Source organism: Pedobacter sp. BS3, from assembly GCF_008274585.1.
In the GTDB taxonomy this organism is placed as follows: domain Bacteria; phylum Bacteroidota; class Bacteroidia; order Sphingobacteriales; family Sphingobacteriaceae; genus Hufsiella_A.
Genome location: NZ_VTRT01000004.1, coordinates 288,358 through 346,028 on the forward strand (window position 1 = coordinate 288,358; position 57,671 = coordinate 346,028).

The 57,671-nt window shown below is 44.3% G+C and carries 48 protein-coding genes (2 of these 48 only partly in view); 25 read left to right on the forward strand and 23 right to left on the reverse strand.

Features of this window, described 5'->3' with window-relative positions; all coding sequences use genetic code 11:
- A protein-coding gene (locus FW774_RS12930) for a phytanoyl-CoA dioxygenase family protein (protein ID WP_149348617.1) crosses the window boundary here: on the forward strand, window positions 1-307 show its final stretch. The gene continues 518 nt to the left of window position 1, outside the view; only the last 307 of its 825 coding nucleotides appear in the window; the start codon falls outside the window, past its left edge; it ends in the stop codon at window positions 305-307.
- A 284-nt stretch (window positions 308-591) separates the two neighbouring features.
- On the opposite strand, the gene FW774_RS20895 is transcribed toward FW774_RS12930, so the two are convergent.
- On the reverse strand, window positions 592-774 hold the full coding sequence (locus FW774_RS20895; protein ID WP_149348726.1) for a T9SS type A sorting domain-containing protein: 183 nt from the start codon (window positions 772-774) through the stop codon (window positions 592-594).
- Window positions 775-776: 2 nt separating this feature from the next.
- Here FW774_RS20895 and FW774_RS20900 point away from each other — a divergent pair, with 2 nt between their 5' ends.
- Complete coding sequence (locus tag FW774_RS20900) at window positions 777-932, forward strand: glycoside hydrolase family 30 beta sandwich domain-containing protein (protein WP_149348727.1); 156 nt, start codon at window positions 777-779, stop codon at window positions 930-932.
- 358 nt (window positions 933-1,290) lie between these two features.
- On the opposite strand, the gene pafA is transcribed toward FW774_RS20900, so the two are convergent.
- From pafA to gatA, 3 genes are all read right to left on the reverse strand, one after another.
- A complete protein-coding gene (gene pafA / locus FW774_RS12945; protein WP_149348618.1) occupies window positions 1,291-2,940 on the reverse strand; it encodes an alkaline phosphatase PafA in 1,650 nt (549 codons plus the stop codon).
- A 68-nt stretch (window positions 2,941-3,008) separates the two neighbouring features.
- Complete coding sequence (locus FW774_RS12950) at window positions 3,009-4,385, reverse strand: lytic transglycosylase domain-containing protein (RefSeq protein WP_149348619.1); 1,377 nt, start codon at window positions 4,383-4,385, stop codon at window positions 3,009-3,011.
- A gap of 33 nt (window positions 4,386-4,418) precedes the next feature.
- Window positions 4,419-5,876 carry an Asp-tRNA(Asn)/Glu-tRNA(Gln) amidotransferase subunit GatA gene (gene gatA, locus FW774_RS12955; protein WP_149348620.1) on the reverse strand — a complete coding sequence of 486 codons (1,458 nt, stop codon included), beginning with the start codon at window positions 5,874-5,876 and terminating at the stop codon, window positions 4,419-4,421.
- A gap of 34 nt (window positions 5,877-5,910) precedes the next feature.
- Here gatA and FW774_RS20440 point away from each other — a divergent pair, with 34 nt between their 5' ends.
- A complete protein-coding gene (locus FW774_RS20440; RefSeq protein WP_187774893.1) occupies window positions 5,911-6,069 on the forward strand; it encodes a hypothetical protein in 159 nt (52 codons plus the stop codon).
- A gap of 383 nt (window positions 6,070-6,452) precedes the next feature.
- Window positions 6,453-8,456, forward strand: coding sequence for a phosphodiester glycosidase family protein (locus FW774_RS12960; RefSeq protein WP_149348621.1), 2,004 nt, complete (start codon window positions 6,453-6,455; stop codon window positions 8,454-8,456).
- A gap of 287 nt (window positions 8,457-8,743) precedes the next feature.
- On the opposite strand, the gene tatA (FW774_RS12965) is transcribed toward FW774_RS12960, so the two are convergent.
- From tatA (FW774_RS12965) to FW774_RS13010, 10 genes are all read right to left on the reverse strand, one after another.
- Window positions 8,744-8,905, reverse strand: a complete 162-nt coding sequence (gene tatA / locus FW774_RS12965; RefSeq protein ID WP_149348622.1) for a twin-arginine translocase TatA/TatE family subunit — start codon at window positions 8,903-8,905, stop codon at window positions 8,744-8,746.
- A 27-nt stretch (window positions 8,906-8,932) separates the two neighbouring features.
- Window positions 8,933-9,247 (reverse strand): twin-arginine translocase TatA/TatE family subunit, encoded by a 315-nt coding sequence (gene tatA / locus FW774_RS12970; protein ID WP_149348623.1) that lies wholly within the window; start codon window positions 9,245-9,247, stop codon window positions 8,933-8,935.
- Between the two features lie 55 nt (window positions 9,248-9,302).
- Window positions 9,303-10,568: a murein hydrolase activator EnvC family protein gene (locus FW774_RS12975; protein ID WP_149348624.1), complete on the reverse strand. Its 1,266-nt coding sequence runs from the start codon at window positions 10,566-10,568 to the stop codon at window positions 9,303-9,305.
- A gap of 41 nt (window positions 10,569-10,609) precedes the next feature.
- Entirely contained in the window at window positions 10,610-11,374 is a 765-nt protein-coding gene (locus tag FW774_RS12980; protein ID WP_187774894.1) for a DUF4292 domain-containing protein, read from the reverse strand.
- Between the two features lie 124 nt (window positions 11,375-11,498).
- Window positions 11,499-13,223 (reverse strand): tetratricopeptide repeat protein, encoded by a 1,725-nt coding sequence (locus FW774_RS12985; RefSeq protein WP_149348626.1) that lies wholly within the window; start codon window positions 13,221-13,223, stop codon window positions 11,499-11,501.
- Between the two features lie 6 nt (window positions 13,224-13,229).
- Window positions 13,230-13,664: a dUTP diphosphatase gene (gene dut / locus FW774_RS12990; protein WP_149348627.1), complete on the reverse strand. Its 435-nt coding sequence runs from the start codon at window positions 13,662-13,664 to the stop codon at window positions 13,230-13,232.
- A complete protein-coding gene (locus FW774_RS12995; protein WP_149348628.1) occupies window positions 13,665-15,158 on the reverse strand; it encodes a lipopolysaccharide biosynthesis protein in 1,494 nt (497 codons plus the stop codon).
- A 111-nt stretch (window positions 15,159-15,269) separates the two neighbouring features.
- Window positions 15,270-15,554, reverse strand: coding sequence for an acylphosphatase (locus tag FW774_RS13000; protein ID WP_149348629.1), 285 nt, complete (start codon window positions 15,552-15,554; stop codon window positions 15,270-15,272).
- A 196-nt stretch (window positions 15,555-15,750) separates the two neighbouring features.
- Window positions 15,751-16,692 (reverse strand): NAD(P)H-dependent flavin oxidoreductase, encoded by a 942-nt coding sequence (locus tag FW774_RS13005; protein ID WP_149348630.1) that lies wholly within the window; start codon window positions 16,690-16,692, stop codon window positions 15,751-15,753.
- A gap of 62 nt (window positions 16,693-16,754) precedes the next feature.
- The gene (locus FW774_RS13010) at window positions 16,755-17,930 is read right to left on the reverse strand and encodes an amidohydrolase family protein (RefSeq protein WP_149348631.1); all 1,176 of its coding nucleotides are present in this window, start codon (window positions 17,928-17,930) and stop codon (window positions 16,755-16,757) included.
- Between the two features lie 138 nt (window positions 17,931-18,068).
- On the opposite strand from FW774_RS13010, the gene rlmN reads away from it, so the two are divergent.
- On the forward strand, window positions 18,069-19,118 hold the full coding sequence (gene rlmN / locus FW774_RS13015; protein WP_410522736.1) for a 23S rRNA (adenine(2503)-C(2))-methyltransferase RlmN: 1,050 nt from the start codon (window positions 18,069-18,071) through the stop codon (window positions 19,116-19,118).
- Window positions 19,119-19,180: 62 nt separating this feature from the next.
- On the opposite strand, the gene FW774_RS13020 is transcribed toward rlmN, so the two are convergent.
- On the reverse strand, window positions 19,181-19,399 hold the full coding sequence (locus FW774_RS13020) for a hypothetical protein (protein ID WP_149348633.1): 219 nt from the start codon (window positions 19,397-19,399) through the stop codon (window positions 19,181-19,183).
- A 61-nt stretch (window positions 19,400-19,460) separates the two neighbouring features.
- Window positions 19,461-20,459, reverse strand: coding sequence for an aldo/keto reductase (locus FW774_RS13025; RefSeq protein WP_149348634.1), 999 nt, complete (start codon window positions 20,457-20,459; stop codon window positions 19,461-19,463).
- A 126-nt stretch (window positions 20,460-20,585) separates the two neighbouring features.
- Here FW774_RS13025 and FW774_RS20445 point away from each other — a divergent pair, with 126 nt between their 5' ends.
- From FW774_RS20445 to FW774_RS13050, 6 genes are all read left to right on the forward strand, one after another.
- A complete protein-coding gene (locus tag FW774_RS20445) occupies window positions 20,586-20,762 on the forward strand; it encodes a DUF6496 domain-containing protein (protein WP_187774895.1) in 177 nt (58 codons plus the stop codon).
- A gap of 452 nt (window positions 20,763-21,214) precedes the next feature.
- Window positions 21,215-21,562: an ArsC family reductase gene (locus FW774_RS13030; RefSeq protein WP_149348635.1), complete on the forward strand. Its 348-nt coding sequence runs from the start codon at window positions 21,215-21,217 to the stop codon at window positions 21,560-21,562.
- Between the two features lie 110 nt (window positions 21,563-21,672).
- Window positions 21,673-23,613 carry a M1 family metallopeptidase gene (locus FW774_RS13035; RefSeq protein ID WP_149348636.1) on the forward strand — a complete coding sequence of 647 codons (1,941 nt, stop codon included), beginning with the start codon at window positions 21,673-21,675 and terminating at the stop codon, window positions 23,611-23,613.
- A 198-nt stretch (window positions 23,614-23,811) separates the two neighbouring features.
- On the forward strand, window positions 23,812-24,600 hold the full coding sequence (locus tag FW774_RS13040) for a hypothetical protein (RefSeq protein WP_149348637.1): 789 nt from the start codon (window positions 23,812-23,814) through the stop codon (window positions 24,598-24,600).
- A gap of 189 nt (window positions 24,601-24,789) precedes the next feature.
- The gene (locus FW774_RS13045) at window positions 24,790-25,077 is read left to right on the forward strand and encodes a hypothetical protein (RefSeq protein ID WP_410522737.1); all 288 of its coding nucleotides are present in this window, start codon (window positions 24,790-24,792) and stop codon (window positions 25,075-25,077) included.
- Between the two features lie 107 nt (window positions 25,078-25,184).
- Window positions 25,185-26,435 (forward strand): hypothetical protein, encoded by a 1,251-nt coding sequence (locus FW774_RS13050; RefSeq protein WP_149348639.1) that lies wholly within the window; start codon window positions 25,185-25,187, stop codon window positions 26,433-26,435.
- Window positions 26,436-26,522: 87 nt separating this feature from the next.
- Here the strand turns inward: FW774_RS13050 and FW774_RS13055 are convergent, their stop codons facing one another.
- The 3 genes from FW774_RS13055 to FW774_RS13065 all read right to left on the reverse strand — a co-directional run bounded on the left by FW774_RS13055 (window position 26,523) and on the right by FW774_RS13065 (window position 28,584).
- Window positions 26,523-27,023, reverse strand: coding sequence for a DinB family protein (locus FW774_RS13055; RefSeq protein WP_149348640.1), 501 nt, complete (start codon window positions 27,021-27,023; stop codon window positions 26,523-26,525).
- 83 nt (window positions 27,024-27,106) lie between these two features.
- Window positions 27,107-27,796, reverse strand: a complete 690-nt coding sequence (locus FW774_RS13060) for a helix-turn-helix transcriptional regulator (protein ID WP_149348641.1) — start codon at window positions 27,794-27,796, stop codon at window positions 27,107-27,109.
- An 8-nt stretch (window positions 27,797-27,804) separates the two neighbouring features.
- Window positions 27,805-28,584 carry an N-acetylmuramoyl-L-alanine amidase family protein gene (locus tag FW774_RS13065; protein ID WP_410522738.1) on the reverse strand — a complete coding sequence of 260 codons (780 nt, stop codon included), beginning with the start codon at window positions 28,582-28,584 and terminating at the stop codon, window positions 27,805-27,807.
- A 125-nt stretch (window positions 28,585-28,709) separates the two neighbouring features.
- Here FW774_RS13065 and FW774_RS13070 point away from each other — a divergent pair, with 125 nt between their 5' ends.
- Both FW774_RS13070 and FW774_RS13075 read left to right on the forward strand, forming a co-directional pair.
- A complete protein-coding gene (locus tag FW774_RS13070) occupies window positions 28,710-29,021 on the forward strand; it encodes a type II toxin-antitoxin system HigB family toxin (protein WP_242457823.1) in 312 nt (103 codons plus the stop codon).
- Window positions 29,005-29,361, forward strand: a complete 357-nt coding sequence (locus FW774_RS13075; RefSeq protein WP_149348642.1) for a type II toxin-antitoxin system HigA family antitoxin — start codon at window positions 29,005-29,007, stop codon at window positions 29,359-29,361. The genes FW774_RS13070 and FW774_RS13075 overlap by 17 nt, the downstream gene beginning before the upstream one ends.
- A 120-nt stretch (window positions 29,362-29,481) precedes the next feature.
- Here FW774_RS13075 and FW774_RS13080 read toward each other — a convergent pair whose 3' ends face one another.
- Both FW774_RS13080 and FW774_RS13085 read right to left on the reverse strand, forming a co-directional pair.
- Window positions 29,482-29,994, reverse strand: a complete 513-nt coding sequence (locus FW774_RS13080; protein WP_149348643.1) for a DUF6252 family protein — start codon at window positions 29,992-29,994, stop codon at window positions 29,482-29,484.
- A gap of 329 nt (window positions 29,995-30,323) precedes the next feature.
- Window positions 30,324-30,887, reverse strand: coding sequence for a T9SS type A sorting domain-containing protein (locus tag FW774_RS13085; protein WP_149348644.1), 564 nt, complete (start codon window positions 30,885-30,887; stop codon window positions 30,324-30,326).
- Window positions 30,888-31,082: 195 nt separating this feature from the next.
- Here FW774_RS13085 and FW774_RS13090 point away from each other — a divergent pair, with 195 nt between their 5' ends.
- On the forward strand, window positions 31,083-33,029 hold the full coding sequence (locus FW774_RS13090) for a KUP/HAK/KT family potassium transporter (protein ID WP_149348645.1): 1,947 nt from the start codon (window positions 31,083-31,085) through the stop codon (window positions 33,027-33,029).
- Window positions 33,030-33,758: 729 nt separating this feature from the next.
- Window positions 33,759-35,234 (forward strand): IMP dehydrogenase, encoded by a 1,476-nt coding sequence (gene guaB / locus FW774_RS13095; protein WP_149348646.1) that lies wholly within the window; start codon window positions 33,759-33,761, stop codon window positions 35,232-35,234.
- 296 nt (window positions 35,235-35,530) lie between these two features.
- On the opposite strand, the gene FW774_RS13100 is transcribed toward guaB, so the two are convergent.
- Both FW774_RS13100 and FW774_RS13105 read right to left on the reverse strand, forming a co-directional pair.
- Complete coding sequence (locus FW774_RS13100; RefSeq protein WP_149348647.1) at window positions 35,531-36,235, reverse strand: SDR family NAD(P)-dependent oxidoreductase; 705 nt, start codon at window positions 36,233-36,235, stop codon at window positions 35,531-35,533.
- 71 nt (window positions 36,236-36,306) lie between these two features.
- A complete protein-coding gene (locus FW774_RS13105; protein WP_149348648.1) occupies window positions 36,307-36,813 on the reverse strand; it encodes a DUF962 domain-containing protein in 507 nt (168 codons plus the stop codon).
- Window positions 36,814-36,972: 159 nt separating this feature from the next.
- On the opposite strand from FW774_RS13105, the gene FW774_RS13110 reads away from it, so the two are divergent.
- The 10 genes from FW774_RS13110 to FW774_RS13155 all read left to right on the forward strand — a co-directional run.
- On the forward strand, window positions 36,973-38,385 hold the full coding sequence (locus FW774_RS13110; RefSeq protein WP_149348649.1) for a sialate O-acetylesterase: 1,413 nt from the start codon (window positions 36,973-36,975) through the stop codon (window positions 38,383-38,385).
- A gap of 115 nt (window positions 38,386-38,500) precedes the next feature.
- Window positions 38,501-40,582 carry a VWA domain-containing protein gene (locus tag FW774_RS13115; protein ID WP_149348650.1) on the forward strand — a complete coding sequence of 694 codons (2,082 nt, stop codon included), beginning with the start codon at window positions 38,501-38,503 and terminating at the stop codon, window positions 40,580-40,582.
- A gap of 514 nt (window positions 40,583-41,096) precedes the next feature.
- On the forward strand, window positions 41,097-44,204 hold the full coding sequence (locus tag FW774_RS13120) for a SusC/RagA family TonB-linked outer membrane protein (protein ID WP_149348651.1): 3,108 nt from the start codon (window positions 41,097-41,099) through the stop codon (window positions 44,202-44,204).
- A gap of 17 nt (window positions 44,205-44,221) precedes the next feature.
- On the forward strand, window positions 44,222-45,994 hold the full coding sequence (locus FW774_RS13125) for a RagB/SusD family nutrient uptake outer membrane protein (protein ID WP_149348652.1): 1,773 nt from the start codon (window positions 44,222-44,224) through the stop codon (window positions 45,992-45,994).
- 154 nt (window positions 45,995-46,148) lie between these two features.
- The gene (locus tag FW774_RS13130; protein WP_149348653.1) at window positions 46,149-49,010 is read left to right on the forward strand and encodes a SusC/RagA family TonB-linked outer membrane protein; all 2,862 of its coding nucleotides are present in this window, start codon (window positions 46,149-46,151) and stop codon (window positions 49,008-49,010) included.
- Between the two features lie 114 nt (window positions 49,011-49,124).
- Entirely contained in the window at window positions 49,125-50,846 is a 1,722-nt protein-coding gene (locus tag FW774_RS13135; RefSeq protein WP_149348654.1) for a RagB/SusD family nutrient uptake outer membrane protein, read from the forward strand.
- A gap of 31 nt (window positions 50,847-50,877) precedes the next feature.
- Window positions 50,878-52,467, forward strand: coding sequence for a hypothetical protein (locus FW774_RS13140; protein ID WP_149348655.1), 1,590 nt, complete (start codon window positions 50,878-50,880; stop codon window positions 52,465-52,467).
- A 203-nt stretch (window positions 52,468-52,670) separates the two neighbouring features.
- Complete coding sequence (locus FW774_RS13145; protein ID WP_149348656.1) at window positions 52,671-54,317, forward strand: glycoside hydrolase; 1,647 nt, start codon at window positions 52,671-52,673, stop codon at window positions 54,315-54,317.
- 98 nt (window positions 54,318-54,415) lie between these two features.
- The gene (locus FW774_RS13150; RefSeq protein ID WP_149348657.1) at window positions 54,416-57,181 is read left to right on the forward strand and encodes a sugar-binding domain-containing protein; all 2,766 of its coding nucleotides are present in this window, start codon (window positions 54,416-54,418) and stop codon (window positions 57,179-57,181) included.
- 52 nt (window positions 57,182-57,233) lie between these two features.
- Window positions 57,234-57,671, forward strand: partial view of a glycoside hydrolase family 88 protein gene (locus FW774_RS13155; protein ID WP_242457824.1) — the 5' portion only. Its footprint extends 804 nt past the window's final position; only the first 438 of its 1,242 coding nucleotides appear in the window; its start codon is at window positions 57,234-57,236; its stop codon lies off the right edge, out of view.

A 57,671-nucleotide genomic window follows, 5' to 3' on the forward strand; every position in this document is an offset into this window, starting at 1 on the left:
TAACGAAATATCCGATGAATCGCAGGATAAATTTGATGAATACATTCAGCAACACAACTTTCCAGTGGTAAGAGCTGCTGCAATGAAAGCTGGCGATGCGACCTTTCATTACGGTTATACCATACACAATGCACCGGCCAACCAGTCGCAAAAGATGCGGGAAGTAATGACAATTATCTATGTGGCAGATGGCGCCAGGGTAATAAAACCACAGCATAAATGGCAGGAAAATGATCACAAGACCTGGTTAATGGGGTTGCCGGAAGGCGAGCTGGTAACTTCAGAATTAAACCCGCTGGTGCTCTGAAAACATTGGCCGTATTCAGGTATTAAGTCAGATCACCTTTTCCCAGGTTCCGGCTCAAACTGTCTGTACAGTTTCCCGAAAGGTTCTGCGGATGAATGCATAGAAAAGCCTCTACGGACTCTTAATTACTCATATTAATCCCAAAGTTTCGGGATGGGGCTGACGAGAGCTTTTGGTCAGCCCCGGAGTGATAAAAAAACAGGTTTTTTAAACGCTCTTATACTATTCGGATAACTCCGGATAAGCAGACAAGGATTTGCTGCTAAACAGGTATAATACCTTTTTTAATCCTTTACTATCCTGATGGCATTATAGCCGGCTATTTTTAATATATATACGCCTGTATTCAAAAGGCCTAAATCAAGGGTGCTTGTATTATTGTTAATATTTCCCCTGCTTACTACAGCCCCGTTGGCGGCGTATACAGAATAAGCTAAAGTTTTCTTTATTTCTTCCTTAAGATGTATGGCTGCCCAACGTAGCCTTTAAAAGTCCCGGCGGGCGGATAGTTCTTATTGTGCTGAATAAAAGTGCGCAACCAAGATCAGTTGCTTTGGCAATACCGGGTAACCCCGTTATACAAGCCTGCCTGAATCCCGGGGCCGCAGGCACGTTTGTGTGGTAAACAATAATAGGAGGGGGGAGGAAAAGACAAGCTGTTATATTGAAGCTGTTATTCAATTTCTGTGTAAACGCACTAAAAAAACCGGACAAAGCAGTATTATAATCCAAAAAGAAAAAGCACCGGCAGATCTAAAAAGCTCGGACCTCGTCACCCTCCGAAGGGGTACTTTGTCCATAGGACTCCTTTGGAGAAGCAATCTGTTCATAATCAACCAAATAACAATCAAACTTAGGTTATAACATTTAAACGCTTGCTTAACCTCTCAACAAAAAAGCCCGGCAGACAAAAAGTCTGCCGGGCTTCTGGTTATTTTTAAACCTTATATGTTTTAAAAACCTATAAGGTTTGGACATAAACTTTATTTCGCCGGGCCTGCCATTACCTCCCCAATAGCTTTGCCTATGCAACCACTTGGCATTTGAATGTGTAATAATGCTGCAATGGTTGGTGCAATATCGGTCATAGAATACGTATTAACAGATGCGCCGTGCCGGATGCCCCATCCCATAAATACCAATGGAATATGCGTGTCAAATGGGTTCCACTGCCCGTGTGATGTACCGGTTTTACCACCGTCAAACCATCCCGGCTGCGGCACAAAGCCTACATCACCGCAACGTTTTGAGTTGTACCCGTTGATGAGCTTCTCGCGGATCACTACCGGAACAGATGTATCGCCGATTTTATTCATATCAGCAGCAAACTGTATTCCCGGCTGCCTTCTTAAAAACTCAACCGATACCTGTTTAACAGCATCGTAGCTCAACCCGGCCTTGGCAATCTTATCCACATCAAAGCTGATATAAGCGCTGGAAGAACCTTTTATAATATTCTGTACATTGTATTTACCTGCCAGATAAGTATTCAGATCTTTAACCACAGTTTTGCTTTTCAGGAAGTCGCTGGGCAGATTATGCGCCTGCATAAATGGAATAGAGTGCGCAGCGCCATGATCGGCTGTCAGAAAAACCGTATAGTTTCCCTTACCCGCCTTTTTATCCAGGTAGCTGAAGAAATCCGCCAGATCCCTATCCAGTCGCAGGTAAGTATCTTCTACTTCAATAGAATTCGGGCCATAAAAATGTCCCACGTAATCGGTCGAAGCGCAATTGATGGTCAGGAAGTTGGTTGCCGGGCCATTAGCCAGGTCGTAGCCATCGACAGCAGCTTTTGCAAATTCCAGCGTTAAGGTATTGCCATAAGGCGTTCTGCGGAAATTAACGTGATCCTTGTTATAAGCTACAGCTATATCGTGCGGGAATACCGGCTGTTTCTCGCCCGGAAATTTACCTTCCCAGGCCACGTTATCCGGAGTGCTCTGCACATACGTATTAACAGGATATAAGGTAGTCCAGGGTTTTGAGATCATTTTCGCAATTTCCTTACGGGCGTTGAACTGCTTTACCCAATCGGGCAGATCTTTCATGTAAAACGTGCTGGTTATAAAATTACCGCTGTCATCATCCATCCAGAATGCGCCGGTAGGAGTGTGGCCCGCAGGCAGGATAGCTGCACGGTCTTTTAAGGAAACACCTATAATTTTGGCCCTGAAATTGGTTGCCAGCGCCAACTCATCGGTTACGGTAGATGCCAGCAGGTTCCTTGGCGACATTTGTCCGGCAACAGATGTACTGCCCACGGTTTTTTCAACGGTATCTTCGGTACAATACCAGTTTTTCCAGGTAAGCTGGTCTGTCCAGTTATTGCCAACAATGCCATGAATAGCAGGAACAGAACCAGTAAAAATGGTTGAGTGCCCCACCGCAGTATGAGCAGGTAAATGGGTAATGAAAGTATTCTGACATGAAAACCCTTCATTCAGCAGGCGTTTGAAACCACCCGCCTGGTACCGGTCATAATAACGGTACAAATAATCCCAGCGCATCTGGTCAATAACAATGCCCACCACCAGCTTTGGACGCGGAACCGCATCTGAAGCTTTTTGGGCATAAACAGCGCACGATAAAAAAACAACAAGGGGAAGTAAGAGCAAAGATATTCTTTTCATTCAGCTATAGTTTGAGATGCAATAAAGATATCCGGTTTTTCAGAATGTTTTATTCCCTGACAGGATTGTTACAATTCGTTAGTGCTGATCTTTAAGATCATCCCCGGCTTTAGCGAAGTTGATACCAGGCTATTATTTGCTTTAATATCGGCAACGCTGCTTCCTGCAAAACGTTCCACAATATTGGCCAATGTGTCGCCTGCCTTAACCCGGTATGCAATGTAGGTTTTGATTACCGGTGAAACCGTTTTTTCTGGCATAGCCGGTAATATTCTCAATATTTGTCCGGGTAGCAATGTGCCTTTCAGGTTGTTCCATACTTTCAGATCCTGAACCTCAACGCCATATTTATTGGCTATAGCTGCTATATTTTCGCCCTGCTTTACGCGATGAAATCTAACCTTGGCTGTACCATCGGCCACAGCCACTGTCTGCATCTCACCATCTGTACTATTCAAGGCCTGGTATAGTGCAGTATAATTGGATTTATCGGTTTGCGGCAATATTACCTGTTTCGGCGCCGCAGCCGAGCCATTGATAATTGCCTTTTTATAGGCCGGGTTAAGAATAGCAAGGTATTCGCTATCTATACCGGCAAGTTTGGCAATACTGGCCAGCGATATGGTTTTGCTTACCGGCAAAATATCGGTGCGAACCGGGAAGCCCGGATCCCGTGCCACAATCCCGTGCTTCTCATAATTGTTCATCAGGTACACGGTTGCAATAAAGGCAGGTACGTAATTGCGTGTTTCTAACGGCAGGTACGACCGTATGGCCCAGAAATCGGCTATACCGCCGGCCCTGGTTATTGCCCGGCTAACGGCGCCCATGCCGCAATTGTATGATGCAATGGCAAGCAGCCAGTCGCCAAACTGGTTAAAGGCATCCCTGAAGTAAGTGGCGGCCGCATAGCATGCCGATACGGGGTCTTTGCGTTCATCCACATAATTGTCAATGGTTAAGCCATACCCTTTGGCCGTGGTGTACATAAACTGCCAGGGGCCGGTTGCCCCGGAACGTGAAACCGCATTGGGATTCAAGGAAGATTCTACCACCGATACATATTTCAGCTCCTGCGGCACATTCATCTCCTTTAATATTTGCTCGTATATTGGGAAATAATAGTTTGATAATCCGATGATCCGGCCGAAATCTTCCTTACGGCGATCCAGGTACACATCAATAAAATACTGGGTATGCTCGTTATACGTTAACGGAATGGTTTGGCGCAATGAATCTAAGCGCTGCTTATAAACAATGTTCTGGAAAGAGCTTACCGGAGTTTCTTCTGCCGGAATAGTAAACAACGAATCGGGCAGATAAACACTTGACCGTGTAAGTGCCTTGGCCTTGGTTGAATCCGCACTCTCCGTACCTGTATATGCGTTTGCTGTTAATGTGCAGGCAGCTATCCCCATAGCTACCGCCATGATTTTTCTCATCATACGCTGTTCTTCTGGAGTATTTCCCCCTTTTTGTTATTGCTGAATATAGTGATCGCTTTTTACAGTATCTAACATATATTTTGAAAACGCCAAAAGTTCCCCCTCTCCAAAACGTTTCCCTAACAATTGTAATCCTAACGGTAATCCCTTTGAATTATTGCCCGCGGGTATCGAAATGGCAGGTATTCCGGCCAGCGAAGCCTGTACCGTAAAAATATCCGCCAGGTACATCACTACAGGATCATCCGTTTTTTCGCCAATGCCGAATGCCGGTGTCGGCGTGGTTGGCATCAGGATAAAATCGTATTCGGCAAGAATTTCTTCTGTTTTCCTGCGTATCAGTTGTCGCACTTTCTGGGCTTTACCATAATAAGCATCGTAATAACCGGCGCTTAACACAAACGTCCCCAGCATAATGCGGCGCTTCACTTCGGGCCCAAATCCTTCCGACCGCGATTGTTTATACGTACTTTCCAGACCGTGAGCGCCGGGACTGCGATACCCGTAATGTACCCCATCATACCGTGCCAGGTTTGATGATGCTTCGGCCATGGTCAATATATAATACGTAGGCACTACATATTCCAGATACGGAAATGATACGGGCTCTACCGTATGTCCTTCTTCACGGAGCTTCTGGATGGCATGTTCCGTCAGTTCCTGAACTTCCGGATCCAGGCCGTCGGCATTAAGCACTTCGGTTAAGTAGGCTATTTTTTTACTGCCCGAAGTATGTAGAAGCGCTGAGTATGAAGGAACCAACTGTTGTGCCGCGGTACTGTCGTACTCATCAGGGCCGGCAATAATTTCCAGCAGCAAGGCAGCGTCTTCTACCGAGTTGGTAATGGGGCCAACCTGGTCAAACGAAGAAGCGTACGCAATAATTCCATGCCGCGATACCCGTCCATACGTTGGTTTAACGCCAACTACCCCGCAAAACGCGGCTGGCTGACGTACAGAGCCACCCGTATCTGTTCCCAACGCCGCCAGGCAAAGCCCGGCCTGAACAGCTACAGCCGAACCACCCGAAGAGCCTCCGGCCACTTTGGTATAGTCGGCAAAGTTTTTTACCGGGCCGTAACAGGAGTTTTCGTTAGAGCCACCCATGGCAAACTCATCACAGTTCAGCCGGCCGATAATAATAGCATCTTCGGCCAGGATGCGCTCTACTACTGTAGATGAATAAATGGAACAGTAATTTTCTAATATGCGTGAGCAAACGGACACCTTATGGTCTTTATAGGCAATAATGTCCTTTAGCCCGATAACCATTCCGGCCAGGCGCCCGGCAGTTCCGTTCCTGATTTTTTGCTGTATTTCTATCGCTTTTTCACGAACATCGCCGGCGAAAACCTCTATAAAAGCATTAAGCTCCGCATACTCATCAATACGCTGTAAGTAATGCTCAACTAAGTTTGGTAACGTGATAACTCCTGCCTGCAGATCTTCCTGTACTTCTGATAATGTGTAGTATCTTCTCACCTGTAACATTTAGAATTTGTAAAAGTAATAAATTGATTTTATTATGACTACCTCAATTCCAAATGTCTTCATGATCAGCAAGTCATCGATGTATTTTTTGAAAAGCAAAGCCGGTAGCGCTTCGGCTCAGATAGTCCCGTTTTTCGCTCATACGCCTGCAAGCATTACGCACAAGGCCGGTATCCGCTACACCCGGGTTTAATGATGAGTGGCTGTGCAACTATCTTTACAATTAACAAGACCTGCAACAAAGAGGCTTTTGGGTTATATAGCTTTGACAACTTTTTAAAAGTTGTCAAAGTTCAAAGTTCAGAACAGGGGATACGGAGAATCAGGCTTTTTAGGCATCCTTTACAGGCGATTAATAGCAGTACTTGCCTAACCTGCCAACGCTGACAGGGTTCAAAACCCTGTCAGCGTTTCTGCATTCAGGCACAGTCTCTCCATTCGCAACAAAAGCGAAGAACAAAACCCATAAATAACCAATAAAGCACAATAAAAAGAAACAAACTGATTTGTTTTTGAAAACATTTTATTACTTTGGCAGCAACTAATCATTTACGTATACCTACAACTACTTAAATCATGAAAAAATTTACTATCCTGGTCACACTCGTTATCGTAGTGCTGCAATGCTGTAAAAAAGACAAAGCAACAACCCAAACATCCATTCCCGAAATAGTTTCAATAACCCCTTCAAGCGCCGCGGTAGGAGAAGAAGTATTGCTTGCCGGCAAGAACTTCGGGAATGCCCCTGAAGTTTACTTCGGCGATGCAAAAGCTCAGATAACCTCAAAATCAGCAACCGAAATCAAGGTGGTTGTACCTGCGGGCACAGGCACCGTTGAAGTCTATGTAAAAAACGGAAGCGACAAAACAAAGAGTGTAAGCTTTACTTATATAGCAGGGGATCCGCAGGCACCGGTGCTGACTTCTGTTAAGCCCAGGTCGGCCATTACAGGCGACACGCTGGTTATTTCGGGAAAAAATTTCAATGCCGGCACGAAGGTATTATTCGCCACCACAGAAGTGCAGCCTGTTTTCTTCACTGCTACTGCTGTAACAGTTATCATCCCTCCCGGCTCGGGTACGGTAAAGTTAACGGCACAAAACATCATCAACGGTGCTGTTAAACCTTCTAACCAGATCGACTTTACGTATGCGCAGATTGCCAACAATAATTACGGCACAATTACCCTTACGGGAGTAACTTATAAAATAGACACGCTGTCGTATTTCGAAATTGCTCCCGGCACATTCTACATGGCGCTCAACCTCACCGAATCGAGCGGCGGCAAGCCATTAAAGGCTTTTATTACAACGGTTGACGGTACCAATCAGTATATGAACTTTAAACCGGTAATAGGGCGGGACTCCGTTTCGAATAATGAACGTCCGTCGGCTATGGCTGCCAGAAAATCATCGCCCGGCAACCGGTATGTGGTTGGCACAAACAGTGACTTTTTTGACGTGACAAACGGAACCGGATACCAGAGAAATGCAAATATGGTTGACGGCGTGCTGGCATCTATAGGTGACAATAAGGCCATTAAAGGAAGCGAATACCCGGGTAATGCCATTTTCGATGCGCAAAAAAGAATGTATATCGATAACCTGAAATACAGTGCATCGGTAAGCTTTGGGTCGCAGACCATGGAGATCGATACCATTAACTATTATAAATACCTCAATACCAACAAGCTCACCTTCTTTAATATTTACTGTGGCAAAACCACGGGAACCAACAATGACCGTACCGAGGTTGCTATTACCCCTGTTAATGGTTCCTGGAATTACCTGGGTGAAACCGATGTGAAAGTGGTTAATGTATATCCCAATAAGGGCGATCACGCGGTAAGCAACTCTATTTCCTACCTGTCGGGAGCTACAGGGGCAGCGGCTAATTTTCTGAACCAGCTCAAAAAGGATGATGTTTTGAAGCTGAAATTCAGCCTTGTACCACGAAGTGGTATCAGTGTTACACCGTATAACATTACCGGTGGCCGCCAGATCATTATGCGTAACGGTACCATTTTACCTGACATCTGGAACGGGCCTGAGAAACATCCCCGTACCGGTATCGGCTATTCAAACAGTGGTAAAAAGGTATATTTCTGTGTTATCGACGGGCGGAGCACTGCATCGGTTGGCGTATATACTTCTGAAATGGCGCAGATCATGAAATATTTTGGAGCAACGGATGCTCTAAACTTTGACGGAGGCGGCTCTACGGTAATGTACCTTGATAAGATCGGTATTGTCAATACGCCCAGCGATGGAAGCGAACGGGCTGTGGTTTCGGGTATGTTTGCTGTTTCTTCTGCGCCAGACGATAATCAGATAGCCAAAATTGTCCCTAAGCAATATATTGTCAGGCTTAATAAAGGCGATGTGTTTACGCCTGTTTTTTACGGGCTTAACAAATATGGGCAGGTTGTGAATACCAATGTTTCGGGCGTTACAGTTCAAACAAACGGGCTGGGAACCTATACCGACAAAAAATTTACAGCGGGTAACCAAAGCATATTCGGTTACATAACAGCAAAATATCAGAACCTAAGTACCCGGATCAAAGTATTTGTACAATAGTATGCTGCAACAAAGAGGCTTTTGGGTTATATAGCTTTGACAACTTTCTAAAAGTTGTCAAAGTTTACAGGCGATTAATAGCAGTACTTGCCTTGCTTTATAAACCCGGCAGCAGTGGCAGCCCCGATTGCAATGAGGGCTACAGCGGATGATGGGACTATGGTTACCGATGCACTACTGCAACTGCTTTTCAAAAAATAATGATCGCGGCATAAAAACAAAAAAGGTGAGACTGTTCATCTCACCGTTCAATCATTGGCATTTTAGCCAATACTAATGGTTTTGAGTTATGCGTTCTTATGGTCTTCAGAAGCCGGATCGCCATCTTTAGCGTCTTTGAACTCTTTTACACCGCGGCCAAGACCTCGCATTAATTCCGGAATTTTTTTACCGCCAAACAGCAAAAGAATTACAATAACAATAATGATAATTTCTGGGGTTCCTAACATGATAATATCTTTTAAATGAGTAATAAGTTAATTTGCAGGATGTTCATTTTTAGTGTGCTCCTCAACCGGAGATTCAGGAGCTGAGGGTTCAGTTGTTTTACTGGTGTTTGAATGGGTATCTGAATCCAGATCGACATTCAGATCATCATTTATAGCGTTAATGTTACGGTGAATCTCCCGTTTTACCCCCTCGGATGCATCTTTAAACTCACGCATTCCTTTTCCTAACCCACGGGCAAGCTCAGGGAGCTTGCTGCCACCAAACAACAGCAGCACGACCAGCATAATGAGCATAAGCTCCGGCGTACCGATGTTGAGAAATAATAACATGGATGTATACATTGTTTTACAATTAATTAAGTGCAAATATAGACATTTTTATATGCCAATGGTTTATTTAATTTGCCAGCCAGCTTTGCGGATTCATTGGCTCGGCGCCCTTACGTATTTCAAAATGCAATTGTGTGGTACCGTCATCAGAATCGGTTAAAACCGTACCGATGGTTTGCTTTACACTTACCTTTTGCCCCTTAGATACGCTTGCCGAGCGTAAATTGGAGTAAACGGTAAAGTATTCGCCATGCCTGATCAGTACGGCATACATGCCGCCGATATTCTGAACCGTGCTTACCTCGCCGGAGAACACGGCCCGCACCGCAGCGCCTTCTGATGTTTTAATATCCACACCATTGTTGAACGTATTTACATTTACACCATAACTATGGTTACCAAAATCTTCTACGATAGTTCCAACCGCTACCGGCCAGGGTAATCTGCCGCGGTTGCTTAAAAAGTCGGATGACAGCTTTGCTGCTTCGGGTGTTGCAGCAAGAACGCTTGATCCCTTGGCTACGGGTTTTTCAGGAACCGCCGTACCGGTGGCAGCTTTAGCCCGTGCCGCTGCTGCACGTGCTTCTTCTTCGGCCTTACGTTTGGCAGCCTCTATTTCCCGGTTAATCGCATCGCGAATGGCACGGTTTAAACGGGCGGCCTCTTTTTGCTTTTGCGAAAGCTCTGCACGCAGGTTTTTCTCCTGCCTGGTAAGACTGGTCAATACTTTAGATTGTTTTGTCTTTTCTTTACCCAGCGTCTGCTTTTCGTTTTCCTCGTCAGAAAGCAAACCGCTCTTTTCTTTTTTATGATGATCGAGCTCTTTGATTTTTGCGTTAAGATCACGCTGGGTTTCCTGTATATATTTGGCTTGCTTCTGCCGGTACTCGCCGAACTGCTGCAGGTATTTTAATCGCTTATAAGCCTGGTTAAAGTCTTTGGCTGCAAAAATAAACATCAGCTTACTGTAGGCGCTTTGGTTCCTGAACGCAAAAAGCACCATACCGGCATACTCTTTTTTCAGCTTATTGAGCTGGCTTTGCAGGGAATGTACCGTATTGGTATTATCTGATATCTGGTTATCCAGCAAACGGATTTCTGAGTTAATGGTATTGATCTTTTGCTCACGCAAGCGTATCTGGGCATTTAATACGTTGATTTGCTTTAACGACAGGCGTTTGCTGCTTGAGGTTTTGTTCAGGCTGCTGTTCAGCATATTGATTTCGCGGGTTAACGCTTCCTTACGGCGTTTCAGCTCGGCACTGCTTTGCCCAAAAGTGTGCACGGTACAAAGTATGATGGAAAAAAACAGTAATCCTCTAACTAAACTCATAGGGGCAAATCTATCTAAAACCTTTAAATAATCCGAATTACTTAATTAACAGTTGTAAACCGTTGCGGCACTGAAAAGGGCAGATCTACCGGTTCATTAATAATTACCCTATTATAAGATAAGTCGATAGCTACAGTATGGCTTTCAACACCTGAATGAATTTGCACGGTATGTGGAAAAAACAAAGCTCCTTCGGGGCTGTAATCGTTATAATCTACCTTGAGCTCCTGGCTGGCAGCATCGTCTGTAATTTTGGTTTGCGTTACCTTGAACCGGGTGTTGAGATCGGTCGAATAAGCCAAATCCTGTAACATTCCCGCCAGGTTTATGCCAGATCCATTCGTATTAATTGTAGATGACGGGCTGATAAATTCCTGCACGCAATTACCTACTAAAATAGATTGCAATGTCTGAAAGTTGACCTGCTTATTGGCATAATTGTATATGAAGCTAAATGGCTTGACCGTATAGGTACTTTGCAGCCGGTTTAATACTTTGATGCTATCGGGTGTGATCAATGCTCTTGCTCCTTCTATTCCAAACATGGACACAGAAACCCAAATGGCTTCATTTTTCCGGATGCGCAGGTTCATACCGACATCATAGCTTTTACTGCTGATATCAAGATTAGCTTTTGCTTTTATATTGAGGGTTTTAAAATCCGACTGGTTCTCGCTGATGCTGTCTAATAACCGTTTTTTGGACAAGCTTGTTATATCTGTGGCTCCGCCTGTTTTTATGAGATCTTTTTTAGGCTTGCAGGCAAATACCAGCAGGGCCATACAGCACAATAGCAAAGGGCGCATGTCAAATTTTAGCCGGTTGGTGGAGACACCAACCGGGGTAGCCCGTCGTGGGCAGTGTGAACACTGCCCACAAACAGTGTGATAATGCGAAAATTTGAAATGTACCCCAACAGCAAATAGCAATTTATTCAAAGTATTTTTTCTCATTAATTTTACGTTGTAGCAATTCTGATTTTTCGCCATATTTTTGTGCCTGCAACCACTGTTTAACAGCTAATTCCGTTTCACCAAGTTTATACAAAATATCTCCGTAATGCTCGGCCTGAATGGCGCTGTTTTGACGGTCGTGGCTAATTGCCTTTTCCATCCAGATACGGGCCTGTTCATATTTTTGCTGTTTAAATAGTATCCAGGCGTATGTATCTTCAAAAGATGCATTATCTTTTTCAAGCCGGTTTGACTTGAGCGACATTTGCTCGGCCTTATCCAGCTTTTCATTTCTTAACGATAAATAATACGCATAATTGTTTAAGGCATAGGTATTTTCTCCATCTGTTTCCAGGGCTTTATCATAAGCCTGGTCTGATTCGGCAAATTTCTTTAAGGCATTATAGCTATCGCCTAATGTGGAGTATATTTGCGATAGCAGCGCCTTGTTATCCGGCTGCAGATCCAGGGCGTTGTTGAGGTACGAAATTGCTTTTTCATAATTTTTTTCCTGGCTGTAGCCAACGGCGGTATAAAAATACAGCACCGGCTGGTTAGGGAATAGTGACAGGGCTTCCTCACCATCGGCAATCACATCGCTGAAACTGCGCTGTCCCATTTCCAGGCGTATGAGCTGCTCCCACACCATGTACACACGCTTATTCAATGCTAATGCCTGCTTATAAGCCGCAATGGCTTCGGGATATTTTTGCTGCTGAAACAACACATCGCCGTACAGGGCAAAACCTTTGGCATCCTGCGGATGAACCTGGGTAATGATATAGGATAGTTCTTCCGCCTCGGCACGTACCTCGGTAATTTTAAAATCAGGGAAAAACGAAAGCACGATCCGCACCTTGGAATCAATGTCCATATCGGTGCTGTTAAATGCAGCTTTGAGCTCAATAAACGCATCGGCAGTTTTGTTCTGCACACGGTAGGCATCGGCCAGCGACAAACGGATATAAGGATTATCCGGATTTTCTTTTTTTGCTGTGGTAAGCAATTTCACCGCTTTATCGCTTTGCCGGGCTTTGATGTATTGCTCGCTTAGCTCCAGGTAACCGGCAATATCCTGCGGATTTTCTTTAACCTGCTTTTCAAGCTCGTTAATGGCTTTTTGGCCTCCCGCCTTCTGGTGTATGCGCTTGCGGGCATTCACAAGGTCGTCGCTTAGCCCAAAGTTTTTTTCTATGGTATCATAAACTTTATCTGCGTCGGCTGTTTTTTGCTGCAGAAACAAGGCGTTGGCCTTGTCAAAGTAATAATCTTCTTTTTGCGGCGACAATTTTATCAGCTCATCAAATACCGGAACCAGCGCCTGCATATTACCGGTCTGTTTGTAAATATCGGCCAGCAATATCCAATACCATTCATTCTCTGGCTTTACGGTTACCGCCTTGCGAATGAGAGCTTCGGCTTCCTGCTCCTTATTTTCGGCATGACGGATATTGGCCAGCTCATACAGGGCGGCATCATTGGCCGGGTCTGTTTTTAAAACGCGATCAAAAAAATCGGCGGCAAGCTGAAAATTCTGAACAGTTTTTGCCTGTAATCCCGAAAGAAATAATTCTTTTACCAGCATGCTGTCGGGAGCGCTTAATACCCGGCCGGGCACAATAATAGCCTGAGGCGGATTGTTATCCTGCCCCATACAAACCTGCGCCAGCAGGCAAAAACCGATAAAAATAACCTTTTTCAATGCCGATCAAACTCCTGTATGCCCATATCCTCCGGCGCCCCGCACGGTTTCGCTTAGCTCCTCTGCCTCGCTCCAGATCACTTTCTCATGTCTTGCTACAATCATCTGCGCAATGCGGTCGCCATGATTAATAACAAAATCCTGGTCGGATAGGTTGACCAGCAGCACCTTTATTTCTCCACGGTAATCCGCATCAATAGTTCCGGGTGCATTGACAATAGATATCCCATGCTTGTAGGCCAATCCGCTGCGTGGACGAATCTGAGCTTCGTAGCCTACCGGTAATTCAATAGATAATCCCGTAGGGATCAGCAGGCGTTGCAAGGGTTTCAGCGTAAGCGGGCCTTCTTCTAAATTGGCACGCAGATCCATCCCGGCCGATGCTTCTGTTTCATACGCCGGCAGCACATTCGACGAACGATTGATAATCCGTATATTCATTTATTTCTTCAGTAAAGCGGTTAACTCTTTTCTTTCGGCATACAATGTACCGATAATATATATCATCAGTAAAATATTTCCAATAACCAGGTTACGGCCAAATACCTGGAACGATAAAAATACCAAAACAATTGCACTAATAATATATGCCAGGTTTTTCTTTAGCCGGTAAGGTATAGGATATTTTTTCTGCCCAAGAATATAAGATAAGATCATCATGACGGCATAAGCGGCAAGCGATACCCAGGCGGCCGCCATATAGCTATATTTCGGGATAAGCATCATGTTTAATACAATGGTCAGTACGGCGCCTACTCCCGAAATGTACAGGCCGTACCGTGTCTGATCCGACAATTTATACCATATAGAGAGGTTCATGTATATGCCCAAACAAACGTAACCGAACAACAAAATGGGAACAACCGGAATGCCCGACCAGTACAGCAATTGGTCTGTGGCGTTTTTGCCTTTTATAAAATATTTCAATATTTCTATGTTGGCTACCAGTCCCAGGAATATGATACAGATCATGATGATGAAATAATTCATGATACGGGCATACGTTTCGCCGGCATTTTTATTTTTTGCATGACTGAAAAAGAACGGCTCGGCCCCCAAACGGAAGGCCTGTACAAAAATGCTCAGGAACACCGCGATCTTACAGCAGGCGCCATAAATACCCACGTCCTGCTGCTGGCTAAGCGGCAACAGCTTGGGCATCATCATTTTATCAATATTTTCATTGATGATAAAGGATATGTTTGCCACCAGAACCGGGAAGCTGTACGACAGCATATCGACAACCAGCGCACTGCTAAAATCAAATTTTAACTGTAATAATTCCGGTAGCAACATCAGCAAGGTTATAACGCTGGCTATGAGGTTTGAGATAAAGACATAGCCTACCCAAACCGGCTTATACCAGCTTGCCAGACTATCAGCGCCGATAAGGTGATGTTTAATGATGTATGGGATAACAAACAGGAAGAACAGGTTTCCGCCAACGAAGGTGAAAATATTGATGAGCTTTATCATCCCGAACCGCAACGGGCGACCGTCGGCACGCACCTTAGCAAAGGGAATTACAGCCAGCGCATCAACTACCAGGATCCAGATAAAGTATTTCACGTACAGCACATGGTCGGGCTGCACCTCACCTTTTTGAAGCCACGAAGCAATGTTCGGTGCAAAAAAATAAGTGGCCAGCAAAAACGTAAACGCAATGACCGCTATGATGATAAAGGTATTACCGTAAACTTTGGCTTTATTGTTACCCGGTTTGTTCAGGTACCTGAAAAAGGTTGTTTCCATACCAAAGGCAAGCACCGCGTTAAGCAACGATGCCCAGCTGTACATATAGGTAAATATGCTGTATATTTTTGGCGGATATACTCTTACAAATAATGGCGTAAGTATAAAGTTCAGTACGCGGGATATGACCGTGCTTACCCCATAAATAGCTGTTTGCCCGGCGAATTTCTTAATGGAAGACACGGAAAGGGTATTGAGTATTGGGTATTGGGTATTGAGTTGTAAGCAATACGCAGTGTACAGCCACAAAACTTCGGGATAGCGTATGGTGTGATGTATGATGTGTTGTTGGATTTACCATAACAGGTTCTTTTTTACCACTTCAAAGTTACGATAGTTTTTCATTTCACCTTCGGTGGATGTTACGCTGTCGACACGGGCCTTTTCGGGGCCTTCATGGCACCATTCCAGGAACGATTCCAGCGAAAAATCATCGCCTTCGGCTTCGATGTAAACAGAACCATCCGGCTGATTTCTCACAAATCCCTTCACGCCTAACTGGTCGGCAACAGCTTTGGTTGCTGCCCGGAAGAAAACGCCCTGTACTTTTCCTGTAACGGTTATATTAAGATGTTTCATGTATGCTGAGATTTTAGAAGTGAGATGATAGACGTGAGATTAGATTGTTGAATTGCCAAATTGTTCTATTGTTATTCATTGCTTGCCTAAACCTTGTGTTGTACTTTGCTCCTTATCTTGTTTCTCGCTATTCCTTCCGGACTTTCGGTCTTCCCAACTTTCGGACTATTTACTATGAACCATACGCCACAAAATCTCATATCTCACTAAGCAAACGCTTTTTCTCCTCCTGAAATTGTTGCCAGATCTCCCCGACAATAATTGCCGCAGGCTGGATATTATGAATCAAAGCCGATACCTGGCCTATTTCCAGCTCGCCATTTTCCATATCGCCGTTAAACATTCCTGCTTTAGCACGACCGATACCTAACAATTCTTTTAACTTTCCGGTATCGGCTCCATCCTGCTCGGCCTGCTGAACCCGTTCGGCAAACGGGTTTTTCAGCAAACGTACCGGAACCAGCTTTTTCATGCTCAGGCGGGTATCGCCTTCATCGGCAGCAACAATAGCCTCTTTAAAGTGCTGGTGCGCCGATGATTCGACACTTGCAGCGAAACGGGAGCCTATTTGTACTCCATCCGCACCTAAAGCCATCGCGGCCAGCATGGCTTTACCGCTGCCAATACCTCCGGCCGCAATTACCGGCACAGAAATCACTTCTTTTATAGCCGGAACCAAACACATCGTTGTGGTTTCTTCGCGTCCGTTATGACCACCGGCTTCAAAACCTTCAGCTACAACAGCATCCACGCCGCTATCTTCGGCCTTTTTAGCAAACTTTTTATTAGCCACCACATGCACCACTGTAATGCCTTTTTCTTTCAGATAACCCGTCCAGGTAGCCGGGTTACCAGCCGAAGTAAAAACGATCTTTACACCTTCATCAACAACTATCTGTATATGCTTATCTATTTCCGGGTAAAGCAACGGAATATTCACCCCAAAAGGATACGGTGTTGCCAGCCTGCATTTACGAATATGCTCCCGCAAGGTTTCGGGATACATGGAACCGGAGCCGATCATGCCCAGCGCCCCGGCATTAGAAACCGCCGAAGCCAGTCGCCAGCCGCTGCACCAAACCATGCCGGCCTGTATGATAGGATATCGTATCCCCAAAAGGGCACAAATAGTATTCATCACCGTAAAAGTGATATTTTAATTGCAAACGGGCAATAGAAAATGAGGATTAAGATGTTAATTTACACCAGCTTCTGAACTTCCGATTCGGCAGTCAGTTCCATACCATCGGTGCGGGTAATCAGGTTCAGTCCGGGTTTTTTACCTTTTTCTATGCTTCCAATAGTATCATCAATTTTCAGGAAACGGGCACCGTTCAGGGTAGCCCAAACAATGGTATCGGCAAATTTAAGTGAAGGAAAATGCTGATGCAGCGTCTTCAATTCAGACAAAATACACAATGCATCATTTGAAGCCAGGCTGTCTGTGCCAACAGTAATGTCAAAACCTTCTCTTATAAATAATTCCACTTTGGGCAAACGCCCACCGATATAGAGGTTCGCATTGGGACAAAAGCACCAGGTAATATCCTTGTCTAAACGCTTTAGAAAGTAAATATCCTTCAGGTTGGTATAAATATTATGCACCAGCAGGATACGTTGTTCCGGTGGCAGCAATGGCGTAATGCTTTGTAATGAATTGCGTGCCTGTGGCCTGAAAAAGTCAAGACTGATACCTAATTTTTTGTAAAGACCAATAAACTCCCCGGTTTTATAGCGGTATAGCTTGTTCTCTTCTTCGGTTTCCTGGTTATGTATGGAAATGGGATTCTGATCTGTTTTGCAGAAATGGGCAATAAACCTGAACAGCTCTTTACACACACTGTACGGTGCATGCGGTACTATCGATGTGGATAATTCTCCAAATTTTTCCTTTATTTCTATCGCGTTTCTGAATACCTCTTTCGCGTCATCGGGCTTAAAGCAGAGCGTTTCGATGTAGGTATGATAAAATAACCGGCTGGCCTTTTTTACCGACTTTGAAATGCTTTGATTGGAGATATCGCCAACAGCAACAATCCCATTTTTATACATTTCCTCATCTGCCTGCTGCATAGCCTGCACAATGTTATCGGCTGCAGCGTTGCGGTTGGCAATTACCTGCTGAATAAAATTGAGCAGCCCCTGTTCGCGTTTAAAACGTCCTCTGAGATGCGATAGCTCTAAATGGCAGTGCGAATTTACAAAGCCCGGGACTATAATTCCCTGCATCCTTTTAATATCCAGACCGAGCTTATCTGCTGCTATTGCAGTGTATATCTCCGTTACCAACCCATCCCCGTCAACGGCAACTACGCCATTTTTTATGGGAGCTGATGTAACGGGGAATATATAATCTGCCGAGTAATAATTAACCATAATTAGATTTAATGTAATAGCAGCAAGTTTTATTGAAACCGTGGCAAGATAAAATTTTGCTGTTATAACAACAATTTTTATGACAAATTGTAACAAACCTTCTCTGTTTCAAGGCAAAAGAATTAATACCTTTGCATTGTGAAGGTATCTATTAAGAAAATTGATATACGTGAGATTTGTTTTGATGATTTGAAGAAAAACGTCGTTGAAATGGGCGAGCAGGCTTTCAGGGCAAAACAGATATGGGAATGGTTGTGGGCTAAATCAGCGCAAAACTTTGACGAAATGAGCAACCTTTCAAAGGCTCTTCGCGATAAGCTGAGCAGCAGGTTTTCCATTAATAGCGTAGCCATCAGCCAATCGCAACTGAGCGCCGATAAAACCATTAAAAATACATTCCGGCTGCATGACAATCATATTATTGAGGGTGTTCTGATACCAACTCCTGAACGTATGACCGCTTGCGTGAGCTCGCAGGTAGGATGCAGCTTAACCTGCAAATTCTGCGCTACCGGTTATATGGAGCGCAAACGGAATCTTACCGCTGCCGAGATTTACGACCAGGTGGTACTTATCGACAAACAGTCTAAACAACATTATAACCAGCCCTTAACCAATATTGTGTATATGGGCATGGGCGAGCCTTTGCTGAATTATGCCAATGTACTGCGGTCAGTTGAGCGCATTACTGCCGACGACGGCCTGAACATGGCAGCGAAACGCATCACCGTATCGACGGCCGGCATTGCCAAAATGATAAAGAAGCTGGGCGATGACCAGGTAAAGTTTAATCTGGCCCTCTCTTTACATGCGGCAAACGACAGTAAACGGAATGAGATCATGCCTATCAATGAGCAAAATTCATTAAGGGCTTTGGCCGAAGCGCTGAAATATTATTACGCCAAAACCAAAAATCCGGTAACATACGAATATATCATATTCGACAACTTTAACGACGGTTTAACCGATGCTATGGAACTAGCTAAGTTCTGCAAGCATTTACCCTGCAAGGTCAATATCATTGAATATAACCCTATCTCGTTTGCATCATTTCAGAATGCGGAACAGGACAAAACAGAAATATTTGCGGAATACCTGCGGAAACAGGGAATTATTACCAATATCCGCAGAAGTCGCGGTAAAGATATTGATGCCGCCTGCGGGCAACTGGCTGTAAAGGAAAAGTAGGTTAGTAAATTGGTGTTATTTCAACAATACGTTAAATAACACCAATTCTAATACTTGAAATACTATTTTAAAATAGCAAAAACAGCTTTGAAGCCCAGTATAACACCTATAATAAACAGGATGTTAGATACGATGGCCAGTGCATGGCTCTCTGAAGCAAAACGCAATAAAACACCGGTTATCCCGATAATTACGCTGATGGTCATTAATACATAATGAGCCGGTTGATTAGCCTCTTTTACGCTTTCGCTTGGAGTATATGTTTTAGATTCTTCTGACATGACTAAAATTTTGGCGCTAAAATACAATTCGTGACCGAACTATTCAACAATTTCAGAGAATTTAAGCCAGGTCTAATTGCAATTTATCCAATTCTGATGTAATGAAGCTCATTTCATCTTCCGAAAGCTTTACTTGTATTGCCCGTGCATTCTGAACAGCCTGTTCTGCATTACGTGCCCCGACTAACGCAATGGTAATGCCCGGCCGTTGTACGGTCCACCGGATGACCAGTTGGCCCAAGGTCGCGTTCTTGCTGTCGGCAAGCGGCTTAATAGCATTTAAAAAGGCATCGGTGCGCCGGATATTTTCGTCGGTATAATATTTCAGTCCTGCACGGTGATCGCCTTCAGCAAATACATGACCAGGTTTTATTTTACCGGTAAGCACTCCACGTTCCAGCGGACTATATGCAATGATAGATTTATTATTTTCGATACAATATGGAACCACATCATTTTCAATATCGCGTTTAAGCATACTGTACGGAACCTGGTTAGAAGCCAGCTTAATGGTCTTTTCTGCCTCCTGCATTTGCTGTACACTATAGTTACAAACCCCGGCGGCACGAACTTTCCCCTGTTCAATCAGGCGGGCAACGGTCTCCATTGTTTCATCAATAGGAGTGGTTACATCCGGCCAGTGAATCTGGTAAAGGTCGATATAGTCTGTCCCCAAACGTTTCAGGCTATTCTCGCATTCCTGAATAATACTGTCTTTACCGGCATATTTGTAAATGTTAATATCCTGCCCGGCATTATTCTTACTGCGAAAAGCCAGGCTGCCTTTTGTCAAGTCCCAGCGCATACCGAATTTGGTAAGAATTTGCAGCTTGTCGCGATTTATTCCGCGAATGGCCTTACCCACAATTTCCTCACTGGCCCCCTGCCCGTAAATCGGGGCGGTATCGATAGTAGTTACACCTTCATCGTATGCCGCTTTTATCGCTTCTATGGCAGCATTACTGTCGGCCCCGCCCCACATCCAGCCGCCCGCTGCCCAGGCGCCAAATGTAATAACCGACGCCTGTATATCTGTTTCTCCTAATTTCCTGTATTCCATAACCTGATCATTTGTGTCCAAAAGTAACCTATATCATGTTGGCATTAAAGTAATCCGTAAATTCTTAACACTAATTTTACGATGCGTTGTTCATTAATACATGTTATCTATAAAAACGTTTTTATTATGGCAAAGTATTCTGAAAAAGCCCAGGAAAAAGTGCATAAAACCATGCACGAGATGAAAGAGGGCAAATTAAAATCCGGATCGGGAAAGAAGGTAACTTCTAAAAAACAGGCGGTAGCTATCGGCCTCTCGGAGGCCCGTAAAGCCGGAGCTAAGGTTCCGAAAAAGAAATCCTGATCAGAGAACCCCTGAGCTCGGTTAATAGCTCTGCTTAAAACAGGGATTAATAAAGGGTCACTTTCCTGTGTGTGCGAGATACCTGCTCGTTCCCGATTCCTGACATCCGGAATCGGGAACGAAAGCAGGTGCGTTATTGGTGATCTGCCGGTTGGTGGAGAAGCAACCCTGCAATTGATGACGGGATCATTGCGCCACAATCCCAACGTCCCGCATTTAAAATTAAGGGCTGACCAAAAAGCTCTCGTCAATATTAGGGTTACATCGTGTTTGATTAGGGCGCTCTTGAAGTGTCCCGGCGCCTCCGGACAAGCTATGCGATGTGAGAGCCATACCGCCTGCCGGCAGCCGGGCAAACTGTAGCTTGATTGATCAGTGTCTTGGGCAGCCTGCTCCTGAATTATATAGCAACGAACAACGGAAAACGAACAATTTTCTGCTATCTTAGCGTGATGATTGTATACGGAATAAAAAACTGCAACACGGTTAAAAAAGCGCTCGACTGGCTAAACGGGCATCATATTGATTACCAGTTTCATGATTTTAAGAAGCTTGGCGTTACCAAAAACAAGCTGGCTGAATGGGCTGAAAAAGCAGGTTACGAAACCTTGCTGAATAAACGTGGTACAACCTGGAAACAGCTTGATGCCGCTACACAGGCATCTATAACATCAGAAGATGCAGCATTTGAGCTGATGCAGCAAAAAACCAGCGTGATCAAACGGCCGGTTATCGAATACGATAAGGGCATCCTGATCGGTTTTGACGAGAAAGCCTATGAAAATAAACTTCTTAAGTAGTAAAGGGCCTTTTTCTGGCTCTTTCTTTATAATATAGCGTTGAATAATTTCCAATAACTAATTTTATGAGCAAATTGAAGTTTTTTATCCCGGCAGTTTTACTATGCTTCATGGCAAGTATAAGTGTAGCACAAAACGGGATGTCGGGTCAATCTGACGGAATATATGATTATAACGAGGTGTTTAAACCCATGTTTTACACTAAAGACGGTAACGAGTTGCGTTCTGCGAGTGGTAAGCCCGGGCCGAAATACTGGCAAAATAAAGCCGATTATCAGCTGCGGGCTACACTGCACGAAGATATCAATGAAATTGCAGGTACTGAAATATTGACGTACACCAATAACAGCCCGGATGAACTATCATTTTTGTGGATGAACCTGGATCAAAACCTGTTCAAAGACAATTCACGCGGTGAAGCTATTGTGCCCATAACCGGCAGCCGTAACGGGCATCACGGTCAGCAGTTCAATGGCGGATTTAATATAAAGTCGGTGACATTGCTTGGTGCAGGAAAAAATCAGGCCGAAACACCGCTCAAATATCTTATTGACGATACCCGGATGCAGGTTTTTCTGCCATCGTTGCTGAAAAGCAGGGGTGGCCAACTGAAGTTAAAAATAGAGTTTTCCTTCATTTCGCCCGATTACGGTTCAGACCGGATGGGCGTAGTTCAAACCGCCAATGGTAAAATATTTACGGTAGCCCAGTGGTATCCGCGGATGTGTGTGTACGACGATATCTCAGGCTGGAATACGATTCCGTACACCGGCCCCAGCGAATTTTACCTGGAATACGGCGATTTTGATATGTACATTACTGCGCCGGCAAATCACATTGTGGTAGGTTCGGGTCAATTGCAAAACCCGGAAGAAGTTTACACCACGCAGCAGCTGCAACGCTGGAAACAGGCAGCACAAAGCGATAAAACCGTACTTGTGCGTTCTGCGTCGGAAGTTACCCAGGCATCATCGCGTCCTGCCGGAAAAAAGCAATTAACCTGGCATTTTAAGGTCAGCAATGCCCGCGATGCTTCCTGGGCGTCATCGCCGGCCTTTGTGATCGATGCAGCCAGAATTAACCTGCCAAGCGGTAAAAAATCACTGGCTATTTCAGCATACCCGGTTGAGAGCGCTACCGATACTGCCTGGAATCGCTCTACCGAATACACCAAAAAAAGCATTGAATATAACTCGGCCAAATGGTATGAATATCCGTACCCGGCGGCTACGAATGTGGCGGGCAATGAAAATGGTATGGAATATCCCGGCATTGTTTTCTGTAATCTGAGATCGTCTAAAGCACGCTTATGGGGCGTAACCGATCATGAATTCGGGCATACCTGGTTCCCGATGATCGTTGGCTCGAACGAGCGCTTATATGGCTGGATGGACGAAGGCTTTAATACTTTTATTAACTCATTGAGCACCGATAATTTTAATAATGGCGAATATCGCGATCCCGAAATTGACATGCATAAAGCTGCCCGGGTATATTGTAATCCGGTACTGGAGCCAATAATGAGCAGTCCCGATAATATGAAAGAAAAGCATATTGGTACGTTGTGCTATCGAAAACCTGCTGCCGGGCTAACCTTGCTGCGGGAACAGATACTGGGAACAGAGCGGTTTGACCGGGCATTTAAAACCTATATTGAGCAATGGGCATACAAGCATCCTGCGCCCGATGATTTTTTCCGTACCATAGAAAATGTGGCCGGCGAGAACCTGAGCTGGTTCTGGCGTGGCTGGTTCTATAATAACTGGAAGCTCGACCAGGCTGTCAGGCAGGTAAATTACGTTAACGATGACCCGAAGCAGGGAGCGCTGATAGCTATTGATAACCTGGAAAAAATGGCTATGCCGGTTATTATAGAGATTAAAACGGTTTCCGGGAAAGTTAACAGGGTTACCTTACCCGTTGAGATCTGGGAGCGTAATAGTACCTGGACATTTAAATATCCTTCACAGGAGCCGGTCTCGTCGGTAGTTATTGACCCGGATCATGTTTTCCCGGATTATAATTCTGAAAATAATACGTGGAGCAGGTAGTGCTAAGTAAAAATTCAAAACTCAAAAGTTAAAATTCAAAAGCTAAGCGCAGTGAGATCCTCCGGGTAATTTCGGGGTTCGGAATGAAAACAGGCAGGCCTTTGATAGAAATGCATTTCCCTGAAAAGTAAAATTTTTTCTTTCAGGATGAAAGAGAATTTTACTTTTGCTTTAACCGATCATAAAAAAAATAGGGGAATGAAATACATCTTTACAAGCATGGCCATGCTGCTGGCCTGGATGGCCTATGGCCAGGCAAACTACCAGCCCGGATTTGTAGTAACCACGCAAAACGATACACTGAAAGGATTTATTGATTATAGGGAATGGAATAATAATCCCGCATTCTTTTTATTTAAGCCGGCGCCCGATAGTGAGATAAAGAAACTTGGCGTTCGGGATGTAACTTATATTAGCATTGATAGCATGGATGCTTATCGTGCCATGATTATTCCTATCAGTAAAGACAGAATTGATGGCGACCTGTCATCAGGGGTAGATACCAGTAGTGTAATTGACACTGTGTTTCTGAAAACGGTATATCAGGGGCCGAAAGTTAAGCTGCTCTCTTATACAGATAAAATAAAATCACGTTACTATATACAGCATAATACAGACGCTGCTCCGGTAGAACTGGTATACCGGCAATACTATAATAAAGGGAGCGAAAGAACGATAACTATTGTAAGAGGATATCAAAAGCAATTGATCGCTGCTGCAATGCAGGCAAAAAATTACACTGCCGATGTTGAGAATGCCATTCGGTTTGCTGGTTATACGGCAGCAGATTTAATAAAATGTGTTGCAAAAATAAACGGCGACAACCGGGCTAAAGTTAAAAGATACGATCTGTCGCGTATCCGCTGGGTAATTGGAGCCGGCATTAATGCAAGCACAGCTTATTATAAAGGAGATCATGACCTGGCCGCACCGGATGCAGTTAACAAAACCTCTTATCTGCCTGTAGCCTCCGTGAGTTTAGATTGATTATTTAATCCCAATATTGGCCGGAGTATATTTCGTATAGAGTTATCCGGCTCGGTTTCTAAACCAGAGATCAGTGCAAACACATCGGGCGGAAAAGTAGAGCATAACCATTCTTTTACACAATATACGGTTTCTCTTGCTCCTCAATACATCTATAATATCTATAACAAGAAACAACTGAAATTTTTTATGGGTACAGGCCTGTCATTTAATTGGTCTCAATATCAGCATAATATCAGTACTACAAACCGTTATTCATCATCAGGAGTATCAACAACTTACCCTGCTGTTAAGCTTGAGCCATATTGGTGGAGTGTACCGGTTAAAGCAGGCATTATACTTAAACGTAATTACGGTATTACAGTTGCCTATTTGCAGCCGCTTATTCCGATAACCAATTATGTATATTATAAAGTTAATAACCGGATGATGCAGGTATCGTTTAGTTATTTTTTGAATAAATCGGCATCCAAATAAAAACAGGGAAGGGGCTTACAGGATCATTATACTCCATAATGCCAGCATCCTTTCTCAATAAAAATAGAAATGTTTTTTTCAGATAGATATTAATTAACAATGAGGGAATGAAATATATTTTTACAAGTATGATCATGGCTTTGGCCAGCTTTGTTTATGGCCAGGCAAACTACCAGCCCGGATTTGTAATAACCACGCAAAGCGATACACTGAAAGGTTTTATTAATTACCAGGAATGGAATAATAATCCTAAGAAAATTGCATTTAGAAAAACGCCCGATGGAAAAACAATTGAATTTACGCCGCAAACCATTAGGGGATTTAATGTTTCGGATTTAGAAATATACAAAAGTGCCATAGTTTCAATCAGTACAGACAAGGTTAGTGATTTGTCTTTGTTATCTACAGGAGCAGATAGCACGAGTATAACTGATACGGTGTTTTTAAAGGTGCTATATCCTGGTAAAAAGCTGCTGTTGTATGCCTATATAGATGAAATAAAACCTCGTTATTATATTCAAACTGCCGAAGATCATACTCCCAAAGAATTAACCTACCGTGAATACTATGATTCGGCCTCTAAAGTTGTTACCAAAAGGAAATACCAGCAACAGCTTATTCTTATCGCTATAAAATTAGGAGTATATAACGCTGATATAATGAACACTATAGCAGGCACAGGCTATAATGCCCAGGATCTGAAAAAATGTGTGATGCAGATTAATGGCGACAGCGAAAAAAGGAAGAACGGTTCAGCATCGCATATTCGTTGGATTGTAGGCGCAGGAATAAATGCAAGTACGGCTTATTACAAAGGCGACAATGCTTTAGCGGGGGTAAATGCAACAAGTAAGGCGTCTTATACGCCGCAAATTTCGGGTGGATTAGATTGGCTGTTCAATCCAAATACAGGGCGTAATCTTATTCATTTTGGCTTGTCCGCTTTGGTATCTAAGCCCGAAATAACTTTGGGAAAACCTGGTGATAATGTTTTTTATAAACATTCATTTACGCAATATACTTTATCCTTTTCTCCGCAATACGTTTATAATATTTACAATAAAGAGGCTTTTAAATTTTTTGTGGGTACCGGGTTTGCCATAAATCTTTCTAAATATTATAACAATAAAAACCTTACCGTATACTCAAATAATTCAGCAACGTACGACCATCCCGTTGATCTGCAACCTGCTTGGTTAAGTATTCCTGTAAAAGCAGGGGCTTTAATTAACCGTAATTATGGATTCACGCTAACCTATCTGGCTCCGGCCGGTTCTATAACAAACTACCTGTTTTATGGTATTTATAACAGAATGATACAGGCATCATTTAACTATGTGCTTGGTAAGCATAAATAGGTACCGATAATAATACCGGCAAACGGCCTCGTGTCTCTATAAACACAAGGCTGTTTGCCGTATCTGAGCGACTGTTTTGGAATGGCATTAACTAAAATCAGATTCATCAGCGCTGGGGCCATAGCTGCCTGGGAGGGGAATGTCCAGCAGGCGAAGATAAACGCCTAATTGAGCCCGGTGGTGTACAATCTGGCAAAAAGCCATACGGATAACCTCATACCTGGTTGAAGTGCTGTATATTTCATCGCCGTTGCGTAAGGTCCAGCTGCCGGTAAGGTCGCTTTCCTGTGCTTTTTCCAGATGGGCTTTTCCGTCGGCCCAACACTCTTCAAAGTAGTTTACCAGCTCTTCGGTACTTTTAATGTCTTTGGGGTTGTACGGGCTGCTGGCAAAATCAAGCTCTGAAGTGGTTAATGTCATGGTTACCCATGAGGGTAGTTCGGCCACATGCGTAGCCAGCCGTTTCAGGATCATGCTTTTGGGATGAGGCTGCCAGTTGAACTTATCGGCGGGTACACGGCTTAGCATTTTACGGGTTGTCTGAGCCTCCTGCTCCATTTCTTTCAATAATAATTCAATGATTTGCATAACAGTATTTTTTAATAGTTACTGCAAAGCAAACCGCCCGCACTGACAACCCTATGGCAGTGTATTTTGAAACATGAAAAAAACTAATAATTCACCGGCAGAAACTCCATATACTCGTTCAGCGTAATATGATCAGTTTTGCGGAAAGGTATATCCAGGTTGCGGATCTTCTGGATACGTGATACCCGGAAATCGCGGTATTCATTACGTTTGTGACACCAGGCAATTAAATGCCAGTTTAAGGCGTAAAATACTAATCCGATAGGCTCAAGCTCACGACGGCTGATCTCATCCTGGCTGTTCCTGTAATCAATATCAATTATCTTTTTTGCTGATATGGCATTTTGAAGCGCAGACAAATAGTTAAAATTATAGTTAAAGCAGGACGGAAGCTGTAATCTGATGTTTTCATTCAGGGCTTCGAGCTTTTCTTTCTGCGCCGATCGTAATACGGCCTTGATCTTATTCAAAGCGCTGGCATAATAGGTCTGTATGGATTTGTCTGTAAATCCGCTGACAAGCGATTCTATTAACAGCAGGGCATTGGCTTCTTCGGTGTTAAACGATACGGGCTGTAAAAAATATCCTTCGGCCAGGAAATAACCTTTGTTCGGTTCAAATCCTACCGGGATTCCCTGCTCGTTCAGCGCCCGTATATCCCGGTAAACGGTTCGGATGCTGATATCAAACGTTTGGGCTATGGTTTCGGTAGTGACATATTTTCGCGATTGCAGCAACGTGGATATTCCAAAAAGTCTGTCAATGCGGTTCATGATATTGCTTACTCGGCCTGTAATTTGTATGCTTTTATACCATTAAGCAGGTTGCTGATCACTTCTTCCTGGCCTTTTTCAGAATTGAGATAATCTTCTTCTTCGGTACTGCTAATATACCCAATTTCTGTAAGTACAGCGGGCATGCCGGCACGGGCCAGCACGGCCAGGCTTTGTTCCCGTACGCCGCGGTCTATACGTCCGGCCGCTTTGAACTGATCCTGGATATAGGTTGCCAGCGCCAGGCTTTGCTTGCGGAACTGGTTTTTCATGAGCGACAGGATGATGATACTTTCCGGGTCTTTCGGATCGTAACCACCATAATTGTCTTTATAATCTTTTTCAAGCAGGATAGAGGCGTTTTCGCGTATGGCGACATCCTGCTCATTTAAGCGGTTAAACCCCGATACCAGCGTTTCAGCGCCCCGGTATGAGCTTCTGCCCGGCGTTTTATAGGGGAGGGAATTACAGTGGATGGAAATAAACAGATCGGCTTTTGCATTGTTGGCTATGCCAATACGGTCGTATAATTTTACATAAACATCGGTGGTGCGGGTATAGATTACCTTCACATCCGGCAGCTCTTTTTTAATGGCTTTGCCTAAACCAAGCGCTATTTTAAGCGCTACGTTTTTCTCTTTGGAATAGGCGCCCGATGCACCGCTGTCTTCGCCGCCGTGACCGGCATCAATAACAATGGTTTTTACCTTGCCGGATAAGCTTTGTGCATGAACTGCAACGCTGCAAATACATAAGAAATAAAGGAGGATTGTCTTTAAGCCGTTCAAAACTGTAGTATTTATAGTTACGTATCTGGCCGGCAAATATACTGATGTTTATCTAACGTATAAACCGGAGAGGCTGAAAGATAATTAAGAATTGGAATGTTACCATTTTGGTAATATATTTGTATATGCGAATAATCGCTAAAAAGACACTGGTTGGATTTTATCAGGAAAATGCTTCGTCTAAAAAGCATTTAGAGGCTTGGTTTAAGGAAGCGGAGGATAGTAATTGGGAGAAACCGGGAGATATAATTAATGATTATCCTTTTGCGGATGTGATTACGGGAAAGAGGTTTGTGTTTAATATTAAAGGCAATGATTTCAGGTTAATTGCAGATATTGAGTTTCGGTTGAAAATAGTATTTATTGTATGGATTGGTACGCATGCTGCGTATGATAAAATTAATGTTAAGGAGATTAAGTATGTTAAGGCTCATTAAAACCGAGGAAGAATACGAAAATGCACTTGAAGATGCATATAGCCTCATGCAGCGAGATAATTTAGAAGGTGAAGATCAAGACAGGCTGGAACTTTTAACGCTTTTAATAGAACATTATGAGAAAGAGCATTACACGGTTATGCCTCCAAATCCCATTGATGCAATAAAGTTCAGGTTGGAACAATTAGGCAAACCGGAAACAGAACTCTCGAAGATTTTGGGCGCCAGAAGCCGGCAGTCTGAAATACTGAGCGGCAAACGTAAACTAAGCTTAGAAATGATTCGGCGGTTACACGACGCTTTGGGAATACCTGCGGTAAGCTTAATTGGTAAGTATTGATGTATGAAAATAATAAACGCTGCCCGGAATATTCCGGCAGCGTTATTAAAAGGGCGTTAATTATTAATAGAAGCATTGCAAGGTGTGAGCTACAGGCTCACACCAGCGTAGGGATGTTTTTTAGTAACTTTTAACTTTTAAATTAAAAGAACCGTCTGTGATCTCTTTGAAATCGTTACTATCATTTTGATTTCTTGCTTTAAATTTAAAAGTGCCTTTTACATTTCCGGTTTTAGAGAATTCAGAGATTTTTACTTCTCCTATAGCCCCACTGCCTGAATAGGGTGCTGCCCAGGTTTTTGAGCCGCTAACACTTGCTTCCACATAAGATGCGGTAACCGCAATAGCTACTCCGCCACTGGTTATTTCATAAGTGCCGGGTTTTTCATCATAACCAGTAATAATAAGGTTAATGGTTTTACCTCCCATATCTACCCCCATCATCGTTAAAGCTTTACCTGTCGACACAAAATTTGCACTGGCCGTCATTGAAACCCAACTTGAGCCTGCTATTTTAGCTTTAATAGTGCCTTCCGCGGCATTTCCGCCATCGCCGCCGTCTTTGTCTTTTTTGCATGCAGCAATAGAGAATAAAATTAATCCGGCTGCCATGAGTGTTTTGAGCGTTTTCATAATTAATACTGTTAAATTGTTTTGGTTATTGTTTACCACAAAAGAATCCGGTTTCGGTGCAGCATTCAATCCGTAATTCCACGGATTTTTGCTTTTTGTTGTAACGATATTCTTATGTTCCCGGGAGGCTAAAATCCAGCCTTTAAACGGTTCTACAGATACCGGGATCCTGGTATTTTGATAAAATGGTTGGATGGCATTGCCGATTTAAACCCGATTGTAATGGATACCGGCCTGTGTGGAAGGCTTGCAGGCGTATGAATGGAAAGCGGGACTACCGGTTCCGAAGTGCTTCCGGCAGTGCTTTTCAAAAAATATCAAGAGGTATTTTATTGAACGGAAATCCGTTTCACGATGGACTCGTTGCCAACCATAAGGCGAATAAAATAGACGCCGCTGTTGAGCTTGTTGGCAACATAGAAGGTGTTACTTTGCTCGCCGGCCGATACCCGTTGTGATAACAGGGTGGTAATTTCATTGCCAAGCACATCCATTACCTTGATGGTAACATTGGCATTCCTGTTAACGTGATAGGAGAGGTTTAACAAATCTGACACGGGATTAGGATAAACCTTAACGTTGCTGACTGTTTTATCGTCGGGTTGTAACAGGTTTTGTGGTGTGCTGTTGATAATAAGCGAAGAGCTTTTAAGCGTATTGGGATTGAACGGAATAAAACCGAATATAGAAGAAGTGATGCGGGTTAACAGAGGTCTGTTAGGCCGGGTATCTGATATTTTGCTGGTTGATTTGGCAGACGACTGTTGTTTAATCTGCGATGAATCGCTCAATGTTGGAGCTACCGCTGCATACAAACTTATATTGCATAAAACTGTTATAGCAGCTAATGCAACAGATACAGGGCCAAACAACTTAGAGTAAAGTTTTTTCATCCAGTTTAAAATTCAATACAAAAGTAATAATATTATATAGATAGTATCAAAATTTACGCTTACTCTGATTAATAATTTAACAAAATTTAACATACATGGTTCGCAAAATTTATACCTTAAAAAAGGCTGAAAATCAAATTGATTTATTGGTTATAAGGTGTACTTTTGTGCCCGTATTTAACGAACTGCTTAAAGGTGACTAATCATAAGGATTTACACAAGCTCTCATCTGCCGGTCTGCTTATTAGTTTAGGTATTATTTATGGTGATATCGGTACATCGCCTTTATATGTTTTTAAAGCGATAATTGGTACCCAGGCTATAGCGGCAGATACCATATTGGGCGGCTTATCGTGTATTTTCTGGACGTTGACGTTGCAAACCACTGTTAAATATGTGATCATCACGCTCAGGGCGGATAATAAGGGTGAGGGTGGTATTTTTTCGCTGTTTTCGTTAGTGCGCAGAAAGGCAAAGTGGCTGATCTACCCGGCCATGATAGGTGGTTGTACGCTGCTGGCCGATGGTATGATTACGCCTCCGATAACGGTTTCGGCCGCTATTGAAGGTTTAAATGCCAAATATGCGGGTTTGCCTACGGTGCCTATTGTGGTAGCCATTATCACGGCGCTGTTTATCATACAGCAATTTGGTACGTCGTTGGTTGGACGGGCATTTGGCCCCCTGATGTTCATCTGGTTTACCATGATGGCGATATTGGGCGGGGTTTACGTATTCCAGTTTCCATCTATTCTTAAAGCTATTAACCCGTATTATGCCGTTCATTTGCTGTCGGCCAAGCCAGGTTCGCTATTGATTTTAGGGGCTGTATTCCTGTGTACTACGGGAGCTGAGGCTTTGTATTCTGATTTGGGACATTGTGGCCGGTCTAATATTCGCATTAGCTGGATTTATGTAAAAACCTGCCTGCTGCTCAACTACATGGGACAGGGCGTATGGCTATGGCAGCATCAGGGAAATACGCTTACCGCCGGCGTGGATAACCCATTTTATGCGCTTATGCCCGACTGGTTCCTGATGTTTGGTATCGCTATTGCTACTATTGCGGCTATTATTGCCAGCCAGGCAATGGTAACCGGGTCGTTTACGTTGATTTCGGAAGCTGTCCGGCTTAATTTATGGCCGAAAGTTAAAATTAACTATCCGTCAGACCAGAAAGGTCAATTATATGTGCCTTCCATTAACTGGATATTATGGTTGGGCTGTATCGTGGTGATCCTTATTTTTAGGAAGTCGGGTAATATGGAAGGCGCTTATGGATTAGCCATTAACATGACTTTCCTGATGACTACGATTTTAGTCTCTGTATATCTTAAGCGTAAAAAGTTCCCGAACTATCTTATCGCCCTGTTTTTAATTGTCTACCTGAGCATTGAGTCTACGTTTTTTGTAGCCAATATGTCTAAACTGCTGCATGGCGGCTGGTTTACCATCCTGTTAAGCGGAGTTTTGTTTTCGGTGATGTGGACATGGGCATCGGCACGCCGGATAAAGAACCGGTATGTAAAGTTTGTTGAGATAGAAGATTATTATCCTATCATCAGCGAGCTGAGCGAAGATACTTCGGTGCCTAAATATGCTTCGCAACTGGTATATCTTACCAGCGCCAATTTCAAGTCGGAAATAGAATCAAAAATCATGTATTCTATTTTGCAGAAAAAGCCCAAGCGTGCCGATGTGTATTGGCTGGTGCATGTGGATGTAATGGATGAGCCATATACCCGTGAATATATTGTTGACGAGCTTATTCCCAATAAGCTTATCCGGATAGATTTTAAGCTCGGGTTCAGGGTTGAGCAGCGTATCAACCTGCTATTCAGGCTGGTGGTTGAAGAGCTGGTGAAAAACGGCGAGGTAGATATTACCAGTCGTTATGCTTCGCTGAACAAGTATAAAATAGTAGGCGATTTCCGGTTTGTTGTACTGGAGAAAATCCTGTCGCGGTCAAACAAATTAAATTTGATAGAGCGCTTTATTATGGATTACTATTTTATTTTGCGTCATTTCAGCTTGTCGGAAGAGCGGGGTTTTGGCTTAGACCTGAGCTTTGTTACAGTAGAGCAGGTTCCGTTGATTGTAACCACTACAGAGAACGTAAAACTGAATCGGATACGGATTTAGAGAGCCCACCCCGACTCTCTCTAGGGGAGCTATCGTGCGTACACATCCTATCACTCTTAGCTATGAATCCGTTGTTATGTATGCGGTATGCCTACTAAGCAAATCGTCAGGTTACTTTGATAAAAGTAAGAGATTTTCCGAAGTACGCCGTCAATCCCCAAGAGCCGGACAAATCAAAAAAACAGTTGCAGAATAGTATCTTTAGCACAGCCAAGCCTTAAACGTAGTGGTTTTGTGAACAAGTTTGCATAAAGCGTTCGATCTGTACTAACGAACAAAACGAAGCGCCGCTGTTTTTTTGATGAGCGTAGGCTATGTGGATAAAGGCTCCTAGTGGGATTGACAAGCATTTTTGCCTACTTTTTGATGCCTCAAAAGTAGGATGCCCCGCGGTATAGAGCGAAATAATATTTGTGTCCACACGATAGCTAAGGGAGGGAGCAGGGCAGTGTTCTTCTGTCTTGTCTCTTGCTTCTATTCTCTTGTTTAGCCTCACCCCCAACCCTTATCCGAAGGAAAGGGGAGGCCGGCAGTGCTTCTACCTTGTTTCTTACTTCTATGCTCTTGTTTCTCACTATTGCTTTCTGACTTTCCCGACTTCCGGACTGTTCGCCATAGGCTATGAACCATGAACTATCAGCCACATGTATCTTCCTAATTTCAATTTCCAGTTTTCATAAATTATTTCTATCTTTGCCCGGCAAATAATAGTTCTAAAACGTATTTGCCATGCAACTTGACCCCGAAAAATTTGTCGCCGAGGGACTTACTTACGACGATGTTTTACTGATACCTGCCTACTCTGAAGTTTTACCAAGCGATGTTGATACCAGCACGTATTTAACCTCAAAAATTAAGCTGAATGTTCCTATTGTATCCGCGGCAATGGATACGGTTACTGAGGCAGATCTGGCTATCGCAATAGCTCAGGCCGGCGGAATCGGTATGCTGCATAAGAATATGACCATCCAGCGTCAGGCCGAAGAAGTGCGTAAGGTAAAGCGTTCTGAAAGTGGTATGATACAAGACCCGGTAACCGTGGCAGAAAATGCGCTTGTTGGCGATGCTGTAAAGCTGATGGAGGGTTACAGTATTGGTGGGATACCGGTGGTTTCGGCAGGAAATAAGCTGGTGGGCATTATCACCAACCGTGATTTGCGTTTTCAGAAGGATATGAATAAGCCGGTAAAGGAGGTGATGACCAAAGATAACCTGGTTACCGCACCCGAAGGAACGGACTTGTTGCAAGCCGAAGAGATATTACAGAACTATAAAATAGAGAAGCTCCCCGTGGTAAATGCCGATGGCGTTTTAATCGGCTTAATTACGTTTAAGGATATCCAGAAATTTAAGAATTATCCCAAAGCTTGCAAAGATGAGCATGGCCGGTTACGGGTAGGCGCTGCCGTTGGTGTTGCCGCGGATAACCTGAACCGTGTTGCCGCGTTGGTGCAGGCCGGTGTAGATGTGGTAACCGTAGATACAGCTCACGGTCATTCTAAAGGTGTGATTGAAATGGTAAAAAGCATTAAAAAGCTTTATCCCGATTTGCAGGTTATTGCCGGAAACATTGCTACCGCCGAGGCTGCTATCGCATTAGCCGATGCCGGTGCTGATGCTGTTAAAGTGGGTATCGGTCCCGGTTCTATTTGCACTACTCGTATTGTGGCAGGTGTTGGTGTACCGCAGTTATATGCCGTATTTGAATGTGCAAAAGCCTTGTGTGGACGTAATATCCCGGTTATTGCCGATGGTGGCATTAAACAAACAGGTGATATTGTGAAGGCCATTGCTGCCGGGGCAAGCTCTATTATGGCGGGCTCGCTTTTCGCAGGCGTGGAAGAATCTCCGGGTGAAACCATTATTTACGAAGGCCGTAAGTTTAAGGCATACCGTGGAATGGGTTCTGTGGAGGCTATGGCTAAGGGTTCTAAAGACCGCTATTTCCAGGATGAGACTGATGTAGTTACCAAACTTGTTCCCGAGGGTATTGTAGGACGCGTTCCTTATAAAGGTACACTGGCCGAGGTAATTTATCAATACATTGGTGGATTACGTGCCGGTATGCACTATTGTGGTTCTGCTACAATAGCCCAATTGCAGGAAGCCCGTTTTGTACGTATTACAGCGGCTGGTATGCGTGAAAGCCATCCGCACGATATAACCATAACGAAGGAAGCGCCGAATTACCAGTATAGCCGGTAAGATAATGAGAGGATGACCTTGTGGAAAGAGTGATGCATAAGGTTTCAAGGAACTTTCCATATTCAAAGTAGAAAACTCTCAGAGCCTGTTAAAATTTCAAAAATTTCACAGGCTTTAATGAATGGACGGTGAAGACACCGTCCATGGCTTCCTGCCCCGGATGACGGGAGCTTTTTGGTCAGCCCCGGCTTCCCGACAAGCATCCGGTTTGTTATATCTCTGTTGTCAATTCGCTGAAAATCAGCGATATGGCAAGAAAAGCTGTGCAAAGGCGCCGGGTTGTCCTGCCATCATCCTTATGGCGTACTCACCGCTACCGGCAGGATCTTCCCGTTGTAAAACTTATGCCCGGTCAGGGCGAAATCGGCAATATATTTGCCCATCTCAAAAGCCAGTACCGGCGATTGAAATCCGGGGAAGGCAAGCTCCAGCATCTCTGTTTGTGCTGAGCCTAAAGCCAGGCAGTTCACCTTGATCTTCCGGTCGGCAAGCTCATAGGCCAGGCACTCGGTTAAGGTATGCAAAGCGGCCTTACTGGCCGAATAAGCCGATAAGCCCGGGAATTTTACGCTGCCCTGGAAACCACCCATACTGCCTATATTTACAATATGTCCGCCTTCGTTGATCAGGGGCAGCAGGTTCTGGATCATTTTTACATGCCCTAAAAAATTGCTTTGCAGCATTTCGGCAAAGTCGATCTGTGTGGTTTCGGTAAACGGCTTATTAGCAAGCAAACCGGCATTATTGATCAAAATATCTACCGGGCCCAGGTACTGCTTCACAAAAGGGATAAGTCCTTCGGCATAATCGTCGTGAACAATATCAAACTTAGCAGGAAACAGGCTGCAATCCGGGTTCAGACCTTTGGCAATTTCATACAGGCGTTGCAGCTTGTTTTCAGACCTTGCCAGGGCAACTACGTGATTATCATTATCCATAATCAGGTCAAGCACCGCCTCAAAACCTACACCACTACTTGCCCCGCTAATTACAATATTCATGTTGTACGATAATTAATTATTTAATTCTTACTGTTTTAACAGCTGCACTGTCAGCCGGTTTTAAAATAGCATTAATACCTGATGCCAAGCCGTTTAAAAATAAAATGCAGCAGCCAAAGCGGCCCGATCAGCAGAAACCGGAGGTCATCAAAAAACGATGGCTTTTTCCCTTCAATTTTGTGTCCGGCAAACTGCCCGATCCACGATAGTGCAAAAATAATCAGGCAGCTTATCCACATCGGCGGCCAGCCCTGGTTTTCGTGCAGCTTTTCCAACCCTACAATACCGGCAGAAGCCACCATCAGGAAGATCAGCATAATATACGATAGTACCGGCGATAAACGGTAGTAATAGTACACAACCGCCGCCAGCAGGAACGATGCCCAGTTAATAAAACCGTTATAACGTCCTAAAAAATCCAGGTGAGGAAAAGGGATGGCCCACACCAATCCAAACAGGCTGAAAACAATCATCGGAACACAGATCCAGTGGATCAGCTTATTAACAGGATGTTGGTGGGCCGCCGCATATTGTTCAAAATAAGTATCTATCGGCCGTTTTTGTTCGGTTTTTGCCATGCCCTAAAAGTACATAAAAGGGCCAATGCCTGTCAATAATTATTTACCGGGGCCAAATGCCGGAAAATGTGACGAATTAAGAAGGTATAATTGAAACAATTAACCGGTAAAAGCCGGCTGGTATCCGGTAATTTTGAACCGTACCTAATTATAACGAATATGACCAGATACCCACTACCGCTTTACATCATTTTATTACTGTTGTTTCCTGTTCTTTTACGTGCCCGTGTTAAGCTGCCGGCATTTATTGGCGATAATATGGTTTTACAGCAGCAATCGCAGGCAAAGCTATGGGGATGGAGCAAAGCCAACAGCACTGTAAATATTGAAACTTCGTGGGATCATAAACGATACAAGGCAACGTCTGACACAAAAGGTAGCTGGACTGTCAAGGTATCTACACCCATTGCGGGAGGCCCTTACAACATCACGTTTAATGATGGTGAAACCTTAACGCTCAGCAATGTGATGATAGGCGAGGTCTGGTTCTGTTCCGGCCAGTCGAATATGGGAATGCCCCTGGCCGGAAATTCTTCGCCCATTTTAAATGGCAATGAAATTATCCTGAATGCCGATAATAACAACCTCCGCCTGTTTAGCGCCGGATTGGCCGCAACACTATCGCCTCAAACAGATTGCAAAGGCCAGTGGAACGTATCCACATCAGAAACTGCAAGAAATTTCAGCGCCATAGCTTATCAATATGGCGATATGCTGCAAAAAAAACTGCATGTGCCTGTTGGCCTGATCGTATCCAGCAGCGGCGGCACCATGATCGAATCGTGGATGAGCAAAACCAGCCTGGCCGGCTTTCCGCAGGTAACTATCCCAACCAATATTGATACCGTTAAACGGCCAAATAAGCTCCCGACCACCCTGTTTAACGGCATGATAGTGCCCTTTATCGGCTTCAACATCAAAGGGTTTATCTGGTACCAGGGCGAAAGTAACCGCCACGAGCCGCAACTTTACGGAAAGCTTTTCCCGGCTATGGTTGCCGACTGGCGCAAGCGGTGGCAAATGGGCGACCTGCCATTTTATTATGTGCAAATTGCGCCTTTTGGCTCTAAAGATAAAACCCGGAGCGGCCCGCTTTTACGCGAAGCCCAGTTAAAGGCCATGAGCCTCATTCCCAACTCGGGCATGGCGTCGGCTTTGGATGTAGGCATGGAAAAGGACATCCATTATATGGATAAAACCACTCCTGCGCACCGGCTGGGATACTGGGCGCTGGGCAACACGTACGGCATAAAAGGCATTGGCTATCGGGCGCCTATGCTTAAAAACATGACCGTAAAAGGCAACGAAGTTCTGTTGAGCTTTGACAATGCCCCCTATCTCACTTCGTTCAGAAAACCGTTAACCCTGTTTGAAGTGGCTGGCAGCGATAAGAAATTTTACCCGGCGCAGGCTACCATAAAAGGCAACCAGGTAACCGTAAAAAGCGACCAGGTTAGCGCACCGGTGGCGGTACGTTATGCGTTCAAAGAATTTGTTGTGGCCGAGCTGTACAATAACGACGGCATACCGGCATCTTCATTCAGAACAGACAACTGGGACGAGGTACGGTAAAAAGCCTTGTTTGCACATTTTTAAAATAACTGTGTAAAACCATCAGCAGGTTCACATATTTTATTGTTCGGCATCCGTATTTTTCAATAAAAGTGGCATATTTACGTTTTGTAGTATGCCGTTTTTATTGAATATCCTTTTTAGCTCGTTCCACTTTTTCTGGCTGTTGTTAAGTCTGCTGCTTGGAGCGCTTTATGCCTGGCTGCTTTACAAACCGCTCGGTAAGCTGCGTTTAACGTACAGCCTTTTTGCCCTGCGATGCATTACTGTTGCGGCATTATTCTTTTTATTGTCTGCCCCGCTGATTAACCGCATTAGCCGCAGCGTAGAAAAGCCCCTTATTATTCTTGCGCAGGATAATTCTTCGTCCATAAAAATAAGTCCGGCCAAGGGCTTTGATTTCGGCGTCTATAAAAATGCACTTAATAAGCTGCAGCAGGCGCTGGCTGAGGATTACGAGGTAAAAACCGTTTCATTCGGTTCGAAGGTAAATCCGGGTCTTCGTTTCGCTTATAATGAGCCGTCAACCGATATAGCTGCCGTTTTCAAAACAGTAACCGGCCAGTTCTCGGGCCGCAATATCGGGGCGGTTATCCTGGCTTCGGATGGTATTTACAATACCGGCGACAACCCGGTTTATCTTGCCCGGCAAAACAAATTCCCGGTTTATACCATCGCCCTGGGCGATACCATACCCAAACGGGATGTGGTGATCAGCACTATTAATTATAACCGCATTGTTTACCTGGACAATAAGTTTGAGGTTGAGGTATTTATTGACGCGTACCAGTGTGCCGGTCAATCCACAAACCTTACCATAGCCGATAGCTCGGGCGTAATATTCAGCAAACCGGTTGCTATTTCGTCAGGGAGCTACCACACCATTATCCGCACGGCTTTGCCGGCAAAGAAAAAAGGGATTCAGAAATTCACATTCAGGCTATCGCCGGTTAGCGGAGAGCTTTCTGCCGAAAATAACACACAACATATTTTTGTGGATGTGCTGGACGACAGGCAGAATATCCTGATCATTGCCAATGCTCCGCATCCGGATATCTCGGCCCTGAAGCAATCCATTGAATCTAACAAAGGTTACGAGGTGAAAACCACGCTGGCGGCCGATGTCAAGCCACAAGATATTGCCAAGGCCGGGTTGATTATCCTGCATCAGCTGCCATCGCAAACGCAAGCAGCTCAGGATATTTTTAAGGCCGTTCAACATAAGCCCTGCTGGTTTATTTTAGGTGCGCAAAGCGATGTAAACCGGTTCTCGCAAATGCAGCATGCATTGAGTATTTCGGGGAATAATACCGTTCAGGAAACTACGGCCAGGCCCAATACAGGATTTTTCACCTTTGCGGTATCTGACAGCACACTCGGCAAAATTCAAAATTTTGCACCGCTTACTGCCCCTTTCGGGAATTACACGCCGAAGGCACAAAGTACGGTTTTGCTGAACCAGCAGGTTGGGAAAATTGTGACAGCGAATCCATTATTATTATTTTCGGATGAAAATCAACGTAAAATCGCGGTTTTAACGGGCGAGGGCATTTGGCGCTGGCGTCTAAACGATTTCGCCGAGCATAACAATCACGATGCTGTGAATGAGCTGGTTTCTAAAATCATCCAGTATTTATCTGCCCGCGATGACCAACGGAAATTCAGGGTTTATCCCACACAAAACGCTTTCCCCGAAAACTTGCCCGTACAGTTTAACGCCGAATTGTATACCGATGCTTACCAGCTAATTAACACCCCGGAGGTTAGCCTGACGGTAAAAAACAAGCAAAATAAAACCTATAATTACCTGTTTACACGCAACCAGAATGCTTATGTGCTTAACGCGGGCACCTTACCTGCGGGCGAATACACGTTCAGTGCTGCTACACAACTGGCCAATCATAAGCTTACCGCAAGCGGTCGCTTTATTGTGGAGCAGCAACTGGCAGAATTGCAGCAAACAACCGCCAATCACCAGTTATTATTTCAGTTAGCACAAGCTACGGGTGGCAGTATGCTTTATCCTGGTAAGATAGCCCAATTGCCTGAACTGCTGAAAAAGAACGAGCTGATCAAATCGGTAAGTTACGAGGACAAACGCTATGAGGATATGATCAACCTGAAAGCGGTCGCTATCCTGCTGCTCCTGTTATTATCTGCCGAATGGTTTTTACGCAAGCGTAACGGGGAGGTCTGATGTAAAGGCAAGAGGGTTTTAAGTTGTAAGTTTTACGTTGTACGTGGCTGATGGCTTATGGTTCATAGCGGATAGTCCGGAAGTTAGAAAGACCGAAAGTCCGGAAGCTTACTCCCTCCCTTGCGCCATCGCTAAAGCTAAGGCGGCACGCGGTTGGGAGGGTCGGGGTGGGCCACGTTCCTGGTTTCTTACCTGCTGCCTGCAACTTGCAAGCTATGGCCTATCAATTGAAAGTTTATGTAAGAAAGTCTATTTGCTTGTTAAAAAGATGGACTTTGTTTGATGATATCCCGGGCAATTTTTCTAAATATTTAACTCTATAGGTATTTTGGTGAGGTTTTTCGCAGTTTTATTTAATTGAAATGAAATCGGGGATATCTTTAATGGATAAGAAGAATGTCCATTATTTTCCTAAAAACCTCTATTTATAAGCCTCGGTTTAACTCTAATCTTTGTCTAAGAAAATTGTTATCCGAGTAAACCAATTATTCCAAACTTCTAAATTTTAAGCAATATGAAAAAAAACATACTCATTCTTACATGGGTATTCTCCTTGTTGCTGTGCGGGCGAAGTTTCTCTCAAACAGTAACGGTTAAAGGAAAGGTAATGGAGGGCAATGAGCCTGTACCAGGAGCCAGCGTACGTGTAAAAAATACCAACATCGGTACCAGCACGGATGCTGACGGAGAGTTCTCAGTAAATGCACCGGCAAACGGTGTTCTGGTCATTACCTCGCTGGGGTACATTACCCGGGAAATACCCGTAAACAACAAAACGTTTATCACCGTAAACCTGCAAACTAACCAGAAAGAATTAGATGAGGTTGTTGTAGTGGGTTATGGTGAGCAAAAGAAGCTAACCCTTACCGGGGCGATTTCAACTGTTTCGGGGGCCGATCTGGTAAAAGCGCCTGTAGCCGGTATCAGTAACGCTTTAATCGGTATGGCGGCAGGTATATCGGCAGTTCAAAAATCCGGAGAATTTGGAAGTGACAAGGCTACCATTTACATCCGGGGAAGGGCTACTCTGAATAGTGGGGGAAGGGAGCCCCTGATTATGATTGATGGGGTAGCACGGGATACCTATAATAACCTTGATCCTAATGAGATAGAATCCATCAGTATTTTAAAAGATGCCTCAGCTACAGCTGTGTACGGTGTTCAAGGTGCTAACGGCGTAATCCTGATTACTACGAAACAAGGTAAGCCGGGAAAACCACAAGTAAATGTTACCACGAATGCCGCGGCCATTCAGCCTACCATTTTACCGAAATATCTTGGTTCATACGATTACGCTGTGCTAAGGAATGAGGCCGAGGTAAACGGGGGGAAAACACCTACGTTTACCCAGGAGGATCTGGATCTTTATAAGTCCGGTGCCGACCCGATCTTTCATCCCAGTAATGATCTGATCAATGACCTGATCAAACCCTTTTCATTTCAGCAGCAGTATAATACCAACATTTCGGGTGGTACCGATAAAATGCGATACTATACCTCATTAGGCTACTTTAATCAAAGCGGGGGATATAAGAAACCGGAGCAAAGCCTGGGATTTCCGTTTAAGCAAAACTATGATAAGTATAATGTCAGGATGAATTTTGATTTCAATGTTAATAAAGACCTGACTGTATCGCTTAAATTAGGTAACCAGATCACCAATAACTATATTCCGAACGGAGGCGCCTGGGGAGCTTTTGATAAAGCAGCTAACCGGCCGCCTATGACGAGCCCGTTATTTGTTGACGGTAAATATATTGAGAAAGTTATTGGTTTACCCGGTGCTAATAGTAATTTACCCAATTTTAATCCCTGGGGTGATGCCGGGCCAACGAGCACTGTGGGAGCATTTATTACAGAGGATTATTCCAGCACCCTGAATACCAATCTATCAGTAAACTATAAGCTGGATAAAGTTACACCCGGCTTATCGGTAAGGGCTATGGGTGCTTATGACAGTTATTACTTAAAACACAAGGTTAGAACCAGTAATTTTCCGAAGTGGACGGTTGTAAAGGACGCTAATGCCCCCGAAGGTTACCGTTTATACCAAAGCTCAGATGATGGCCCTTTTACCAGTTTATCTGAAGGTATTGGCGATGCCAATAAAGTGCGTAAGGTGTATACAGAAGCAGCCATTGACTATAAGCGCTCTTTCAATTCAACGCACAATGTCAGCGGTTTGATATTGGGTAACTTTTCCAGGGAGGTTGCTCCTGCTATGCTATATAAATTACCTCATGTTTATTTAGGCATAGTTTCCAGGGTTACCTACGATTATAAGAATCGTTATATGACCGAAGTGAATATGGGGTACAACGGTTCCGAGCAATTTCCCGAAGGCAAGCGCTTTGGCTTTTTTCCTTCCTTCTCGCTGGGATGGATACCTACAAACGAGCCCTTTTTTCCAAAGAACGACTATGTTTCGTTTATCAAGTTCAGGGGCTCGTATGGTGTAGTAGGGAATGACCAGATTGGAGGACAACGATATTTATACCTTGATCCACCATATACGCTCTCCAATGGAGGAAATCAGGCGGTTACATTTGGTAACCCGGGTGTGGATTTTGCCCGGTATAATATGTATAAAGAAGGCGCTATTGGAAATCATGATGTTACCTGGGAGCGGTCCAAGAAACTGGATATTGGCGCAGAAATAAAGTTCTTTAACGATAGGTTATCCTTTACCGGCGATTATTTCAGAGAAAAGCGGGATAACATTTTATGGAATTTGAGCACAGTACCTGAACTTGTAGCGGCAGCATTACCACCGGCCAATATCGGTAAAGTAAATAACCACGGTTTCGAATTAGAGCTGGGATGGGACGGCAAAGTTAACCAGGTGCAATACTGGGTAAAAGGAAGCTATTCGTTTGCCCGCAATAAGATCATTTTCCAGGATGAGGCCAGTCGTAAGTATGAATATTTGTTAAGAACCGGCCGGTCGCTGGGGCAATACTTCGGTTTAACGTACGAAGGCTTTTACAATACCATAGATGAGATCAATGCCGGTCCGCAGTCAAAATGGGCTACGGGAGGTTTGCAGCCTGGTGATATGAAATATAAGGATTTAGATAATAGTGGTATTATCGATGACGATGATATGGGGCCTGTTGGATATTCAGACTGGCCGGAGATTGCCTATACCATGCAGGGCGGTTTTTCATGGAAAGGATTTGATCTGTCTGTGTTATTCCAGGGAACAGCCCACGTATCGGTAAGCTTTAGCTCGGCTGCCGCATATCCCTTTGTATCATCGTGGGGATCTGCCCAGGAATGGCATTTAGAGCGCTGGTCGCAGGAGCGGTATGACAATGGTGAGAAAATTGACTTCCCGAGGGTAGAGCTTTCTCCGGATCAGGGACATAATTATAAGCCTTCCAGCTTCTGGATACAGGATGCATCGTACATACGCTTAAAAAACCTGGAGCTGGGTTACCGGTTCACCGCAAAATCATTGAAAAGGATCGGGTTAAATTCCATGCGGGTGTATGTGAGCGGTAATAACCTCATTACCTGGGATCACCTGAAATACAGTAAAGATCCGGATGCCCGTGAAGCATGGGGACGTGTATACCCTACCATGCGGGTGTTTAACGGAGGGGTTAATTTTCAATTTTAATTATAATAGTTTTTGATATGAAACGAAACGTATTCAATAAAATACTTGTAGTAAGTATGAGTATATTGATGCTGACCTCCTGTACCAAATACCTGGAAAAACCGGAGAGCAGCGACATCAAAATAGATGATATTTTTTCTTCGGCCGAGCGGACAGAGCAGTTTTTATGGACTGTTTATCAAACATGCTCTATCTTTGAATTTCCGTATTACTGGGCATCCGGCGAAAATGGCTATTACCATTACGGCGCAACGTACACTATTGTAGCTGCGGCTGATGATGAAGCCGACGCTTATTCGAATATTACAGGAGCTGAAGCTTTCAATAAAGGGAACTGGAGCTCAAGCGATATTTACTGGTATGAATTCAGAAGCGAATTTTGTTACAAGGGGATCCGTAATGCCAACCTGTTCATAGAAAATATCGACAAAGCCCCTTTCTCGGATAAAGAAAAAGCGTCGATGAAAGCAGAAGCCATTTTTCTACGGGCTTTAATGCACTTTGATCTGATGCAACGTTTAGGCGGGGTTGCCATTGTTGACAAATCGTTGAAAGTAACCAGTGCCGAAGATGTCCCCGAGGTACGTATTCCACGAAGCACCTATGAGGAGACTGTAAACTTTATCGTGAAAAGCTGCGATGACGCCGCAAAAGATCTGCCCAATAGCTACCCAAGCAAGTACCGTGGCCGGATTGTTAAAGGAGCGGCATTGGCATTAAAAGCCAGGACACTATTATATGCAGCCAGCCCCTTGTTTAATTCGGCGCAGTCGTATGTGCCGGTAGCCGATCCTGAATTGCGGAAAATGATAGGTTATACCAATTACGACCCTCACCGTTGGCAGCTGGCAGCAGATGCCAGCAAAGCGGTTTTAGACTGGGCCGCAAATGAAAGTGGGTGGTGTAAATTGTACCGTGAAAAAAGTAACCTGGTTGACCGTTACGAGGAGATATTTATTAATCCAAGTGTAAACGAGACCATACTGGATGCCGGATTTATGGGTACAAGTACGAACAACTATTTTGTACGTTTCATGACTCCGGGAACAGTAGTTTACACCGGTACAGACCCAATTAATATCGGTGTTACGCTTAATTTTACTAAGTTCTATCAGAAAGCAGACGGTACCGACCAAACCTGGGATGAGCAACCCGGAGTTAATTATCCTTATTCAGAGTACCGCAGGAAATTGAAAGAGTTAGAGCCTCGTTTCCAGGCATCAGTATTCTATTCCGGCGAGGAATGGGCACGGGGAACCGGTACCGTTTATCACTTTTATGAGCAGCATGGCAAATTGCTGGATGCCTATAATGGCGTTGGTTTCCTGCGCAAATTTGTGAAAGGCGTTAGAAACGGTTCTAATCCTCCTCCAAAATGGATCACCTTCCGTTTAGCTGAATTTTACCTCAATTATGCCGAAGCGTTGAATGAGGTTAATGGCGATCCCAACCAGATCACCTGGGCAATTAACGAGATCAGGGACCGGGCCGGTATGCCTGGATACTCCTATACCAACCAGGAAGATATGCGTAATAAAATTCACCGGGAGCGGGGTGTAGAGCTTGCGTTTGAAGAGCACCGGTATTTTGATGTACGCCGCTGGAAAATTGCCGGAAATGAAGGAGTAATGAAAGGCGGAATGTATGGTCTCCGTTTAGTAGGAGGAAGCAGCCCAACCTATCATTTAGAGAAGTTTGAAGACCGGGTGTGGGATGATAAGATGTATCTGTATCCGTTCAGGATCAGTGAAATTAACCTCGGATACATTGTTCAGAATCCCGGATGGTAAGGCTATGTTACGGAATATAACAAGTGTGTTTATTAGAAACAAACCTAATTATGAACCGAACATGATGGCAGGCAATTACACAGGAAGCTTAAGAAGAATGATATATCATTCTATGTGCTCCGCCATCCCATTTAAAAACAAAAAATATTGTCAGATGAAACATCAATTCAATAAAAATATATCCGCACAACCTGGTGTTACGGGCCTGAGCTTTTCAGGGCTTAGGTTGAAAAAGGTTGTGCCGCTATTGCTATGCTGCTCCGCATTTTTGCTTAAGCTGAACGCACAGCCTGTTCAGTACGAAGCCAATGTTGATTCGATAGCCCGGGTAGCTTATGGTACACAAGCCAAAGACCAGGTTACTTCAGCAATATCGAGTGTGAGCGGAGCCGAGCTGCGTAAAATTCAAACCGCAACCTTAACCAATGCCTTGATCGGTAAGCTGCCGGGAGTAACCATTATGGGTACAGGCGGGGCGCCCGGTTTTGATGAGCCCAGCATTACAGTACGTGGACAGCATACCTCGTTAAGTAATGGCGTTTTACTTCTTGTAGATGGCATCCAGGTTAATAACATCAGCTTTTTATCGCCCGATGAGATTGAAAGCGTAACCGTGTTGAAGGATGCTGCGGCATTAGCCTTATATGGGGCCAAAGGTGGAAACGGCGTATTGCTGGTAACTACCCGGCGGGGGAATCTCAGCAATAAAACAAATATTTCACTAAACGCCAGGTACGGCTCCCAGTCGGCAATACAGTTGCCCAAGCTGGCCAACTCGTATGACTTTGCCAGGCTTTATAATGAAGCGAGGCAGAATGATGGATTGCCGCCTACCTATACAGCCACCCAGTTAGAAGGTTACCGGTTGGGAACAGATCCTTACCTGTATCCCAATGTAAACTGGTTTGACGAGATCCTTCGAAAAAATTCGCCGATACAGGATTACTCCGTAACCTTTGACGGAGGCAACCAGACCGCCAAATACTTCGTAATGGCAGGTTTTATGAATAACCAGGGTTTATATGCAGGTACAGACCAGACACATAATTCTAACCTGAACTACAACTGCTTAAATTTCAGGGCCAACCTTGATCTGAACCTGTCCAAAGGCTTTTCTGCCCAGGTGGGTTTGGGAGGAAATATCCAGGACCGGAGATTTCCGCCTGTAGCTACGGCAACCTTCTGGCAGAACATGATCACTTATGCACCTAATTTGTATTCTGTAAGAACCCCGGATGGCCGGGTTACAGGTTCGGCAAATTATCCGAGCAACCCTTTGGGCGATCTGTTAGAAAGAGGTTATCAGTCCCGGCATGACCGTAACATCCAGATGAATGTGCGGGCTACCCAGAAGCTTGATTTTATAACAGATGGATTAAAAATATTCGGAGCGGTATTGTTTGATAACCTGTTACAAAACCGGTATGATAAAACCCGTAACTACGCCTACTACGAGCCATTGCTGACCACCGGATCAAACGGACAGGATTCTATTTATTATCAGCAACAGGGACTGGATTCAGATTTGTCGGTAGTTACCGGTAATGACTACGAAAACAACCGTATCATTTTTCAGGGTGGTTTTGATTTCGACCGCAAGTTTAACCAGCACGAAGTGGGAGGAATGATCTTCTTCCAGCAGGATAAATATACGGTGTTAGGCAACCAGTCGGCTTTTGCCATGCAAAACCTGGCAGGCCGCATAACCTATAACTACAAAGAGAAATATTTTGCCGAAGGTGCTTTTTCGTACAGCGGCCTGGAGAATTATCCTCCGGGACACCGGTTCGGTTTCTTCCCGGCAATTTCAGCTGCCTGGTTAATGCATAAAGAAGATTTCTTAAAATCAAGCAAATGGATCAATTACCTGAAGCTGCGTGCATCTGCCGGTATGGTTGGTAATGACCGTGGCGCTTCACGCTTTAACTACAACCAGTATTGGGGCACGGCCAGCAGCCAGGGCTATTATTTCGGAACCGGACAGAACTTTTCCAGCGCACTGGTACAGTTGGGAATGGCAAATCCGGATATCACCTGGGAAACAGGGCGCATTCTTAACTTTGGTGTAGATGCTGCCTTGTTTAACAACAAGCTGAGCATAAATGCCGATGTATTCCATGAAAACCGTTCGGATATTCTGGTAAATATGTCAGGTGTTACATCCGCATTAGCAGGTTATACGGCGGGTGTAACAGCCAATAAGGGCCGCGTAATTGATTACGGAACAGAAATAGCCGCAACCTATAATGGCGATGCCGGTAAGGTTAAATATTATGTAGGCGGACAGTTTACGTATGCGTTCAACAAGATCAAGGAGAGCTATGAAACCCCTAAAAAAGAAACCTATAGTTACCGCCAGGGTCACCCGGTTGGACAATATTTTGGACTGGAAGCTATAGGCTATTTCAGAGATGAAAGTGATATTATATCCAGCCCGGTGCAAACCTTTTCTACGGTACGCCCCGGCGATTTAAAATACAAAGATCAGAATGGCGATGGCATAATCGATGTGAACGATCAGATCGCTATTGGTAAGGCAAACTATCCGCAGATCAATTATGGAGTGAATACCGGTGTTGCCTTTAACGGGTTTAATCTCGACCTGTTCTTCCAGGGTGTAGCTAACCGGAGCGTGTATCTGAGTGGCTACCTGTTTCAGCCATTTACCAATAATGCCAATGTGTTAGATTGGGCAGTAAACGGTCGCTGGACTCCCGAAACCCGTGCCACCGCTACATATCCCAGGTTAACAACACAGTCTAATGCCAATAATTACCAGGCATCGACATTCTGGGTACGTAACGCCAATTTTTTAAGGCTTAGAAATATTGAATTAGGCTATACCTTATCTAAAAAAGCGGTAGCTAAAATGGGGCTTGAAAGCATTAAGTTTTATGTAAGCGGTATGAACTTACTTACATGGGATGACTTAGCTGTTGATGTTGACCCCGAAACGTTGAGTATGGGATATCCTACGCTGAAATCCTACTCGGCCGGAATTAGTGTTAAATTTTAAAAGGCTTTACGATGAACCGAACATGATGGCGAGCAATCACGCAATGGTATGAAAAGAATAAGATGCCATCATGTGAGCTCCATCTGTCCATTTAAAAACAAAAAATATTTTCAGATGAAAATCAATTACATGAAATTAATGAAGCTAACAGTTGCTTTTATAGCAATTTTAGTTACCTGCGCAAGTTGCAGTAAGTTTTTAGATCGAGAACTGGAAACTAATTACAAGCAGGAGGATGTTTTCGTAAATTACGACAGGATGCAGCAGGCCGGCTTCGGGGTGTATGCCTACCTGTTTAACCGCTTTGGATATCAGCGCATAGACAATGCCATGCTGGCCTCTGCCTGCGATGAAGCCGATCATGCCGATCCCGGCTCCAGCATTCAGAAGTATAATACAGGCACATGGACGGCTGCTTCCAACCCGGAAGATTGCTGGGCCTACTTTTATCAGGGTATACGCAGCGCTAACCTGTTTCTTGAAAATTCTAAGAACTATAAACAAATTATTTACCGCGATACCATCGACCCTGCAAACAAAAGCACCTATGAAACCAATGTAAAAGATATCGCGTGGTTGCGGGCCGAAGCTCGTTTTTTAAGAGCCTTGTATTACTTTGAGTTGATCAAGCGCTACGGAGGTGTGCCCATTGTTGACAAATCAACCTACACCGATGAGGAATTAAAGCAGTTTAAACGGAAAACCTTTGATGAATGCGCTAAGTTTATTTCAAACGAATGCGATACCGTGTATCCCCAGCTTAAAGATACCTGGGTTGGCTATGCCTCAGAAAGATGGCGTGGAAGGGTTACGCAGGGAGCGGCTCTGGCCTTAAAAGCCAGGGTGTTGCTATATGCCGCCAGCCCGTTAAATAACCCGTCGAACGATGTTACAAAATGGGAAGCCGCAGCCAAAGCCGCACACGATGTGATTGCCACAGGCAGGTATGCGCTGCACAGCAGCTATAGCGGCTTATTCAGGTTGGGTAACGGCGCCGATGGTAACTCTGAAGTGATCTTTGCCATACAGGGCTGGTCCAGGAATGATTTTGAAAAAACAAATTACCCGATCGGTTATCCTCAGGGCGGCCAGGGGAGTACAAGCCCATCGCAGAATTTGGTAGACGCTTATGAGATGAAAGCTACCGGAATGCAAATTGGTGAGCCTGGTTCGGGGTACAACCCGGCAAATCCTTACAGCGGGAGAGACCCGCGTTTAGGCATGTCAATTCTAACCAATAACACTACGTTTAAAGGCCGCCCGGTAGAATGCTGGGTGGGCGGCTTAGACGGACTTGGCAAGCTCTACGCTACAACAACCGGCTACTACATCCGTAAATTTGTTGACGAAAGTCTTGATCTGACAAAGAACTCAACCAGTGTGCATACCTGGATATTATTCCGGTACGCCGAAATATTGCTTGATTATGCCGAGGCAATGAACGAAGCCTATGGGCCCGAAGCTACCCACGGCTACACCATGACTGCCAAGGCTGCTGTAGACAGGGTGCGCCAAAGGGCAGATGTGCTTATGCCAATTCTGTCTCCGGGGCTTTCAAAAGAAGAAATGCGGGAGCATATTCGTAATGAACGCCGTGTAGAGCTGGCTTTTGAAGAGCATCGTTTCTTCGATGTGCGCCGCTGGAAAATTGCCGAACAAACCGAAAATAAACCCATAATGGCTATGAAGATTACCAAAGAGCCTAATGGTAGCTTTACTTACCTGGTACAAAAAGCCGAAGACCGGGTTTTTAATCCCAAAATGTACGTATATCCCATTCCGGAGACCGAAGTACTGAAAAGTGAAGGTAATTTAACACAAAACGAAGGCTGGTAATAAAATCAGGAAAAATTAAATCATAAAGGTCATGAAAAAATTATTCTTAGAATTAGCAGGTATTGCCATTGCATTATGCTGCATCGTTTCATGCAGTGAGCCGTTATTGTTCTCAGATACCGGTTCACCGGATCTTCCACAATTACAAGATGCTTCTGCACAATTATTGTGGATCGGGCCCGAATACAAAGTAGCCGTGCAGGCCCAGCTTAAAGATGAAGATGGCATCAGCAAAGTGCAGCTAAAAAACGGCGAGTGGCAGCTGGATACAACCTTCGCGGTAAATAACCAGACCACGTATGTGGTGAAAGATACCTTTCTGGTTACCAAAGATGTGAATCCAACAAAGCATACCATTGAATTCACCATTACCAACAACAAAGGCGGTGTGGTAAAAGGCAATGTAGAGGTAGAAGATTTATCGGCAGAAAATCAGGTTCCGGGTTATAACCCTGATCTGCTTCCGCCAAGTATAACGATGATAAAACCAACGGTTACTAAATTTTTAGGCTTTACCAGCGCACCGGTTAATGTAGATGTTGAAGCAAATATTACCGATGCAGAAATTGCTTCGATAGAAGTCAAAGTCTGGGGTGAAACAGCCGATGGTCAGTCGGTAGACCTCTCCGAAATGATAACTCCGCAAAATACTACGGAAAAAACCGCTTATCATGTGGTAAAAACATTTGCACTGCCTGCAGGGAAAGTCGGACAGTATCAATATATTGTGCGCTCGGTAGATGCCAGCGGCAATAAAAAAACGGTAGGTGGTAACATTACAGTAGGTTATGTAGACAGATTATATCTTTCTGATGCCGAAACAGATGCCGAAGTAACCAACCAGGGATACGATAATGGTGGAAATGCCCGTGGGATAGGAACATTACTTTCGATGAAAAAGCAGGGTGCTAACAGCTTTGTTGTTGATTATTATTACAGGAACGAGGCAAGTGATAATATCCGTTTTGTTGCTTTTATCGGCAATGATAAGCCGTTTACTACCAATCAGGCTGCTCCCACATATACGTTAAACGGACCGAATATACTGGGTCAAAGCGCAACAACCCAAGGGACGGTCACTACTGACCTGAGCAGCGCTAACTTTAAATTACCGGTAAGTCAGAAAGGTTACTACCATGTATTGGTAGATATGACTGCACGTACCATTACAGCAACGCCATTTACCCCTTCCAGACCTTTTATGGATCCTGTTAAATATCCCGGATGGTCTGAAAGTACGCCCTGGCCCTACCTGGCAGTGATCAGTAATATCGTTGTCGGTAGTAATGGTGGGTGGTCAGAGACTGCTACTTCGCCAAAGCTGATGAAAGAAGCCGGACACAGTTATTTGTATACAGGTACATTTAAAACAACCGGCTCAGCAGTTAATATCAGCTTTACTGCCCCCAAAGATGTAATAGGCAGCGGAGGCTGGTTCAGGTTAACAGCCGCACGGGCAAATATGAAAGATGATTACGGCGATTTTATAGATATCGTAGGTGCTGTTGGCCCAAGCGGCACATCGCCTAACTACGGATTCTCGCATAATATGGCCGGTACGTTCAAAGCCACATACGATCTGGCATTGCAAAGACTGCGGTTAATAAGAACTGGAAATTAGTCGGGATAATTAACTTTTGAATATCATAAAAAGGGGTTCTAGAGTCAACAAAACCATCAAATCACAGTCACGCTGACCCCGAATTCTCGGGGGAAGCGTCTGTAGCCATAATGAACTAATCCTTCGACAAGCTCAGGATGACCATAGTTGACTTTAGAGCCCCTTCTTTTATAACTACTATCTCAACGAATGAGTGTAAAGAAATGAAGAACAATTTTAAGCCGAAACGTCTGATAAAAAGATTTAAACAAAGAAAAGTACATAATCTGTTCCGTAATGCCTGTTCTGTTTTTGTGCTGGTGCAGATCCTGCTGCCGCAAACAGCCTGTGGTAAACCCAAAGTAAGCACAGTAGACAATCCGGAGGTCAAAGAAAAAATTACCATAACCATTCATCCGGATGATGAAAAACAGACCATCCACAGTTTTGGGGCTTCCGATTGCTGGGCAGCCAAATTTGTGGGAAAGTGGGCGGATATTCAGAAGAAGAATCATATTGCCGATTTACTGTTTAGCCTGGATACATTGTCTGATGGAAGCCCGAAAGGAATCGGATTATCCTTATGGCGGTTTAATATTGGCAGTGGGAGCTACGAACAAGGCGCAGCCAGTAACATTACCGATGAGTGGCGTCGTGAAGAATGTTTTCTGAACGAAGACGGTTCTTACAACTGGCAGAAACAGCAGGGACAGCAATGGTTTTTACAGGCCGCCAAACAGCGTGGCGTAAAATATACACTGGGTTTTTCGTTAACGCCGCCGGTATTTATGGCCCAGAACGGTAAAGCGTACAATTCATCGGGTACAACCAAGCTGAATATACAGAATGGGAAATTAGAGGCTTACGCCGATTTTATGGTGCAGGTAATCAAACACTTCGGGTTTGACTTCCTGAGCCCAATCAACGAGCCGCAGTGGACATGGGGAAGAGTTGATGGCGCAAGCCAGGAAGGCACACAAGCCGAGAATACCGAAATTACTTCACTGGTAAAACTGCTTTCACCCAAACTTGCCGGAACAAACGCCAAAGTAGTGATAGGAGAAGCCGGGCAGTGGGATTTCCTTTATGGAAGAAACACGGATGGTCGCGGCGACCAGATCAACCAGTTTTTTTCTCCCTATTCGTCCAACTATATTGGTAATTTGCCCAATGTCGCGTCAATTATTTCGTCGCACAGTTATTTTACGACCTGTCCGGATAACAACATGATCAATGTGCGTAACCTGGTAGCCGCACAAGTAGAGCGGGTTAAACCGGGGCTTGAAACCTGGCAAACCGAATTCGGCATCCTGGGAAATATCTGCGATCAATACAGCGGTTCTCCACGGAATACAGGAATAAATTACGGTATATACGTAGCCAAAGTACTGCACCATGATTTAACCATTGCCAATGTAACTTCCTGGCAGTGGTGGCTGGCCATGAGCCCGTATAATTACAGCGATGCGCTGGTTTATATCAATGCGCCATCGGGACAGATCGATATTCCCGGTTCAAAAAATGACGGCATGGTTTCAGATTCCAAGCAACTGTGGGCGTTTGGAAACTTTGCACGCTTTGTAAGGCCGGGCATGAAACGTGTCGCCGTTTCGGTAAGCGGTATCAGCACGCCCGAAGAAGCTGCCGGCAGGCTAATGGTTTCTGCCTATAAAGACCCGGCTGCGAAACAAGTCGTATTTGTTATTATCAATCCGCAAAGCATACAGAAAACCGTGCAGCTTGCCGGTATTTCCGGTAATTTAAAAGCATATATTACAGATAATACCCGGAATCTTAAAAAATCAGTAGTAAAGGCTGAGAATATCACGCTAAGTCCACGATCAGTGGTAACCCTGATTGGAAGTTATTGAGTTAATTTATAGTTGTTTAGGTTTTGGGCTGATTAGTTTTTTCGTTCATTATAAATTGCAATTTCTCATATCTCACTTCTCATATATAGAATCTTATTATGAAGTATAGCCGTTCCCTTCTTTCTCTGTTAGTAAGCCTTTTAACAGGATTTTCTGTATTTGCACAGAGTAATATAACCAAACTTCCTTTGGAAGGCATCTGGAAATTCAAGCTCGATCCGTTTGAAACCGGTGTAAACAGTAACGGTGTACAGTTACTGCCGCAGCTTGCGGAAACCATTACTCTGCCCGGTTCAACCGATGTGGCAGGAAAGGGGTACAAAACACAGGGTATGACCTCGCTGCGCCTGACCCGCGAATTTGAATATAAAGGCATTGCCTGGTACGAGAAGGAAATTTATGTTCCGGCAAGCTGGAAAGGCAAGGAAGTGCAGCTTTTCCTGGAACGGGCGCATTGGGAAACACGGGTTTGGGTAAATGATAAACCGGCAGGCCGTCAGGAAAGCCTTTCTGTGCCGCACACTTATATGGTGTCCTCGCTTATCCGGCCAGGGCAGAAAAATAAGATACGCATACGTGTAAATAATGATAAAATCTATGATATTGAATATGCTCATGCCATTAGCGCTGAAACGCAAACCAACTGGAACGGCATTATCGGGAAGATGGAGCTTAGAGCTTTTGACCCTGTAAGTATAGCCGATGTACAGGTTTATCCCGATGCGGCCAAAAAGCTAGCGAAAGTTAAGGTCAGTATCCGGAATTTCGCTAAAAAAGCAGTACAGGGAACACTAACCTTTTCGGGGAATACCATCAATACCAATCAGTCGCAAGCCATTACCACGCAAAGCACCCGGTTTTCCGGCAGTGATTCGCTGATTACGGTTACAGCGACTGTCAATTTAGGAGAAAACATCCGGTTATGGGATGAATTTAACCCGGCGCTGTACCAGCTAAATATTCAAATGAACGCCGAAGCCGGCGGCGCAGACAACAGCGATTTTAAAACGCTGAAATTTGGCGTTCGTGAGCTTAAAACCGAAGGAACCCGGTTTGTATTTAACGGGCATCCAACGTTTATCCGCGGAACGGTAAACTCCTCCGAATTTCCGTTAACGGGATATCCGCCTACGGATATCAATGAATGGCTCCGGATTTTTAAAACCTGCAAAGATTACGGTTTAAACGCTATGCGTTTCCATACCTGGTGCCCACCGGAAGCCGCTTTTGACGCCGCGGACCAGTTGGGGCTGTATTTGCAGGTTGAAAATCCCGACTGGCGGTTCACCGTTGGAAAGGACTCTGCGGTAAACCGTTTCCTTAAAGAAGAAGGCGAAAGAATATTGAAAGCTTATGGTAACCACCCATCCTTTGTATTTTTCTGCGAAGGCAACGAAATGGTAGGCCCGAAAGTAAAGGAATTTCTCAGTGCCCAGGTTACGCATTGGAAAGCAATTGATTCCCGGCATTTATATACCGGTAGTGCAGCTTATCCCTTAATTCCCGAAAGCGATTACCATGTGCTGTATGGGGCACGTCCGCACCGCTGGAAAGAAGGACTGAAAAGCCGGTTTAATGTAAAGCCGCTGGATACCAGATACGATTATTCGGATTATGTGTCTAAAAATAAAGTACCCATGATTACCCACGAAATAGGGCAGTGGTGCGTATATCCCAACTTTAACGAAATTCCCAAATATACCGGTGTGCTGAAACCATACAATTATGAATTGTTTAGGGAATTGCTTCGTGACCGGAAGATGCTGGACCAGGCAGAGGCCTTTACCACCGCATCAGGAAAATTTCACGTAATCATGAAGAAAGAGGAAGTGGAGTCTTACCTGCGTACACCTGGTTTTGGCGGGTATCACATGCTGCAACTGAATGACTTTCCCGGTCAGGGAACGGCGCCTGTGGGTGTGGTAGATATTTTCTGGGACCCTAAACCGTATGTAACGGCAGCCGAATTCAGTAAATTTCAAAACGCACGGGTTCCCTTATTGCGCACCGCGGCATTTACCTGGACAAAAGACCAGACCTTTAAGGCCACCGCTCAGTTTGCCAATTTTGGCAATGCGGCCATGAACGGAGCTGTAGCACACTGGTCGTTAAATTATCCGGACGGAACCGTATATGCGGCCGGAGATTTCGGTAAAACCGATATCCCGATAGGTAGTCCGTTTACATTAGGCGAACTTTCTGTTCCCTTAAATAAAATTGAAAAAGCCGCTCAGCTTAATTTAACCATCAGCATTCAGGGGACAACGTATAGTAATCGATGGGAAATATGGGTATATCCCAAACAATTACCCGAAGTGAAATCGAGTAAAGTGATGCTGGCCCATAACTGGGATGATAAAGTAAAAAAATACCTGGGAAAAGGAGGAAAAGTTCTGCTGTTAGCCGATACAGCGAATATAATATCTGATGCGGCGCCGGTATTTTCAGGAATTTCCTGGAATACCGTGTGGTCAGGGATGCCGCCTAACCTTTTGGGGATATTGTGCAACCCGGAAAATCCTGCGCTCAGGTATTTTCCAACCGAGTTTCATTCCAACTGGCAATGGTGGGATGTGGTTGCCCATTCAAAACCGATGGTATTAGACCAGTTACCGTTTGGTTTTAAGCCCCTGGTGCAAATGATTCCCGATTGGAATAACCCGCGTAAAATTGCACTGGTATTTGAAGCCAGAGTAGGGAAGGGAAGTTTATTGGTTTCGGCTGTTGACTTAAAGAATAATATGGACAAGCGTCCGGTTGCCCGGCAATTTTTATACAGTTTGGAAAAATATGTAAACAGCAGCGATTTTGAACCACGGGAAGAAGTAACCATGGAGATGATTGATAAGCTGTTTAAAAAGTAAGAGTTACCGGACAATACGCATGTGTACAATAGAAAATAAGATGATTCGTTGTTTGGGTTTATTATTACTGCTGATAACGCTAAATAACGCCAATGCACAAAAGCGATATGCTATCAGGCCACAGAAAACGCTGCTGCAAACGGTTGATACCAGTTTGAAGCAATCCGTTGAGCAATACAAAATATTAATGCACCACCTGCAACCTGAACAATGGCCGCGTACGTTTGAGAACGGCCGTCTGATGACGGTTACTCCCTATGCCTGGACAAGCGGTTTTTATCCGGGTACGTTGTTATACCTGTACGAGTTTTCCGGCGACAGCACCTTGTTAAGCGAGATACAACGTCGCCTGAAAAATATGGAAAAGCTCAAAACGGTTACGGTGAATCATGATTTAGGCTTTATGATGAATTGTAGTTTCGGAAATGCTTACCGTCTGTTTAACAATCCGCATGACAAAGATGTCCTGGTGCGTTCAGCCAAATCATTA

Coding starts and splice junctions, on each gene's coding strand:
- FW774_RS13075 (WP_149348642.1), top strand. CDS start 29,005: ATGTTAAGGCTCATTAAAACCGAGGAAGAATACGAAAATGCACTTGAA.
- FW774_RS13005 (WP_149348630.1), bottom strand. CDS start 16,692: ATGAATACTATTTGTGCCCTTTTGGGGATACGATATCCTATCATACAG.
- FW774_RS13130 (WP_149348653.1), top strand. CDS start 46,149: ATGAAACATCAATTCAATAAAAATATATCCGCACAACCTGGTGTTACG.
- FW774_RS20440 (WP_187774893.1), top strand. CDS start 5,911: ATGACTACCTCAATTCCAAATGTCTTCATGATCAGCAAGTCATCGATG.
- FW774_RS13010 (WP_149348631.1), bottom strand. CDS start 17,930: ATGGTTAATTATTACTCGGCAGATTATATATTCCCCGTTACATCAGCT.
- FW774_RS13105 (WP_149348648.1), bottom strand. CDS start 36,813: ATGGCAAAAACCGAACAAAAACGGCCGATAGATACTTATTTTGAACAA.
- FW774_RS12960 (WP_149348621.1), top strand. CDS start 6,453: ATGAAAAAATTTACTATCCTGGTCACACTCGTTATCGTAGTGCTGCAA.
- FW774_RS12975 (WP_149348624.1), bottom strand. CDS start 10,568: ATGAGTTTAGTTAGAGGATTACTGTTTTTTTCCATCATACTTTGTACC.
- pafA (WP_149348618.1), bottom strand. CDS start 2,940: ATGAAAAGAATATCTTTGCTCTTACTTCCCCTTGTTGTTTTTTTATCG.
- tatA (WP_149348623.1), bottom strand. CDS start 9,247: ATGTATACATCCATGTTATTATTTCTCAACATCGGTACGCCGGAGCTT.
- FW774_RS13020 (WP_149348633.1), bottom strand. CDS start 19,399: ATGTCAGAAGAATCTAAAACATATACTCCAAGCGAAAGCGTAAAAGAG.
- FW774_RS13060 (WP_149348641.1), bottom strand. CDS start 27,796: ATGAACCGCATTGACAGACTTTTTGGAATATCCACGTTGCTGCAATCG.
- FW774_RS13120 (WP_149348651.1), top strand. CDS start 41,097: ATGAAAAAAAACATACTCATTCTTACATGGGTATTCTCCTTGTTGCTG.
- FW774_RS13030 (WP_149348635.1), top strand. CDS start 21,215: ATGATTGTATACGGAATAAAAAACTGCAACACGGTTAAAAAAGCGCTC.
- FW774_RS13000 (WP_149348629.1), bottom strand. CDS start 15,554: ATGAAACATCTTAATATAACCGTTACAGGAAAAGTACAGGGCGTTTTC.
- FW774_RS13055 (WP_149348640.1), bottom strand. CDS start 27,023: ATGCAAATCATTGAATTATTATTGAAAGAAATGGAGCAGGAGGCTCAG.
- FW774_RS13085 (WP_149348644.1), bottom strand. CDS start 30,887: ATGAAAAAACTTTACTCTAAGTTGTTTGGCCCTGTATCTGTTGCATTA.
- FW774_RS13040 (WP_149348637.1), top strand. CDS start 23,812: ATGAAATACATCTTTACAAGCATGGCCATGCTGCTGGCCTGGATGGCC.
- FW774_RS12980 (WP_187774894.1), bottom strand. CDS start 11,374: ATGCGCCCTTTGCTATTGTGCTGTATGGCCCTGCTGGTATTTGCCTGC.
- FW774_RS13050 (WP_149348639.1), top strand. CDS start 25,185: ATGAAATATATTTTTACAAGTATGATCATGGCTTTGGCCAGCTTTGTT.
- dut (WP_149348627.1), bottom strand. CDS start 13,664: ATGAATATACGGATTATCAATCGTTCGTCGAATGTGCTGCCGGCGTAT.
- FW774_RS13025 (WP_149348634.1), bottom strand. CDS start 20,459: ATGGAATACAGGAAATTAGGAGAAACAGATATACAGGCGTCGGTTATT.
- FW774_RS13145 (WP_149348656.1), top strand. CDS start 52,671: ATGAAGAACAATTTTAAGCCGAAACGTCTGATAAAAAGATTTAAACAA.
- FW774_RS13035 (WP_149348636.1), top strand. CDS start 21,673: ATGGCAAGTATAAGTGTAGCACAAAACGGGATGTCGGGTCAATCTGAC.
- FW774_RS13110 (WP_149348649.1), top strand. CDS start 36,973: ATGACCAGATACCCACTACCGCTTTACATCATTTTATTACTGTTGTTT.
- FW774_RS20445 (WP_187774895.1), top strand. CDS start 20,586: ATGGCAAAGTATTCTGAAAAAGCCCAGGAAAAAGTGCATAAAACCATG.
- FW774_RS13080 (WP_149348643.1), bottom strand. CDS start 29,994: ATGAAAACGCTCAAAACACTCATGGCAGCCGGATTAATTTTATTCTCT.
- FW774_RS13125 (WP_149348652.1), top strand. CDS start 44,222: ATGAAACGAAACGTATTCAATAAAATACTTGTAGTAAGTATGAGTATA.
- FW774_RS12950 (WP_149348619.1), bottom strand. CDS start 4,385: ATGATGAGAAAAATCATGGCGGTAGCTATGGGGATAGCTGCCTGCACA.
- FW774_RS13115 (WP_149348650.1), top strand. CDS start 38,501: ATGCCGTTTTTATTGAATATCCTTTTTAGCTCGTTCCACTTTTTCTGG.
- guaB (WP_149348646.1), top strand. CDS start 33,759: ATGCAACTTGACCCCGAAAAATTTGTCGCCGAGGGACTTACTTACGAC.
- FW774_RS13070 (WP_242457823.1), top strand. CDS start 28,710: ATGCGAATAATCGCTAAAAAGACACTGGTTGGATTTTATCAGGAAAAT.
- FW774_RS13100 (WP_149348647.1), bottom strand. CDS start 36,235: ATGAATATTGTAATTAGCGGGGCAAGTAGTGGTGTAGGTTTTGAGGCG.
- FW774_RS13135 (WP_149348654.1), top strand. CDS start 49,125: ATGAAAATCAATTACATGAAATTAATGAAGCTAACAGTTGCTTTTATA.
- FW774_RS13140 (WP_149348655.1), top strand. CDS start 50,878: ATGAAAAAATTATTCTTAGAATTAGCAGGTATTGCCATTGCATTATGC.
- gatA (WP_149348620.1), bottom strand. CDS start 5,876: ATGTTACAGGTGAGAAGATACTACACATTATCAGAAGTACAGGAAGAT.
- tatA (WP_149348622.1), bottom strand. CDS start 8,905: ATGTTAGGAACCCCAGAAATTATCATTATTGTTATTGTAATTCTTTTG.
- FW774_RS13150 (WP_149348657.1), top strand. CDS start 54,416: ATGAAGTATAGCCGTTCCCTTCTTTCTCTGTTAGTAAGCCTTTTAACA.
- FW774_RS13045 (WP_410522737.1), top strand. CDS start 24,790: ATGGGTACAGGCCTGTCATTTAATTGGTCTCAATATCAGCATAATATC.